Origin of the sequence: Ruegeria conchae, assembly GCF_000192475.1 — a bacterium.
GTDB lineage: Bacteria > Pseudomonadota > Alphaproteobacteria > Rhodobacterales > Rhodobacteraceae > Ruegeria > Ruegeria conchae.
In genome coordinates this window covers 1-57,671 of the sequence record NZ_AEYW01000012.1, presented here as the reverse complement: position 1 = coordinate 57,671, position 57,671 = coordinate 1, and the positions used below count along the sequence as shown (strand labels likewise).

52 protein-coding genes, 1 tRNA gene and 4 pseudogenes (1 of these 57 running past the window's edge) are annotated in these 57,671 nt (G+C 52.8%); 32 read left to right on the top strand and 25 right to left on the bottom strand.

The annotated features are described in order from the left end of the window. On the top strand, positions 1-1,085 hold the 3' portion of the coding sequence (locus tag G7G_RS0110755) for a THUMP domain-containing class I SAM-dependent RNA methyltransferase (RefSeq protein ID WP_010441331.1). Its footprint begins 31 nt before the window's first position; only the last 1,085 of its 1,116 coding nucleotides appear in the window; the start codon falls outside the window, past its left edge; its stop codon occupies positions 1,083-1,085. A gap of 127 nt (positions 1,086-1,212) precedes the next feature. After that, a tRNA-Pro gene (locus G7G_RS0110750) sits at positions 1,213-1,289 on the top strand. A gap of 534 nt (positions 1,290-1,823) precedes the next feature. On the opposite strand, the gene G7G_RS0110745 is transcribed toward G7G_RS0110750, so the two are convergent. The 7 genes from G7G_RS0110745 to G7G_RS0110715 form a co-directional block, all read right to left on the bottom strand. Further along, a complete protein-coding gene (locus tag G7G_RS0110745; RefSeq protein ID WP_010441329.1) occupies positions 1,824-2,051 on the bottom strand; it encodes a hypothetical protein in 228 nt (75 codons plus the stop codon). A gap of 10 nt (positions 2,052-2,061) precedes the next feature. Next, complete coding sequence (locus tag G7G_RS0110740; RefSeq protein WP_010441327.1) at positions 2,062-2,463, bottom strand: hypothetical protein; 402 nt, start codon at positions 2,461-2,463, stop codon at positions 2,062-2,064. A 44-nt stretch (positions 2,464-2,507) separates the two neighbouring features. After that, the gene (locus G7G_RS0110735; protein ID WP_010441326.1) at positions 2,508-2,906 is read right to left on the bottom strand and encodes a hypothetical protein; all 399 of its coding nucleotides are present in this window, start codon (positions 2,904-2,906) and stop codon (positions 2,508-2,510) included. 48 nt (positions 2,907-2,954) lie between these two features. After that, positions 2,955-3,368 (bottom strand): thermonuclease family protein, encoded by a 414-nt coding sequence (locus tag G7G_RS0110730; RefSeq protein WP_010441325.1) that lies wholly within the window; start codon positions 3,366-3,368, stop codon positions 2,955-2,957. After that, positions 3,365-3,508 (bottom strand): hypothetical protein, encoded by a 144-nt coding sequence (locus tag G7G_RS24675; RefSeq protein WP_010441324.1) that lies wholly within the window; start codon positions 3,506-3,508, stop codon positions 3,365-3,367. Before G7G_RS24675 ends, G7G_RS0110730 begins: the two co-directional genes overlap by 4 nt. 43 nt (positions 3,509-3,551) lie before the next feature. Then, positions 3,552-4,493, bottom strand: a complete 942-nt coding sequence (gene radC / locus G7G_RS0110720) for a RadC family protein (protein WP_010441323.1) — start codon at positions 4,491-4,493, stop codon at positions 3,552-3,554. Positions 4,494-4,615: 122 nt separating this feature from the next. Then, complete coding sequence (locus G7G_RS0110715) at positions 4,616-5,140, bottom strand: hypothetical protein (RefSeq protein ID WP_139056605.1); 525 nt, start codon at positions 5,138-5,140, stop codon at positions 4,616-4,618. Between the two features lie 248 nt (positions 5,141-5,388). Between G7G_RS0110715 and G7G_RS0110710 the strand changes: the two genes are divergently transcribed. After that, a complete protein-coding gene (locus G7G_RS0110710) occupies positions 5,389-6,816 on the top strand; it encodes an HD domain-containing protein (protein ID WP_010441320.1) in 1,428 nt (475 codons plus the stop codon). A gap of 151 nt (positions 6,817-6,967) precedes the next feature. Here G7G_RS0110710 and G7G_RS0110705 read toward each other — a convergent pair whose 3' ends face one another. Next, positions 6,968-7,180 (bottom strand): hypothetical protein, encoded by a 213-nt coding sequence (locus tag G7G_RS0110705; RefSeq protein ID WP_010441318.1) that lies wholly within the window; start codon positions 7,178-7,180, stop codon positions 6,968-6,970. Between G7G_RS0110705 and G7G_RS23950 the strand changes: the two genes are divergently transcribed. The 4 genes from G7G_RS23950 to G7G_RS0110690 all read left to right on the top strand — a co-directional run bounded on the left by G7G_RS23950 (position 7,179) and on the right by G7G_RS0110690 (position 9,828). Then, positions 7,179-7,253, top strand: coding sequence for a helix-turn-helix domain-containing protein (locus G7G_RS23950; RefSeq protein ID WP_083829006.1), 75 nt, complete (start codon positions 7,179-7,181; stop codon positions 7,251-7,253). The genes G7G_RS0110705 and G7G_RS23950 overlap by 2 nt on opposite strands. Positions 7,254-7,514: 261 nt before the next feature. Then, positions 7,515-8,207 (top strand): hypothetical protein, encoded by a 693-nt coding sequence (locus G7G_RS0110700; protein WP_010441316.1) that lies wholly within the window; start codon positions 7,515-7,517, stop codon positions 8,205-8,207. Continuing rightward, positions 8,194-8,724, top strand: a complete 531-nt coding sequence (locus G7G_RS0110695; RefSeq protein WP_139056604.1) for a hypothetical protein — start codon at positions 8,194-8,196, stop codon at positions 8,722-8,724. Before G7G_RS0110700 ends, G7G_RS0110695 begins: the two co-directional genes overlap by 14 nt. Positions 8,725-8,754: 30 nt before the next feature. Next, positions 8,755-9,828 (top strand): ComEC/Rec2 family competence protein, encoded by a 1,074-nt coding sequence (locus G7G_RS0110690; RefSeq protein ID WP_010441312.1) that lies wholly within the window; start codon positions 8,755-8,757, stop codon positions 9,826-9,828. Positions 9,829-10,460: 632 nt separating this feature from the next. Here G7G_RS0110690 and G7G_RS0110680 read toward each other — a convergent pair. The 7 genes from G7G_RS0110680 to G7G_RS0110650 all read right to left on the bottom strand — a co-directional run bounded on the left by G7G_RS0110680 (position 10,461) and on the right by G7G_RS0110650 (position 20,408). Beyond that, positions 10,461-13,115 (bottom strand): AAA family ATPase, encoded by a 2,655-nt coding sequence (locus G7G_RS0110680; protein WP_010441306.1) that lies wholly within the window; start codon positions 13,113-13,115, stop codon positions 10,461-10,463. A gap of 57 nt (positions 13,116-13,172) precedes the next feature. Next, positions 13,173-13,457: a hypothetical protein gene (locus tag G7G_RS0110675; protein WP_010441303.1), complete on the bottom strand. Its 285-nt coding sequence runs from the start codon at positions 13,455-13,457 to the stop codon at positions 13,173-13,175. Then, positions 13,445-14,056: a hypothetical protein gene (locus G7G_RS0110670; protein ID WP_010441301.1), complete on the bottom strand. Its 612-nt coding sequence runs from the start codon at positions 14,054-14,056 to the stop codon at positions 13,445-13,447. Before G7G_RS0110670 ends, G7G_RS0110675 begins: the two co-directional genes overlap by 13 nt. Positions 14,057-14,094: 38 nt before the next feature. Further along, on the bottom strand, positions 14,095-17,286 hold the full coding sequence (locus tag G7G_RS0110665; RefSeq protein ID WP_010441299.1) for a hypothetical protein: 3,192 nt from the start codon (positions 17,284-17,286) through the stop codon (positions 14,095-14,097). Positions 17,287-17,289: 3 nt separating this feature from the next. Beyond that, on the bottom strand, positions 17,290-18,687 hold the full coding sequence (locus tag G7G_RS0110660) for a hypothetical protein (RefSeq protein ID WP_010441297.1): 1,398 nt from the start codon (positions 18,685-18,687) through the stop codon (positions 17,290-17,292). After that, complete coding sequence (locus G7G_RS22935; protein WP_010441295.1) at positions 18,684-18,917, bottom strand: helix-turn-helix transcriptional regulator; 234 nt, start codon at positions 18,915-18,917, stop codon at positions 18,684-18,686. The genes G7G_RS0110660 and G7G_RS22935 overlap by 4 nt, the downstream gene beginning before the upstream one ends. A 237-nt stretch (positions 18,918-19,154) precedes the next feature. Then, on the bottom strand, positions 19,155-20,408 hold the full coding sequence (locus G7G_RS0110650) for a tyrosine-type recombinase/integrase (RefSeq protein ID WP_010441293.1): 1,254 nt from the start codon (positions 20,406-20,408) through the stop codon (positions 19,155-19,157). Positions 20,409-20,718: 310 nt separating this feature from the next. Here G7G_RS0110650 and G7G_RS24215 point away from each other — a divergent pair, with 310 nt between their 5' ends. Then, positions 20,719-21,000, top strand: a complete 282-nt coding sequence (locus G7G_RS24215) for a hypothetical protein (RefSeq protein WP_139056603.1) — start codon at positions 20,719-20,721, stop codon at positions 20,998-21,000. 93 nt (positions 21,001-21,093) lie between these two features. Continuing rightward, on the top strand, positions 21,094-22,218 hold the full coding sequence (locus tag G7G_RS0110640) for an amidohydrolase (RefSeq protein ID WP_238528785.1): 1,125 nt from the start codon (positions 21,094-21,096) through the stop codon (positions 22,216-22,218). Between the two features lie 134 nt (positions 22,219-22,352). On the opposite strand, the gene G7G_RS0110635 is transcribed toward G7G_RS0110640, so the two are convergent. Then, entirely contained in the window at positions 22,353-23,408 is a 1,056-nt protein-coding gene (locus G7G_RS0110635) for a zinc ABC transporter substrate-binding protein (RefSeq protein ID WP_010441284.1), read from the bottom strand. 56 nt (positions 23,409-23,464) lie between these two features. On the opposite strand from G7G_RS0110635, the gene G7G_RS0110630 reads away from it, so the two are divergent. The 7 genes from G7G_RS0110630 (at position 23,465) to G7G_RS0110600 (ending at position 30,778) form a co-directional block, all read left to right on the top strand. Next, positions 23,465-23,977: a Fur family transcriptional regulator gene (locus G7G_RS0110630; protein ID WP_029621918.1), complete on the top strand. Its 513-nt coding sequence runs from the start codon at positions 23,465-23,467 to the stop codon at positions 23,975-23,977. A gap of 2 nt (positions 23,978-23,979) precedes the next feature. After that, positions 23,980-24,720 (top strand): metal ABC transporter ATP-binding protein, encoded by a 741-nt coding sequence (locus G7G_RS0110625; RefSeq protein WP_010441281.1) that lies wholly within the window; start codon positions 23,980-23,982, stop codon positions 24,718-24,720. Further along, positions 24,720-25,526 carry an iron chelate uptake ABC transporter family permease subunit gene (locus tag G7G_RS0110620; RefSeq protein ID WP_010441279.1) on the top strand — a complete coding sequence of 269 codons (807 nt, stop codon included), beginning with the start codon at positions 24,720-24,722 and terminating at the stop codon, positions 25,524-25,526. The genes G7G_RS0110625 and G7G_RS0110620 overlap by 1 nt, the downstream gene beginning before the upstream one ends. A 207-nt stretch (positions 25,527-25,733) precedes the next feature. After that, positions 25,734-26,984: a sarcosine oxidase subunit beta family protein gene (locus G7G_RS0110615; protein WP_010441277.1), complete on the top strand. Its 1,251-nt coding sequence runs from the start codon at positions 25,734-25,736 to the stop codon at positions 26,982-26,984. A gap of 11 nt (positions 26,985-26,995) precedes the next feature. Then, entirely contained in the window at positions 26,996-27,283 is a 288-nt protein-coding gene (locus G7G_RS0110610) for a sarcosine oxidase subunit delta (RefSeq protein ID WP_010441276.1), read from the top strand. Beyond that, a complete protein-coding gene (locus G7G_RS0110605; protein ID WP_010441275.1) occupies positions 27,280-30,225 on the top strand; it encodes a sarcosine oxidase subunit alpha family protein in 2,946 nt (981 codons plus the stop codon). The genes G7G_RS0110610 and G7G_RS0110605 overlap by 4 nt, the downstream gene beginning before the upstream one ends. Next, positions 30,218-30,778, top strand: a complete 561-nt coding sequence (locus G7G_RS0110600; protein WP_010441274.1) for a sarcosine oxidase subunit gamma — start codon at positions 30,218-30,220, stop codon at positions 30,776-30,778. The genes G7G_RS0110605 and G7G_RS0110600 overlap by 8 nt, the downstream gene beginning before the upstream one ends. An 8-nt stretch (positions 30,779-30,786) precedes the next feature. Here G7G_RS0110600 and G7G_RS0110595 read toward each other — a convergent pair whose 3' ends face one another. Next, positions 30,787-31,791, bottom strand: a complete 1,005-nt coding sequence (locus G7G_RS0110595; protein WP_010441273.1) for a GlxA family transcriptional regulator — start codon at positions 31,789-31,791, stop codon at positions 30,787-30,789. 138 nt (positions 31,792-31,929) lie between these two features. Between G7G_RS0110595 and G7G_RS22930 the strand changes: the two are divergent. Continuing rightward, a pseudogene (locus G7G_RS22930) lies at positions 31,930-32,560 on the top strand (helix-turn-helix domain-containing protein). 170 nt (positions 32,561-32,730) lie between these two features. Here G7G_RS22930 and G7G_RS0110585 read toward each other — a convergent pair. The 3 genes from G7G_RS0110585 to G7G_RS0110575 are packed head-to-tail and all read right to left on the bottom strand — an operon-like array spanning position 32,731 to position 35,411. Next, positions 32,731-33,564, bottom strand: coding sequence for an amidohydrolase family protein (locus G7G_RS0110585; RefSeq protein WP_010441271.1), 834 nt, complete (start codon positions 33,562-33,564; stop codon positions 32,731-32,733). 3 nt (positions 33,565-33,567) lie between these two features. Then, positions 33,568-34,593, bottom strand: coding sequence for an aldo/keto reductase (locus tag G7G_RS0110580; protein WP_010441269.1), 1,026 nt, complete (start codon positions 34,591-34,593; stop codon positions 33,568-33,570). Beyond that, positions 34,590-35,411 (bottom strand): IclR family transcriptional regulator, encoded by an 822-nt coding sequence (locus G7G_RS0110575; RefSeq protein ID WP_010441267.1) that lies wholly within the window; start codon positions 35,409-35,411, stop codon positions 34,590-34,592. Before G7G_RS0110575 ends, G7G_RS0110580 begins: the two co-directional genes overlap by 4 nt. Before the next feature lie 128 nt (positions 35,412-35,539). Between G7G_RS0110575 and G7G_RS0110570 the strand changes: the two genes are divergently transcribed. From G7G_RS0110570 to G7G_RS0110525, 10 genes are all read left to right on the top strand, one after another. Next, a complete protein-coding gene (locus tag G7G_RS0110570) occupies positions 35,540-36,859 on the top strand; it encodes an extracellular solute-binding protein (protein WP_010441265.1) in 1,320 nt (439 codons plus the stop codon). A gap of 69 nt (positions 36,860-36,928) precedes the next feature. Then, positions 36,929-37,819 carry a carbohydrate ABC transporter permease gene (locus tag G7G_RS0110565; RefSeq protein WP_010441263.1) on the top strand — a complete coding sequence of 297 codons (891 nt, stop codon included), beginning with the start codon at positions 36,929-36,931 and terminating at the stop codon, positions 37,817-37,819. Positions 37,820-37,822: 3 nt separating this feature from the next. Beyond that, the gene (locus G7G_RS0110560; protein ID WP_010441261.1) at positions 37,823-38,686 is read left to right on the top strand and encodes a carbohydrate ABC transporter permease; all 864 of its coding nucleotides are present in this window, start codon (positions 37,823-37,825) and stop codon (positions 38,684-38,686) included. A 4-nt stretch (positions 38,687-38,690) separates the two neighbouring features. Continuing rightward, the gene (locus G7G_RS0110555; RefSeq protein WP_010441260.1) at positions 38,691-39,788 is read left to right on the top strand and encodes an ABC transporter ATP-binding protein; all 1,098 of its coding nucleotides are present in this window, start codon (positions 38,691-38,693) and stop codon (positions 39,786-39,788) included. A 1-nt stretch (position 39,789) separates the two neighbouring features. After that, a complete protein-coding gene (locus tag G7G_RS0110550) occupies positions 39,790-40,902 on the top strand; it encodes a mandelate racemase/muconate lactonizing enzyme family protein (protein WP_010441257.1) in 1,113 nt (370 codons plus the stop codon). 23 nt (positions 40,903-40,925) lie between these two features. Next, positions 40,926-41,246 (top strand): L-rhamnose mutarotase, encoded by a 321-nt coding sequence (locus G7G_RS0110545; protein ID WP_010441250.1) that lies wholly within the window; start codon positions 40,926-40,928, stop codon positions 41,244-41,246. Continuing rightward, positions 41,247-42,005: an SDR family oxidoreductase gene (locus G7G_RS0110540; protein WP_010441248.1), complete on the top strand. Its 759-nt coding sequence runs from the start codon at positions 41,247-41,249 to the stop codon at positions 42,003-42,005. Between the two features lie 17 nt (positions 42,006-42,022). Then, positions 42,023-42,865: a fumarylacetoacetate hydrolase family protein gene (locus G7G_RS0110535; protein ID WP_010441246.1), complete on the top strand. Its 843-nt coding sequence runs from the start codon at positions 42,023-42,025 to the stop codon at positions 42,863-42,865. A 17-nt stretch (positions 42,866-42,882) separates the two neighbouring features. Beyond that, positions 42,883-43,242: a hypothetical protein gene (locus G7G_RS0110530; protein ID WP_010441244.1), complete on the top strand. Its 360-nt coding sequence runs from the start codon at positions 42,883-42,885 to the stop codon at positions 43,240-43,242. Positions 43,243-43,248: 6 nt separating this feature from the next. Then, the gene (locus G7G_RS0110525; protein WP_010441242.1) at positions 43,249-44,802 is read left to right on the top strand and encodes a UxaA family hydrolase; all 1,554 of its coding nucleotides are present in this window, start codon (positions 43,249-43,251) and stop codon (positions 44,800-44,802) included. A 264-nt stretch (positions 44,803-45,066) separates the two neighbouring features. On the opposite strand, the pseudogene G7G_RS24210 reads toward G7G_RS0110525, so the two are convergent. Together G7G_RS24210 and G7G_RS0110520 are read right to left on the bottom strand one after the other, a co-directional pair. Beyond that, a pseudogene (locus G7G_RS24210) lies at positions 45,067-45,243 on the bottom strand (transposase); the annotation flags it as partial. 89 nt (positions 45,244-45,332) lie between these two features. After that, positions 45,333-46,370: a glycosyltransferase family 4 protein gene (locus G7G_RS0110520; RefSeq protein ID WP_010441240.1), complete on the bottom strand. Its 1,038-nt coding sequence runs from the start codon at positions 46,368-46,370 to the stop codon at positions 45,333-45,335. A gap of 254 nt (positions 46,371-46,624) precedes the next feature. Between G7G_RS0110520 and G7G_RS23940 the strand changes: the two are divergent. Further along, positions 46,625-47,085: pseudogene (locus G7G_RS23940) on the top strand (IS6 family transposase); the annotation flags it as partial. 152 nt (positions 47,086-47,237) lie between these two features. Here G7G_RS23940 and G7G_RS24840 read toward each other — a convergent pair. After that, the gene (locus G7G_RS24840; RefSeq protein ID WP_010441235.1) at positions 47,238-47,366 is read right to left on the bottom strand and encodes a hypothetical protein; all 129 of its coding nucleotides are present in this window, start codon (positions 47,364-47,366) and stop codon (positions 47,238-47,240) included. A 249-nt stretch (positions 47,367-47,615) separates the two neighbouring features. Here G7G_RS24840 and G7G_RS0110505 point away from each other — a divergent pair, with 249 nt between their 5' ends. From G7G_RS0110505 to G7G_RS0110490, 3 genes are all read left to right on the top strand, one after another. Then, positions 47,616-48,749 (top strand): hypothetical protein, encoded by a 1,134-nt coding sequence (locus G7G_RS0110505; RefSeq protein ID WP_139056602.1) that lies wholly within the window; start codon positions 47,616-47,618, stop codon positions 48,747-48,749. A gap of 168 nt (positions 48,750-48,917) precedes the next feature. Next, positions 48,918-49,991 carry a DegT/DnrJ/EryC1/StrS family aminotransferase gene (locus G7G_RS0110500; protein ID WP_010441231.1) on the top strand — a complete coding sequence of 358 codons (1,074 nt, stop codon included), beginning with the start codon at positions 48,918-48,920 and terminating at the stop codon, positions 49,989-49,991. A 582-nt stretch (positions 49,992-50,573) separates the two neighbouring features. After that, on the top strand, positions 50,574-51,788 hold the full coding sequence (locus tag G7G_RS0110490; RefSeq protein ID WP_010441229.1) for a glycosyltransferase: 1,215 nt from the start codon (positions 50,574-50,576) through the stop codon (positions 51,786-51,788). Between the two features lie 17 nt (positions 51,789-51,805). Here G7G_RS0110490 and G7G_RS23935 read toward each other — a convergent pair. Further along, a pseudogene (locus G7G_RS23935) lies at positions 51,806-52,563 on the bottom strand (IS5 family transposase). Positions 52,564-52,825: 262 nt separating this feature from the next. Here G7G_RS23935 and G7G_RS0110475 point away from each other — a divergent pair. Next, complete coding sequence (locus G7G_RS0110475) at positions 52,826-54,061, top strand: glycosyltransferase (RefSeq protein WP_010441225.1); 1,236 nt, start codon at positions 52,826-52,828, stop codon at positions 54,059-54,061. 134 nt (positions 54,062-54,195) lie between these two features. Here the strand turns inward: G7G_RS0110475 and G7G_RS22915 are convergent. Continuing rightward, positions 54,196-57,671 (bottom strand): Ig-like domain-containing protein (locus G7G_RS22915; RefSeq protein ID WP_010441223.1); only part of this gene is annotated, 3,476 nt, incomplete at its 5' end.

The following is a 57,671-nucleotide window of genomic DNA, read 5'->3' as shown; positions in this document are numbered from 1 at the left end:
TGGTCGCCACGCCCGGCCTCGAAGCGCCTCTGTATGCGGAAGCGATCGAGGGGGGATTTGGTAGTCCGCAAAAACTCGCGGGTGGTGTTGTTTGCCGTGGGGGCTGGCGTGAAGTCTGGCGTGCCAATCTTGAGCTAAGGGGTGCCAACAAAGTTCTGGTACGGCTGGGCAGTTTTCCCGCAGTCCATTTGGCGCAGTTGGACAAGCGGGCACGCAAGTTCCCTTGGGCCAAGTTCCTGAGACCCGATATTCCGGTAAGGGTCGAGGCAACCTGCCGTAAATCACGCATCTATCATGACAGGGCGGCCCGCCAACGTATTGAACGCGCCATTTCTGAGACACTTGGCGCGCCGGTCTCATCTGATGCCACTGTTCGTGTGCTCCTTCGGATCGAAAAAGATATTTGCACTCTGTCGCTGGACAGTTCCGGTGAGCCATTACACAAACGCGGCCACAAACCCGCCATTGCCAAGGCTCCGATGCGTGAGACCATGGCGGCCATGTTCCTGCGCGAATGTGGTTATGATGGATCTGAGCCGGTCTTGGACCCGATGTGCGGCTCGGGCACGTTTGTTATTGAGGCTGCTGAGATAGCGCTTGGTCTGATGCCGGGAAGATCACGTAAGTTCGCTTTCGAGAACTTTGCCAGCTTTGACCACGATGCTTGGCACGAGTTGCGCAAGCGGACTCAAACGCACGAAACCGAGTTGAAATTCTTTGGTTCCGATCGGAATGAGGGCGCAATTGAAGCGTCGCGTTCGAATGCAATGCAGGCCAATGTGGATCAGATAACCCAGTTTCAGCACCGTTCGGTCAGTGACATCAAACCTCCCACCGGGCCGACGGGGCTGATCATCGTGAACCCCCCTTACGGGGCCCGCATCGGTGACGAAAAGCGCTTGCGATCACTATATGGCAGCCTTGGCAAGGTACTCGCCAACCGTTTTCACGGCTGGCGTGTGGGCATCGTCACCACGACACCTGGACTTGCTCGCGCTACGCGCCTGCCTTTGCTCCCGCCCGGTCCGGTCGTCGATCATGGCGGAACCAAAATTCGGCTGTTTCGCACTGAGCCATTGAAGTGAGATGCGGTCCAATTCCCACTTGGACTTGTTGCGACGGTCGCCATTCTGCCCCCGTGGTTTACCCTATACCGATCTCAGAAATCCTCTTGCACATCCAAATCGCGAGGTATAGATCACCCGCCACGGTCGGAGTGTAGCTCAGCCTGGTAGAGCACTGTCTTCGGGAGGCAGGGGTCGGAGGTTCGAATCCTCTCACTCCGACCATATATTTCATAAATTACAATATCTTATAGCCAAGTCGATTGGTTTGCTGCGATGGCTACTGATGCGGGGCAGCACCGGGGCAGCACCAAAATAGGCCGTTTAAGTAGGAAAAAAGTCTTGCGATGCACCGACCCTCAACGTTGGCACTTCTGCAATTAGGGAAAGCAATGCCTCAGTGACGCTCCCTATTGCTGAGCTATGGAACTGCTTCACGGTCGCTCCGAATTATCGTCATCAAGTTTTTTGTAAGTCGCAATTTGGTTTAGAATTTCAACAAGATCTTCGGCCAGGCCTACCTCAGATGCTATGTCTTCAAGTACTGACCTATATTCAGCGATGACCTCTCGCGTAGATTCTCTCTGGCCGACATCAAACCAAGGATCCCCAGTTTTTTTATGTATCGCCTGATTGCAGCATCAACCAATGGATCACTTACCGTCGCCCCTCTGTTGCTAATTTTCTTTACACTTCTAACGGACAACAATTCATTACTCCTATTTGTCGACTACTAACTTCGGCTAACAGAAAACTGCCTCAACCATTAGAAATATCACCATCGAATGCAGTCTTTTCGTACTCGCAATGCGGTTCCGCATGCTTTTCAGCAACGAGTGTTGACGAACCGTCGGAATAGTATTTCTGACCCCAATATTGCATGCAGACATCGTATGGTGTGGCTGGTCGATCCTTCATGTACCAGAAGACCGCGACAGCACCCCAAAACAAACCAAATAGAAACGCTAATAATTCGTTCCTAGGCATCCCCGCCTCCTTATTGAGAAGCTGCTGTATGCCACTCCGCGATCGCGTCGTGCATCATCCAAGCCGACGGCGCCGTACACTTGGGCTCGGTTTCGCCATCTACGGTAAAATAGCACCACTCCTCATCGTCCATATACCATGTTCCAAGGGCTTCGCCGTCTACGAGGAGCACGTCGCCACGTAATTCGTCGTTGTGGTAGCCGCAAACTATGATGCCATGGCGGATTTGGGCCCCCTCATCGACCAAACTGGCTATCATCTGAAACTGCGCGCGCACGGCCGCCAAATCTGAGCCCGAAACTCGACCGACCTCAAATGAGTTGTATTTAAGCGTGCCTGTATATTGGTTTTCGACCTCGTCAGCTTCAACTTCGCAGGTCAAATTTCCGTGCGTTTCGGTTGCTATGCCCAATTTTAAACACTCCTGATTTCGAACGAATTCGGCTTACCTACTGTTCAATATGAATAACAATTCGTCGTTGACCCAACTGTGTTGCACCGAACCCGCGTGCTCTGCGGGATCAGCAAAGCCGGGTTCACAACATCCGGACCACGGAATGCAAATGTAGGCATTCGCCCGTCAGACTTCCCGCAAAGGAAAGTCAACTGATACCAGGTGACAGGGCCTGGCATGATATCGGCAAGCAATCCGCCGGCGTGGCTATCGCTGTCGATCACTTGGTAGCTGCCCTTGCAGTGCTGGCCTGCCTTCTTCATGCACTTAGCAGAGTTGGTCTTGCATTTTACCTGATTGAACGTCACGCCGCTTGGGCTGGAAATAGCCTTTACCTGTTGTGCGGCCGCGAATTGTGGAGCCGCAATCAGCACGGCGGCCAGAAATACCAAAACTCTCATGTTATCCTGCTTTCGAATGCGCAATAATTTTCTTCTCAAAGGTTCAACCTAGCCACAATACTTGGCCCGTCTGAGCCGTGATTTAGATGCGGGTGTCTCTAAATGCCTGTATCGGCCACCAGAGTACCGGGCGCAGTCTAAAGCGTGTCCTGCGGCGATAACGGCGGCACTAAGGTTCCCACCGTCGACATAGCAGGTGCCGATATGACGGTCTCCATTCATCTCGCCGGTCAGATCACATCGCACTGATTTGCCTTGCAGATAATCTATCATCCACTGCTTGCCTTCCCGCCCCTCTTGGGTTTCGAGCTCGGGTGCATCAACGCCTTCAAAGCGTACGGGCGTTCCTTTCCTCCCATTGAGAACAATCGTATCAGCGTCGCGAACATGGATATCGGAAGACACAATTCCGTCAGAACCGCAGGCGGTGAGCAAGGCAATCAGGCAGACACAACGTTTCAAGATGGTTTTCCTTGCTTGGTGGCCTCGGTCCGACGTTCTGCGCGCTGATCCAACTTCTTGTTCACCCACCAGGTAAGCACTTTACCAATTGAGATTCCGATGAACACACAAAGCACCAAAACTAGGATGAGTTCAATCACTGGCAAGTCTTTCAAAAGCAATTATCGATATACAGCTACGCCGCTACACCCGTAGGAGCAACCCATTAGCACTAAAGGAATATTCTTCCTTCTTCCCAATGATGACGTGGTCGTGAATGACAATGCCCATAGTATCGCAGGCGTCCTTTATACGTTCGGTCATGACAATATCGGAGTTACTTGGCGTTGGGTCGCCAGATGGGTGATTATGGACGAGGATGAGCGAACTAGCGTTCAGTTCCAGAGCTCGTTTCACGACTTCACGCGGGTATACCGGTACGTGGTCAACGGTGCCCCTAGCCTGTTCCTCATCAGCAATCAGAACATTCTTCCGATCCATGTAGAGAACCCGGAATTGCTCAACCTCGCGATGCGCCATTGCGGTTCGGCAGTAGGTCACCAAGTCTTCCCACGACGACACAACATCCCGCTTCATTATCTGTGCCTGCGCCATTCTGTGCCCGAAGGCTTCAACAACGCGCAGGTGATAGAAAACCCAGTCGTTTGCCCCATCCACCTTGAGAATGCGATGTTTTGATGCCGCGATAACACCGTTTAGGTCGCCAAACTCTGCAAGCAGGCGCTTCGCCAATGGCTTAACATCGATCCTCGGGATTGCGTTGAATAGCAACAATTCCAAAAGCTCATATTCTGGCATTGGATCGTGACCGCCTTTGAGAAAGCGTTGCCGCAGTCGCTCACGATGTCCCCAATAGTGAGGCCGGTTAGCCCCGTCGTCGTCTTTAATCAGGCCGCCACCAGCAGCATTCTTTCGTGAAAGTCGGTCTCGATAGACGTATGACGGCGGATGTGCAGGTTCGGTGACGGCGTCAGGTGGAGGAGAACGTGCGTACAGCTCCTCCAATCCCTTCAATTCTTCCTCAGAAAAGCCACCTTGCCCATCATGCTTAACTAGCTTGCCGAACCTCTTCTTATCGCGGCCTATGGCCTCTTTCAGGTTCTCCAATATCGCCGACTTTTTCACCGCTACCGCTCCATGCACCAATCCCTAGACCATGCCCAAAGGTTGGTTAATGAGTGGTAAAGGTGTCTGACCTTGCGGAAGATTACGGTAGGTTTCACCACACCTTTCTAGTTGGGCGGAACTTAGATCAAGAGCCTCTGATCAGGATCGTGTGTCGGAGAGATTTGTGCCGATGGTGGTTTTCCAAGTGCACGATCGAGGTCTAGAAGGCCGTACCGCGAACCAACGAAGATGTTGTGAAGGATGTTTTGAAAGAAGTGGGATACCGCCAGCGCCTTTGTCTTTGCCCCACTCTTTGCCTGGATCTCCACATTTCCAGCGTGCTCGAAAAGCTCTTCCAGCGCATTGAAGCCTTCGTTGACAATACGTTCGTTCAAGAGGCGCGGATATCGAGCCAAAACGTTTCTTCGAGCCCGCGCGATCTCCCGTCTCAGCAGCCAATCGTGCGGAACTGTGTCAGGACCTTTCGCCATCATCGTGCGAATTCTAAAGAACGCATTTCCTAGGTTGTAGAGATCGTAGATGAAGTCAGACGCCCTACAGCACTCATCAGACTCACTTCGATTGAAAGTCTCAAGAAGCATCAGAGCCGCGTCGGCATATTCTTCAGCCGATCGATTTAGGCACTTCTCTGTTGAAATATACATCTGCTCGCCCCTTTCGGCTGTTCGCTCTTGGCGAATCATTCGCAGATGAATTTTTGGAGAAAAATAGCGAAGTTGGGGGTAATTTCTCAAAACTGCGTCATGCTTAGGCGCGACAAAATAGCTGCACCAATGCCCCTAGCGCACAACACAAAAGCGTGGTCTGTCTCCCCATATGCAATTTGGGGTTGTTTCACTCCTTATGCAGCCTCAAAAGCTTGTCATTTTTAACCATACTAAGAACAAAGGGCATGAAAATCGTGTCGATAAAGATGATTAAGGACCCCATCCACGGGTTCGTCGAATTCGAAGGTGAGATCGAGCATCACCTTAAAGACCTACTCTCGGATCCTTTCTTTCAGAGACTACGCCGCGTTAAGCAGCTTGGCTTTTCAGACTATGTCTTTCCGTCGGCCGCGCATTCTCGCTTCTCACACTCTCTAGGTGTTTACGCTGTCGCTAAGCGCATGTTGCCAATCGTCGAAAGGGATGCCAGCAACGGCAAATGGTCTGAAAAAGGCAGGGATTGTTTAGCCGCCGCCTTGTTGCATGATGTTGGACACGGAATGTTCAGCCATGCCTTTGAGAAGGCAATGAAATTCTTTTTCGAGCGCAATCCCCATTTGGAGGAAGAGTGTCCAGCGCTAAGAGATGCTGTCGATCACGAAAAGGTAAGTCCAAAGATCATTGAGGACTCTTCGATTGGTGAACACCTAAATCGACTTGGAGGTGATAGTTGTGCAAGCTCGGTTGCCTCAATGATCCAAAAGTCTGACAAGGGCTGCATATACACATCGATCGTTTCGGGCCAATTGGACGCAGACCGGATAGATTATGCGAAGCGTGATCCCTATTTTGCCGGCGTGTCTTCCGGCAGTATCGATATCGACTGGCTAATTCGAAACCTGAGAGTAGGTAGCAACGGATCAGGTGAATTCCTGTACGTCAACAGCAAGGCATACATCTCACTTGAGCAATTCACAGTGACACTGTTCCAGCTCTACCCAACAATTTACCTGCATAAGCGAACCCGCGGCTTAGAATACATGTTTGCGCTACTGATTAGCCGCGTGTTCGAACTCATCGCCGACGGGAAGGAGTCTCAAGCAGGGCTTACTGCAGCGCACCCTTTCGTAAAGTTCATGAAAAACCCTAGCAGCCTGGAGAACATACTTCTCTTGGACGACACTGTTTTCTGGGGTTCGTTGAACCTGTTGCAAGATGCTCCCGATCAAACAGTTGCGGCGATGGCGAACCGGTTCGCTTCAAGAAAGATTCTGCCGATGCTGGACGTCTGGAAAATGGCAGACGAGGTAGTATCGTCGGGAGCGATTGCTTCTGCTCTTCCCGCGGCAACGAGGGTACAAACCCTCGACAGTGTTTGCGGTGAAGTTTGTCTGGAGTTGCAGAAAGACGAGGCCCTTTGGGGCTCGGACTGCTACTATGACACATACGGGCGGCCGATCTACAAACGGAAAGGCACTTTAGGAGGGGATCCTCAGCAAATAAACGTCGAAGTTGGGGGGCAAATTGTTGATATAGCCTCCATTTCGCCCCTCGTCGCCAGCGCTGCTTCCTTCAATATCCATCGAATTTACTACGACGATCAGAATGAAGACAAAGAAGCCCTTCTTAAATCAAGGATCAAAGATTTGCTGCAGACTAAGCTAAACGGTTGATAGGTCGTTTTATCTAAGATCGAAAGTTCCACGCCACCGCAAATTTCTTCGCGACCGGTGCGCGGGCCTTCGGCACAAATTCGATCTATACCCCAGGGGGCGGGGTCCGAGTATTCCGGGCCCCGCACTCTGTCGGAGAAGCCAAAGCCTCTCAGACTTTGGTTAACTCCAGCGCTAGTTCGAGCGCCTGTTTGGCCTTTGCGCTGATCTCTTCGTTCTCAGATTTTGCAAGTCTGTCCAACTCTCTGAGGGATTTGATCATGTACTCGTGGCTCCCGTTGATCGCAATGCCTTCCAGATCGTCGATCCAGTCCAGCGACGATGCAGTATCTTCCGTCTCCCTGTAACTGCACTCCGAAGGCATGGGCGCCACTGAGATTGCCAAGGCGCTAGGGATTGGGCGGGCGTCGGTTTACCGGATTTTGGCGAACAACTGAACCGAGCATGGTCTGAATACCGTCCAACTTAGCCAAGATAAGAGTACGTTAGCTGCGGGCTAGATTGATTGGCGATCAATCCTACAATTTGAGACTAAACAGCTATCCGGTCTGGCAGCATCAAATTTGATCGGAGTTAGTATCAGTAGAGAAACGAACAGGTTGCTGATCTGGTCGCGTTCTCGTAGAGCCTCGTTGTGCTACAAAATTGCCCGGTGACAAATCGAAAATACCGTGCGACAAGCTCCTAGGAGGGCAAAAATGGGTGTCATAGTCGAAAGCGATCGCGTGTCGGCCGTGTTGATCGGAGCGTTCAACCCGTCGATATTTCACCCCAGTTGGCTAGCATTGAATGACCTTATCTCGTCCGAGTCCTTGGATGCAGCTGAACTACAAGTTTCTCATCCAGACCTCTCGCGATTCGATGCCAACTTTATGTCATTTGAAGTTCAAAAGAGCAGGGTAATTATCGGATGCGAGGCGGACAAAGACGGCCTTGTTTTCGATATGGTAAGGTCGATTTTCGGAGAACTGTTAACACACAGTCCGGTGTGGCGCATTGGAATAAACAGATCATTTGAGATACTCTGCGGCACCGAAGAAAAGAGAAATGAATTGGGTAAGAGGATGGCTCCACAATCGGCATGGGGTAAATGGGGAGAGGAAATCGCGTCTGCGCAGGGCACGAAGCACGGCGGCATGCAACGACTCACAATGAGACAAATTCCCCGACATGATGGTCGAGAAGGCCACTTCCAAGCAGACTTGCGCCCAGGATCTTCCAGTCAGGACCTTATTCGGCTAGACTTTAATAGTGACCTTGTGGCTGGCAAAGAAGAGTCAGTTGAGGGGGCCTTAAAAGCTACAAATCTAATTGAAGAATGCTGGCAACTTGACTTAGCTAAAGCGAAAGAAGTTTCCAACGAGATTGTTGAAATAATTGAGGGTCTATAAAGTGGTCAGTTCAAGCGCTGCATTGCAAGACGAAGGCATCTATCTGGAGAATCCTTATCGCGCTTCCCCGATAACCGACACCGATACCGTTCCAAACGATGATATCCAACAAGGCAATCTTCCATTAAACTTTCTGATCGAGAAGCAGTTGCACTTTCCAGCAAGCTTCTTCGGAAAGGCAAACCCCTTCCATCCTCAGTCGAGTTGGGAAGGAATTGTCACTTCTGTCGAGAATGGCACAATCCGTGCAAGGTTGCACTCAAGAGATATCGCCAATGACGATCATATCGATGAGGTTGAAATAGATATCCATCAGGTTAACACCGGTGATCGGGATTTGGTGGTTGAAGGCGCGCTATTTTATTTAAGTACCGGGAAGATCAGCATCAAAGGTGGAATCCCTCAGCCCTCAGTAAGCATAGTCTTTCGAAGGCAGCCAAATTGGACAAAAAGAGATGTGGAGCGACGCGATTCCATTTCTGCGGAGCTACTTGAAATTCTACACGGTGTAGATTGATCGCAGCTACCAAAATTGCATGAAGCTAACATGCGTGACGCGCCCGCACCCGATGAGCTGGAAATTTCCCTGTTTGGTCCAGCATATGGCGAGGCCATTGCAGTCCACTATGGTGATGGTCAGTGGTTTTGTGTCGATAGTTGCCTCGAAGCCGATACTGGTAGACCCGCATCACTTTCTTATTTGCAAGGGATTGGGGTCGATCTATCCAGACAAGTTAGCCACGTCGCCCTGACGCATACTGATGGCGACCATGTCCGCGGGATATCTCGGCTATTTGAGGCTTGTAGTGACGCTCAACTAGTTGTCCCGTTTGCTCTCGATGACAGGCATGCGATTGCCTATCTAGCAAGCTATTGCGAGCCCATGAGCCCCAAGCTCTCTGTCGGAACCAAAGAAATTGTCCAGTTGCTGCGAACTCACGGCTCAAGAAAGGGTGGAAAGGCCATCCACTACGCCAGTCAAGATCGTCCTGTTTTTGCCACTGCAGCAAGTAGACTGACTGCCCTAGCACCGGATGATGTTTCCTTTCGAAAATTCATTGAATCTGTCGTACCGCATATTCCTGAAGCAGGTAGTGCAGGGCGTCAACCGCCGAAGCTCAAACCTAATCACTCTTCCGTTGTTTTCTTGCTCGAAACCCTCGGCGCATCTTTCCTCTTCGGCGCTGACCTTGAAGAAGAACCGGGTAAGGGCTGGACCAGGGTGGTTGAAAACTCTGTTCAGTTTCGGGCAGCGAACAACTTTCGAGTTTATAAAGTTGCGCACCACGGCTCCAGAGGTGCTCATTGTGAGGACTTGTGGAGAACATTGGATCAACCAATTTCTATCCTTGCCCCATTTGACTATGGGCGGCACAAAATCCCGGGCAAAGAAGAATCAAAACTCATCATAGATCGTTCAAGCCAGAGCTATTCCACTTCTTCGTTCAAGACGAAAACCGCAAAAAGAGCTTCCACGGTGGACCGTCAACTCCGCTTACATCGAATTAGGCGCAGTAGTGCTTTTCCGTCGAGTGGCCACATACGCTATCGAATGTCACCTGACGGAACTGAGAAGGTTGAACTTTTTGGAGGCGCAACAAAACTTGCGCAGGTCTCCTAGCTACGTCATTACCGGGATCCCGTGGCGAGGCGCATTGAATAGCGGCACCAGCTTCAAGAAAACACCCCATCTCCGTCCGCTCCCGACGCCGCAGTCCGCATTGACCGCTCCAGTTTGCGGATCTCCCGGCCAAGCTGCTCAGGCGTCATCTCGTGAGGCTCACCGTCCGAGCGTCGCTTTGCACCGCATTTTGGTCCGTTTGCTTGTTTCGCCCAAGCGTTTCTCAAACCCCGCATTCGGGCTTCTTTGAAGTACTCGCTGTTAATAAACGCCTGATGCTTCTTGCTGTGCCTCATTCTGCACACCCCCGCATGAAGTATTTTCCATACGGACAATGTGTCTTTTTGCTAACGAAACACCCGTGGTTGGGGCCGGGCAATTTACATGCCCGTTCCCCCCGTAGGGGGTAAATTGCGTCAATTGTGTAGTTGATTGTTTTTAAAGGAAAAAATGACGCCAATTTACAACTAACATCGCGAATCGATGTCAATTGGTATAGGTTTCTTGTCAACTCATTGAAATCAATAGAGAAAAGGAATTTACGTCTTGAACTACCATTGACGTAAATTGCTACAAACCAACCAACGCGCATCGGTACGAAATAGCGAATTCGCTTGGTCTCAAACCCTACATTAACCATGCGCGCCGCCCTTATCTTCGGACAGAACGTCCGGAGTCCAAGTTAAGCAGAGGGAGGGCTTTCCACCTCTTGGGGTCTTTTTCTCTTCAAGTTGTAACACGCCGTTCAGCCCATCGCGTACGGTTCGCACGCCACCTGCAATCGCTATCCTCAACTTCGGATCGACTGCGCGACGGCTCGCAGATTGTGTTATGCTATCCGACAGAAACCGCTCTCCTAGATATCCGGCGACCTGTGAAACCGCTACAACATCGCCGCCCTGTAGAGCCTCTAGCGCTATCTCGCGAATTCGTACTTGAGTTGCGTCCTCGTCATTGGCTCTCTTGATCGCCGCGGCGGCTTTCAGTTTGCGTAGATCAACAGCTTCAAGAACCGGAGCATAGTCGCCTTCAATGCGATGCCTCTCCTGGTGCGGCAGCTTCATAAACTCATCAATCGGCAGAGCATCGCCCTCCGAATAACCTTCACCGTTTCCAACTAATATTGATTCCCGTTTGAACACCTGCGGTTTTGTGGGCTTGCGCGAGTGAGACACCTTTGCGTAGTCGAGGCGAATTAGCTGGTCTTCTTCCGTCACACCCCAATCTTTTTCGTCGCCTGTGCCGGTGACATTGACCAGAGTAAAGGCGCTACGCACCTTCGCAACGGCCGCGAAAGAGCCGCGACCGGCGCCCATATCACCCTTCGCGTCGCGAGTGTGTTTGGCTGTATGGTGGATGACAACGATGGTGATCTTGCAGTCGGACGCGATCTCTGCGAGCGTCTGAAACACAGCATCCATGTCTTCGCTGTCATTTTCATGGGCCCCGGACGCCAAACCGACTTGGGGATCAAGGTAAACCAGCTTTACGTTGTGTTCTCGGATAATCTGCTTCAACTCGTCTACATCTGGTGAAGGCACAAGCGGCCCTCGATCTCTGGGCCGGTGTAGGAGCTTTAAGCTGCCATGATCCAACCCGGACCAAAGAAGAATATCATGTTGAGTTTTTTCGATTTTGTGGTGATGCATTATCGAGATTAGGCGTCGGTTCATCTCATCGTAGCTGTCCTCTGCGTTGTAGATCAGCACTGAACCCGTAATGTGTACCTCTTCCAAAGGGTCGATATTCAGTTTCTCTGGGCAGCCAGACGCAACTAAAAGAGCGTCACGCAATGCAAATGCCGATTTGGATACGCCGGGTTCACCAATACACTGCACAACGTCCGCCAACGGTAATCGGGGCTTGATTAGGTGCTGGCGTCTTGGGATCGGGCCGATATCATCAATCGACCGCACGCCCCTCAATTTAGAAAGCTTGGATCGTCGCTCGCATGAGCTTTCTGAGAACATATCCCGGATCGCCGCATCACCAGTCAGCTGTTCTATTGGAATCTGATCCGACTGATCGACAGGCGAAAAGTAATCGTGCTCTGTGCGGACCAGCCTATAGTTCACTCCGCCGTGTGCCTGACTCGAGATTTGGGCGGGATTATCAGTGTACACAATCGCAATGTTTGTTCCGCCGCCATAGTCTGGCTCCAGAGGATCGGCACATGTCCTTTTGTGGAACGCTTTTCTGTTCGCCAGTATCTCCGTCACGGTCGCACACGTGCCATCATCGAATTGGATCTCGAATTCACCGGACAGCTCTTCGCGCTCGACTGCGCGTTCCATCTCGCTCGCCGCTCTGACAGAATTCGAACGGTCTCTTGTTGATAGGCGGAGCCTCTCTTCTTTCCATTCCTGACGTACAGCAGCGGCCTCGGCCCTCTTGCCATCTTTGATCGCGGCTTCGGTTTCTTTGAGCGCTGCTGCCTCGGCGTCATTCAAACCGGGCAAAGCTGTTGTGTTTAACAAACCGCCTTCAGAAATAGCCGCGGTGCGTGGCTGCCTGTACTCAAGCATGTCGCGAAGAATGGCATCCGCTTCATACACAACCCGGAAAGGGGAAGTGGCTGATCGATCAATCAGCGTCCGCGTCATCACGCGTCCAGACTTCGAAACTTCACCCCAACCCCAACCGGACAGAACAAGTCGGTCATGCAGCCTTTGAGCAAAGTCGGTGACGTCAGAGCCATCCGCCGCGACAAAGTATAGGTGTTCGCCAGCGGATCCAGTTTCGTGCCCTGTGAGAGGGTTTTCGATGCCAGTTGAGGCGGAAGGTCGACTAAGGCAACCGGCTCCCTGAAAGCCGGAGAAGACGGATTGCAAAACCGCATCTACCCCACCCGCTTCCGTTAGACGCTGGCGAATAGCTTCCGGATAAGTCTTTGTGTCCAGATCCAGGCACATGAGCGAAGGAGCTGGTTTTGCGACAAAGCAGTCCGATGAACGGGAGACCTCGGCTTCGCCGTTCTCGACATCAGCTTTTGTACCCAAGCGCCACTCAAGCCCGTCAAGAACAGGCACGCCGGTGACGATCGCTTCACTTGTTTTGAGATCAATCAGGACGTTTCTAAACTGCTCAAGATGGTCTTTAACCGATCCCGAAGAACCCTCCAAACGAGCGATACCGCGCGATAGTGCGCCTCTGTGCGCCGCTCTAGGCGCACCAGTTTCATCAGCCTCGTAGGTCTTAGTTAGAGCCCCCTGAGCGTTCTCGACAATGGTATATGAAATCGGAAACACGCTTGCTTCGAAGGCATCAGTATTGTATTGTTCTTGCACGATTATCTCTTTCTGGCGTGCTTGCGGTAACGACGCGGCACGCCTTTTCTTTGTCCGCTAGTTGTTGTTGACGACAAGCCGGAAAGAGCGCGTCTTTCTTTGACGTTTTGCCTCTTTTCGGGCTGTCAGTTGGACCGCTTCGGACCGCTCTATTAGCCGGAGAACGCTTTCGACCGTGATGACCGCCTGACTTCCGCCTGGCACGGTCCTTACATCCAGTTCATCGTGAAAAATCCGGTCTTCCAGCGCGTCTGGATGCAGCCCGAGAATGCGGCCTGCATTCCGGACTGATACGAATTTGCATTCCTGCCAAGGCACAATCGCCCGTCTTACCTCGCCCATTCGATGCTCCTGTCAACTTCGTAGATCGACTTTCGGCCACGAAGTTTTTGACAAACAGAGCGATCTTTTGCGTACTTTTCTGACTTTTTGTGCTCTTCCCAAAACTTGTTGAATTCCTGCCAGAGCGTGACGAGGCTCTGGAAGCCGAGTTGGTCTTGTACCTGATTGCGATATGTGGCGACGCCTCTGTCGTAGGCGCTGCGAATAAAACTAAGATCGATATCAGGGCCGAGCAATCTGACAACGTGCTTTAACGCGCGAGTGTGTTTGATGGTCGGATCGAGCTTCTTTTCTTCGTTGACCAGAAATACAACGATCAAGCATAGCGCTCGATCAGTTCCTGGTCGCCCCAAACGTCTTGGAGGGAATTGCTTCTCGAAATCTGCGCGCAATGCCATCCCAGTGCACGAGACGAACATATCCATCATTACATTGTGCAACTGGCCAATATCGCTAGTGGATTCAACGCCCGAAGACTGGGCTTCACAATTCAGCGCTGCTTCGGAGATCAAATTCCACTGCCGTTCAGCGCGGGCGCCAATAGCGAACTTTTCAATCAACTCATCTAGAGTTGAGCCAATAAACGGAGGATGTGCCATAGGAGTCCTTTCCGATTGCCGGGCGATTGTGTTTCTGTTCAGTCAGCGAAGATGTGATCGAGCAGTTCGTCGTCTTCGGAGGCAGCGGGGTCTAGATGCGTCTCGTTGATCTGTCGGAGCACTTCGAGAACCTGAGACGCCCGCACACCGTACTTCTGTGTGATCAAGCGGCTTGAATGGACCATTTCTGCTGGATTGAATTCTTCCAGAATGTTGGCGAGCAGATCCGGATCGTTGGCAACTGATGCCGTGAGCTTTTCAAGCGCTATACGACGCGTTTTCACACTCAAGTTGCGCAAACCATCCGCAACCCAGCCAGTGAGAGCGACAGGCACCGCCATACGTCCCTGACCAACAGCCCGAATATCAGCAGACGCGCGTCTCGCTGTGGTCGCAGCGCCCCTCTGAGCCTCCAAGCGCGCCATTGACTGAGCAGTTCCCGATCGGCCGGCTGCTGTCGTGCGTCCCGGTGTTGCGGCCTCCAGTTGCCGGAAAATATCTTCAAGCACTTCGAAGGAGCGGAATTCCTCGCCAGGCCAAAGCTCTTTTGCGACTTCTCTGACCTTCGGGTCATTCAGATTGTTGACCATCGCCTTTGCGTTCCAGCGCGGTTCGCCTTCAAGCGTCGTTGAGAAGCGACCTTTGCTACTACCCGCGCCGCTGCTGTCGATCCACTGCCAGAAACCGGCTCTGAGGTCTTTTCGCGCAGACTCGGTGCCGCCAGCGCGCTTGATCAGCTGGTGCGTTCTATCGGCGATACTGCCGCTGTCAGAGCCACGAACAAGATTGTTGATACTGCCGACGACATCTTCCGATGCATACCGGGTGTACTGGCCTTCCGGAGCCTTGCCACCGGGGGTGATATCGCGCCGAAGCGTTTCGGCATTCTTTGTGGCCGTATCCAACATACTGCTCGATGCGCCAGCCTCTTCGAGCGCTCGGCGCGTTTCCGGGAATTGCTCAAGCTGTACATTGTAGTCGGCCAAGAACCGAGACAGAGCCTCTGGTGATTTGAACGCACCACGCCGCTGCGCGTCGGACACAAGCTGATCCTGGAGCGCACGACGGACTTCCGGCGCGTCACCGGCTTCTGCCATCAATCGCGAAAAATCCGTTTCGCCCGCATTGGGGCGCACAAACCGGCCGGGCACCGCTTCATCCGGAAGCTGGTAGCCCCGCAGATCCGTTGCGCTCGTACCGCGGCCTGTTTCCGCCAGTGTGCGACCGATTGCATCAGGCTCTTCAAAGCGGCGACCAGCTTCGGCACGCAGGCGCCGGGCTTCGTCGAGCGCCTCCATGCTCTCGCCGCTCAGCTCATCACGCAAGAAGTTCTCCGCCTCGCTCTCATACGCAGAGAGCATTCGCTTTTGCTGCGGGGTCGTAGAAGGGTTGCGCTTCGCTTCGGCCAATCCTGATCGGACGCTGCCAACCTGAGAGGCCGGGCCCATGACGGGAGAGCCGTTCGCATCGTCGGCCATAATCAAGGCGACCAACTCGTCGGTTTCATCGTCGACAGATGGCGCCAACTCCCGCACCGTTTGAGTTTCTTCCGGAAGGAAACGACGAACCGTGTTCAGTTCTTCGCTTTCAAGTCTTGCGGTCAGGTCATCAAACCGTTGTCGAAGCCTCGACAGGTCCACCAGTTCGCCGGAACTCTCAGCCCTTTGCATCAGATCAGAAACTTCCTGCAAAGCGGCGTCACGGGCGTTTTGAAGTTCAGCCCGGATAGCGGCGCCACGCCCCGCAGCGGTCATTTCTGGAGTGACGGCCTGCAAGGCTTCGTCGAAACGGCGCTGTGCATTTTCGGCGGCTTGCATGGAATCTGTTAGTGCCGCCTCGATGCCTTGATCCAAATTGGTTCGGAAGCGTGCGGGATCGCCGTTTGGTGCAAGTTCATTGACCCGAGCGTTCACCGCAGCGTTGTTGTCTCGTAGACGCCTGTTCTGAGCCCCGGCATAGTTCGCAGACGTATCCTCCGCGAAGGTCTGCAGACCGATATCTCCGGTCCGCTCTCCAATGCTTGCCTGGTAGCCCGGGACTGCCCTCTCCAAATTGGTCTTTGTTCGCAGCCTATCGGCCAGATCCGAAGTATCGACAGGTTGGCTGGCATGTTTGATGGATGTTGCAGCGTCGATCACGTCTTCGGCGATCATTTGGCGTGCTGCGTCGTCTGCAAGCCCCGGATTGGTAACGCTGCCGACAATTCTCCGAATTGGCTTGGTAAGCGCGTTTAGAGCGGATATGCCGGCCGAGCTCAAAAGCGAACCCAATAGGTCGGAAGCTGGTGTGCCTTTTCCATCCGGCGTTGCAATTTCATTTGCAGTTTGGGCACCAACACCAGCCGAAGTCGCCAGTGCGATCTCTTTGTTAGCCACCTTTGAAGCGGCACGGCTCATCGCCCCCGTTCCACGTTTCACGAGATGGGTTCCGAGTGCTAGCGGACCGGCGGAAGTGCCGATTTCCTCGAATACCCTTCGCGTATAGCGCTCCCCGCGCGTACGTGGTTCAAGGGGCCCATCGCGGTCGATCCCGAGCATTTCCACGAGCGCTGCGTCAGTGATCTCACCGGCGGTCTCGTTGATGTTCTGACCGCCACCACGGGGCGCGATTGTACCTTCGTCTGTCTCGACCGGATCGGTCAGATAATCGATCGCGTCCCCAACCCCTGGTAGAAAGGTGAGGCCGTGTACAAACCCCTTCTCGATATCTCTCGCGTGTGGGTCTTGTTTTATTTGAGAAATGGGCCGAAAGCCTTGTGTTCCCGGCGCGAGGTTAGGCACCATAGACGAGGCGTTCAGCGCATCCCCCAATACCCCGGCCAGATTGCCAGCACCTTCCGCCGCCCCTTCAATAGCTAGTGTCGGATAGCGCACAATTGGTTCGACATAATCGACCATGATCGCTTCGAGTGTGTCTCGGTCGATCCCGGCAGTTTGCCCATCGAGGATCTCGTCGACTTTCACCGGATCGATCGTCGAATAACCGGGCGATGTGTATCCACGGTTCCCGTTTGGCGTCTCGTAGACGACACCTCCCTTGTCATCTTCCATGAGGACATTGCTGCCCTGTGGAAGGCGTCGCTTTGGTGGTGCTGATTGCGGTACAATGGAAGTTGCGTCGTTTGATCCGTGCGTCGAACTGGCAATTTCAAGGAACCTTTTCGCTCCAGCACTGTCCCCGGCCGCATCTGCTTGACGGGCCGCTTGCATCAGCTGCTCATAGGTAGCCATATCTCACTCCAAGCCGTATTTTCGGAATAGTTCGGCGTCGCTCAAAGACTGAGGGGCACCCGCGTCGGCTGGTGCAGGTGACGTTTCACCGCGTAGCTGCGCGCCATATGCCATCCGGTCATGCAATTGCGGCTCCAGAGCATCCAGCACAGCGAGAACTTTTGAGTTGCCAGCGATGCCCCCATCATAGAGGCCAAGTAGCCGCTCCAATTCGCGGACGTTAACTTCGCCCTGCGGATCCTGTGCCTTCGCCTGCAGATATGCCATTTCAAGCGCGTAAGCTGCCGCTTGTGCGAAGGCCGGATCATAGTCCCCCGAAGCTCCAATACTAGCGGCTAGCGCTCGGGCCTCCTCGACGGAATCGATCGTTCCAAACGCGGCTCCGGCTTCGTCCGCCGCGGCGACCAAATCCTGTGCAAGACCACGGATCATGCCCGGGATTCCCATAATGCCGGGGTTCTGTTCCAAGAGTTCACGGAACTCGCTAACTCTTTCGAGCCCATATTGGGCCTCTGCAATGATCGCATTCCCTCGCGTGACGTTCGAGGTTGTCGCCCCGAAACCTTCCGACGTGTCGCTGATTTTGCCCGTAACGGTACCTTCTGGCAGAACTCTTCGAGTCTGCGTGTCGACCCAACGTCGTTGTTCAACATCAAACTCGGCTGTACCGGTTTGCCCGTCCGGAGTGCGATAGGTCTCCAGTTCCGGAGCGGCTTGGGCGCCTCGATTTATGTATGGCTCTTGGCCGATGGCATCTGCTCGGGTCGCGACGCGAGGTCCGTCTGGCGTCTCAATCGTTTCGACATTGACGTCGCTCCGGCGTTCTTCCAGCAAGTCTTCGGTGTCAAACAGCCCGTCGCGAATAGCTTCCAGCAGCAATTGCGCTTCGACTTCGTCTTCGGACAACGGTGGGGCGGGGGCCCCGAGGTCCGCACCAGATTGAGCAGGGAACGCGGGGATTCCAAGTTCCGCCGCGATCTCAGGAGATATTCCGGGCGTGACTTCGCCGTGCTCCAGAACGGTATCACCCATATCGAATATCGCGTCTAAAACTGCTTGGTCGTAGGCCGCAGCATTATCCGCTTCATTGTTGAGGCGAGACGTTTCTGCAACTAAATCCTGACCACGGCGAGCTGTGGCGTCGGCTGTATCTACGGCATAGTAGGATTGGTTCGGATTCCACTGCCCAACGGCCACGCCTTGTTTGTCGAAATCATCCCCCGCAGCGTCCCACAGCTGACTCAGACGCTGTCCTTCGGCGCGTTCGTTGTTGGCGCGTGCAAACGCGTATTGTTCGCTTGCGGAGGGGGGCGCAAACACTTCGGCAAGAGAAGATACCGAAGCCGCCAAGCTTGGATCGTTGAAATAGCGGCCGGCGAGCGGATTTAGGCGTGTATTCATTTCCGCCCCTCTTCGATCCAGTCCAAAACATCTGAGACTTGGTAGCGCGGACGATTTTCAAGATACGTAATCCTCGGCCCCTTTCCTTCGCCAGCCCAGCGTTTCAAAGTCTGCAACGAGAAACCGATTACTGGCGCAAGCTGAACCCGGGTCAGAAACGACGACGCGGATAGAGCGTTGAGATCAAGTGTTTCGGATTGATTATGGCTTTCGGCTGTAACATCGAGCATTCAGTCTATCCTCGTCGGTCGCACCAAGTGCGCTCGTTTCAGGTAAGACCTTGTTGCCGCATCCCATCCGATAAACCGTTTCGCCCGTTTCATTGCGGCGGGGCAAGGATATGTCAGTTAGAAGGGTACATTCGGTATCGGTTTGCGTCAAGCTGAAAGTTGATTTTTGTTATTATTATCAATGATTTATGTATGTCACATGTATGGCGCTTATAGCGGATAACTGACTGTATTCACTCAGTTCTCGTGGCACAAACTTGCAACGTGATTTCCCCAAATCTGAAACGCATTCCTCAATCCGGCTTCACAATCATCTCGATTGTATCGCGATTCCAAGTCTGAACGCGCGTGGCCCAATGCCAATTCAGCGATCTCGGTTTCAATTCTCAGCCGCGACAACCCGGTTCGAAACGTGCGACGCAAGTCGTGAAAGGTGAATTGAACACCACAGTTCTTCACAAATCCTGGGGTGCCTGGTTTCGCGCCGCCAGCGGTTCGCTTGTCGCTTGGATCCATTATCTTGCTCCAGCCGGACATCGGACCGCCGGTACGGACCGATGGAAAAACAAAATCTGACACAATTCTTTCTTCTTTCAAAGGCACAAGCATTTCGGCCAATTCATTAGAAGTGTAAACCGTGTGGCCTCTCGCCTGTTTTGTGAAAGTAGCAGGCAGTTCGATCTTGCCCGCGTCCAGGTCCACCATTGACCAGAGAAGCTTTGCGCCTTCATTTCGACGGCAACCTGTCAGTATCAGAAAACGAACCAGGCGCCCGAAAGAGGTTTTCGGATCTGCGGACAACCAAATCGCACGAAGCTCTTCATCACTAAGTGCTCGGCCCATCTCAGATTTCTTGACGCGTTCTGATCGAGTGTCGCGGCGGCGTCTATATCCGGCCAAGGGGTTCACTTCCAAAACCCGAGCATCGAATGTGCACCAGTTCAGGAACGTTGAGCAACGGGTGCGAAAAGTGCCACCGGCCGTGCCGCCGCTTTTCTTGTCGAGCCGCTCAATAATCTCCGCATATTCCCAGGCTTTGATCTCTGAAATTTCGCGACCGAACATAGGACGAAGGCGTCTTCGAAGCAGACTGATCACGTCAGTACGGGTCACATATTCGCGGCGTTCCAAATGTTGGTCATACCGATCTAACATTTCTTTCACAGTTGAACGCGCTCGTCGCTTCTCTTCTGCGCGCTCTGCGTTTGGATCTTCGCCTGATGCAACCTTGCCCAAAACTGCGAGTGCCATCCGCCGCGCGTCTTTGACATTGGCTATGGAACTAGGAGAGCCGATCTTGAACCGCTTTGCATTGGCCGCGCGCCCCTGCCCTACCGGACGATATAGGACAATGTACGACACGCTTTGACCTCTGACACGGAGTCCAAACCCCGTTACTTCGGTGTCCCAAATGACCATCTCAGATTGTGTATTTGCAGGCTCGATCGAGCGTACAAAAGCATCCGTGAGTTTTCGTTTTTCAGTTGTCATTGCATCACCTCGGGCAGCACTGGGGCAGCACCAATTGAAATACCCCTTGAAACCTCTTGAGACCCAATGAGTATGAATTTGTCAAGCAATACAAAATGTTATGATACTTCCCGATACCAAACGAAACCATCTGATACCTAAGAGCACTGTCTTCGGGAGGCAGGGGTCGGAGGTTCGAATCCTCTCACTCCGACCAATATATTAAGGGCATTCTGCCGTTTCAGCTTATGGTCAATTTGCTGGATTCTGTGAGCCCTCACACACTTTCAGCGATGAACTAGTATAAATCCACTGCCCTTTTGGTGATTGGATGTATCCCCGCCGCAAGATTCAAAACGGCAAATCGAAGTGTCAGAAACCCTCCAGACAACCACTGGTTTCTCCGGTTGGAATTTCCGAAATCACCGATTTATGGACGGGCTGTATATATGTCACCCGCGATGCAGTCGACGTATTCGGTTCAACGGACTTCGCATTCAAAAAATTTTGGAGTGCAAAAAGTGCTGCACCAGAGAACAGCCTGGGCGACTGGATTGCGATCAGCGATGCGCCGTCTACAGCGGAGGTTGTGTCGGTGCGATACATGGGATAAGCAATCCCGCCATCTGCAATTGCGGGACCTACAGCGTGATTGGCCAAAACAATGTTCAACCGCTGTGAAATCTATCCAAGAAAGGCCTTCATGATGCTTGACCTCACCCGCTTTCGTCGTGACTTGCACACGCACCCAGAGATCGGCTTTGACCTTGTCAGAACGCCCCGCCTGATAGGCGAGCAATTGGAACAAGCTGGCCTGGAGGTCACGCGTGGTATAGGTAAGTCCGGCCTTGTTGCAACGCTGCGCCGAGGCCCAGAGGGAACCGCGTTTGGATTTCGCGCCGACATGGACGCGCTGCCAATAGACGAGGCCAATACATTTGCCCATCGTTCAGACACCCCAGGCAAGTTCCATGGATGTGGTCATGATGGGCACAGCACAATGCTATTGGGTGCGGCCCTAAAGCTTGCGGATGACCCGACGCTAAAGCGAACCATACATTTCATATTCCAGCCCGACGAAGAGAACGGAAATGGAGCCGCCGCGATGATTGCGGATGGACTTTTCGACAGATTTCCCATGTCCGCGATTTTTGGACTGCATAATATGCCTGGTATGCCGCTTGGTCATTTTGCAACGCAGTCGGGAGCGTTTTGTGCGTTCGAGGACAATTTTGAGATTCAGATTGCTGGCCAAGGCGGTCATGCTTCGATGCCGGACAAAGGAATTGATCCTATCGTGACGGGCTCGGCGATTGTGCTGCAGCTACAATCGATCGTATCTCGGTCGTTACCGGCAAGCAAACATGCGGTCGTTTCTGTCACTGAATTCCTCACAGATGGAGCACGTAATATTCTGCCAAGCAACGTGGTGTTGCGGGGGGATTGCCGTGGCTTTTCCAGCGAGGTGTCTGCCACTATCGAGACCAGAATGCGTGCTATTGTGGAGGGCGTGTGTGCCGCGCAAGGTGCCGCGGCGACGCTAAAATACTCAACATCTTTCAGACCGCTCAAGAACAACCCTGAAGCCACTGCAACCATCGTCAGTGCTGCGCGCGAGGTAGGTTCGGTAGATGCGGAATTTGGTCAAGTAGGTTTCTCTGAAGATTTTGCCGAGTTTCTGACACACCGCCCCGGCGCGTTCATCCTGATGGGTAACGGACTAGACGGTCCGGCTGCGATGCCCCTGCACAACGCGTCTTATGACTTTAACGACGATGCACTGGATCACGGTGTCGCGTTCTGGGTCAATCTCGCCCATCAGAGCACCTAATTTGATGGCGTCTTTTTAACAAGCCGCCACCCTTGGCTTGTGCTGTTCGACATCCTGACAATTAACGTATTTGGTTACGCTTGCGGATGTTCAGCCCGACCGTCTATTGGTAACGGTTGGGCTGTTCAATTGGATCACAGGCATTCAGCCAGTGAGTTTGCCAAATTGCGAATGACTTGCGGATAAAGCTCAACCCCGGGATCAAGGTCAGAGCCCAGCGGGTCAATTACGGCAGTCTTTGCTTCTGTACCGTCTAAAACAGTTGCAACAATTCCTGGGTTGAATTGCGGCTCAGTCAAAACGCACTCAATACCTTCTTTCCGGATACGCCCCTGAATGTCCGAGATACGCGCCGGGCTGGGATCGGTTGCATCGCCAAGAGAAATTGCGCCAGAAGCACGGAAATTAAAAGCGTCCTCGAAATACTGATAGGCGTCATGGAATACGATAAAACGACCGCCTTGAACTGGCTTCAGTGTTTCAGCTACCTCATCTGACAATGCTGCCATTTCTTCGCGCGCTGCAGCCGCATTTGCAAAATATGCACCAGCGTTGTCAGGATCAGCGGCAGAAAGCTGGGCCGCAATGACATTCAGCCAGATTTCTGCATTCGCCGGTGAAAGCCAGGCATGAGGATCATGCTCGCCGTGCCCGTGATCGTCATGATCCGCATGATCATTGTGATCTTCGCTATCGTGATCATCGTGATCGTCGTGGCCATGATCATCATGTGCGTGCTCTTCTTCATGATCGTGCTCATCATGCTTTTCGTCTTCCGCATGATCATCATCATGACCATGGTCATCGTGATCCCCATGGTCATGTGCTTCGAAAAATGCGTTCTCACGGAAATCAAGCAGAACCGTTCCATCCGATTCCAGAAGCGTTGTGACCGTGGCACCGTCGCTGAGTGTCTCGACAGCACCTTCCAACCAGGGTGTCAGATCCTCGCCAATCCAGAACACCAGATCAGCCTCTTGCAGCGCAGAGGCTTCCGAGGGACGCAGGTTGTATTCGTGCGGCGATGCGCCCGCTGGGATGACCAGATCAGGTGTTCCAACACCTTCCATAACACTGGCTACCAACGAGTGGACGGGTGCAATGTCGACGGCCACCTTTGGGGCATCCGCCATGGCTGTTCCACCCATTAACGCAGCGGTGATCGATTGTAAGAGCAGCTTTCTGGACATCAGACCCTCAGTGTGATTGTATAACATTGCGAGCGACATACATGATATGGAATAACATGACAAGTGAAGCCACTCCCAATCCTGTTTGCGACGACGCACTTGTTGGGTTTCATAAACACGATCACAAAAATTGCGTTGAGACTGCGCTGACCACAGCTGAAGCTCGGTGCAAACAAGAAGGGTTACGGCTAACGCCTGTGCGGCGAAAAGTACTTGAAATGTTGCTCCAGGAGCATCGTGCCTTGGGGGCCTATGCTATTCTTGATGCGCTGCGCGAGGAAGGGTTTGGTTCGCAGCCACCAGTGGCTTACCGTGCGCTTGATTTTCTTGTCAAAAATGGATTTGTTCACAAGATCGAACGTTTGAACGCATTTGTCGCGTGTTCTCATCCCGGAGCAGACCATTCGCCGGCGTTCATGATCTGCCGAAAATGTGACGCTGTGGCCGAAGCGCAGTCTGCACCAGCCAAAGGGATACTTGGCGCAGCTGCACGTGCAACGGGTTTTGAAATAGAGCGAACGGTTGTAGAAGCCGAAGGGCTTTGCCCCAGCTGCACTGAAAAGGCGTAGAAATGACCTTGATCTCTGTTGAGAATCTCAGCGTGCGTTACGGCGCGAATACAGTTTTGCGACATGTAGATATGGTTGTAGAGGCCGGAGAGATAGTAACCATCGTCGGTCCCAACGGATCAGGCAAGACCAGCCTGTTGAGGGCCATCATTGGTGCAACAAAACCAGCCGTAGGACAGGTTTCATTGAAACCAGGATTGAAAATTGGATATGTGCCTCAAAAACTGCACATCGATCCGACACTGCCAATCTCGGTCGAGAGGTTCATGCGGCTGACCGATCGCGTTTCCAAAGTAAAATGCGAGAAAGCGCTCGAAACTGCCGGGGTGCCGGATCTGCTGAAACGACAGATGTCGCAATTGTCAGGTGGGCAATTTCAGCGCGTGCTGTTGGCTCGGGCCCTGATAAACCAACCAGATGTATTGCTATTGGACGAGGCAACGCAGGGACTCGACCAACCGGGATCGGCTGCGTTTTATCACCAGATCGAAGAAGTCAGGCGCGAAACGGGATGCGCCATTCTGATGATCAGCCACGAATTGCACGTGGTCATGAGCGCCTCAGATCGCGTGGTCTGCCTGAACGGGCACGTGTGTTGCGAAGGCTCCCCCGCTGTGGTGGCCTCGGCCCCGGAGTACCGCGCTCTGTTCGGGACAGGAACAGGCGGTGCGTTGGCCTTATATCGGCATGATCATGATCACGATCACGATCACTGTGAAACCTCTCAAGAAGCGGCAGAATAATGCTTGATGATTTTATGACACGCGCAACGCTGGCAGGCGTTGGCGTGGCTTTCGCCGCAGCCCCGCTGGGCTGCTTTGTCGTGTGGCGTCGGATGGCGTATTTCGGAGATGCCACAGCGCATGCCGCAATCTTGGGGATCGCGCTTTCCCTGACATTTCAGTTGTCAGTCTTTACCGGGGCGTTGGCCGTCGCGCTTGCGATGGCCCTTACCGTAACACTGTTGTCCGGGCGCGGGTATGCGATGGATACTCTGCTAGGTGTTATGGCGCATTCCGCCCTCGCATTTGGCCTCGTCGCCGTTTCCTTTCTGTCCGGCGTACGAATTGACCTTATGGCCTACCTCTTCGGCGATATCCTTGCCGTATCGCGTACTGATTTGCTTGTAATCTGGGGCGGCGCCGTCCTTGTCGTAGCGCTGATCGCGTGGCGCTGGTCTCACCTACTGACGGCCACGTTAAATGAAGAACTGGCATATGCCAGCGGCTTCAACCCCAGACGCGAGCAGTTAATCCTGACATTGGCGCTTGCCATAACAGTGGCAGTGGCAATCAAGGTGGTGGGTGTTCTTTTGATCGCAGCAATGCTGATCATACCTGCTGCAGCGTCTCGAAGTTTGGCGCGATCACCGGAATCGATGGCATTGATCGCCGCCGCTATCGGCGCATTCTCGGCGGTCACTGGTCTAAGGGCGGCCTATATGTTCGATACACCTGCCGGGCCGTCCATCGTCTGCGTGGCCGCAATTTTATTTGCCTGCCTCAGTGTCGTCGGATTGCAAACACGCGACCGATCCAAGCTCAATTAGGTTCGACGCAAAATCTGCGCAGGCGTTTCATTCCTTTAGTCATGATGGACATGATGTACCCGACACCCGCATTCGGTAGAATTGCCCTACGGTACTGAGAGCTTAGTCACAGCCCGCCATTCAGGTCTGATTCAGGGTTATAGATGTCGGATTTGAGAGTATCCAATTCACCAAAATAAAGCGATTCTTTGGAAAAAGGTCTGATTCATGCGATATTCCGGTTTCACCGTCATCAAAGAAGCGCTTCGCGGTCACAAAGGATGGAAACCGGCGTGGCGTGATCCCGAACCCAAACAGAAATATGACATTGTTATCATCGGCGGCGGCGGTCACGGTCTGGCGACGGCCCATTACCTTGCCAAAGTGTACGGCTTTCGCAATGTTGCTGTGATTGAGAAAGGCTGGATTGGCGGCGGCAATGTCGGGCGCAATACGACCATCATACGTTCAAATTATCTGCTGGATGGTAATGAACCTTTCTACGAATTCTCATTGAAACTGTGGGAAGGTCTTGAACAGGACCTGAATTACAATGCAATGGTCAGTCAGCGCGGGATTATCAACCTGATCCACTCGGACGCACAGCGCGACGCCTTCACGCGACGCGGCAATGCCATGATCCTAAACGGCGCGGATGCCGAACTGCTGGATGCCGAACAGGTACGCAAGGAGTATCCGTTCCTCAATTTTGACAACGCGCGTTTCCCGATCAAAGGCGGTCTGGCTCAGCGACGCGGCGGCACCGTTCGTCACGATGCCGTAGCATGGGGCTATGCGCGCTCGGCGGATAGCCACGGCGTCGATATCATTCAGAATTGCGAAGTCACCGGATTCCACATCGAAAACGGCAGATGCGTGGGCGTTGAAACTTCGAGAGGATTCATTGGGGCCGGTAAGGTTGGCTGTGCCGTTGCTGGGAATTCGGGGCGTCTGATGGGAATGGCGGGTATGCGACTGCCGATTGAAAGCCACGTGCTGCAAGCGTTTGTCTCCGAGGGTTTGAAGCCGCTTCTGCCGGGCGTCATCACTTTTGGTGCGGGACATTTCTATGTCAGCCAATCCGATAAAGGCGGCTTGGTATTTGGAGGCGATATCGACGGCTACAACTCCTACGCTCAGCGCGGAAACCTGCCAGTAGTTGAAGATGTCTGCGAAGGCGGCATGGCGCTGATGCCAATGATCGGCCGCGCGCGGCTGCTGCGCATGTGGGGCGGAATCATGGATATGTCCATGGACGGGTCACCCATTATCGACCGCACACATATCGACGGACTCTATTTCAATGGCGGCTGGTGCTATGGCGGCTTCAAGGCCACTCCTGCATCGGGCCATTGTTTCGCGCATCTGCTGGCAAAGGACGAGCCGCACCCAACCGCGACCGCCTATCGCTTTGACCGCTTTCGCACCGGTCGAATGATTGACGAAAAAGGTATGGGCAATCAGCCCAATCTGCACTGAGGAAGCCAAGAATGATCATCCAACATCCATTGCTGGGTCCCCGTGACAGTTCAGAGTTCGTGTATCTGGGTGACGCGTCCTTGATAGACCGTCCCGACTGGCAGGCCGAAAACGCAGCTGAAACATTCTATGACTACGCCTATCTGCGCGACAATCCAGCGGGCGAAAACCGTGAGCTGTGGTTTCACGAAGGGGGGGATCGATCCTGGCTCGTCGTGACACGCAATACGGTTACGCATGAGATTTCGAAAGTGGAGTTGGCGTGTGATGTAGCCCGGATGCGAGGACGTTCCAAATGACCCAAGTCAACCGGCTCAACGGCGGCCAAATCGACCGCACCAGTACTCTGAATTTCAAATTTGACAACCGCAACTTCACGGCGCATCCGGGAGACACTCTGGCATCCGCCCTTCTAGCCAACGGCGTGCGCCTGATTGGGCGATCATTCAAATACCACCGCCCCCGTGGTATTTTGAGCGCCGGGTCTGAAGAGCCCAACGCCTTGGTTGAACTGCGTACGGGCAATCGAAAAGAACCCAACACACGGGCCACGACGATCGAGATGTTTGACGGGCTCGAAGCGCATTCTCAGAACCGATGGCCAAGCCTCAGGTTTGACGCGATGGCGATCAATGATCGGTTTTCAAATTTTTTGACCGCAGGCTTCTACTACAAAACCTTCATGTGGCCCGCCGCATTCTGGGAGAAGCTCTATGAACCTGTTATCCGCCGGGCTGCAGGGCTGGGCACCATGTCGATGCAGGAAGACCCTGATGAATATGACAAGGGATTTAGGCACTGCGACCTTCTAATTATCGGCGCGGGTCCGGCAGGATTGATGGCAGCGCTGACCGCCGGTCGTGCGGGGTCCGACGTGATACTGGCGGATGAGGATTTTGTCCTCGGTGGTCGTTTGAATAGCGAAACTTACTCGCTGAACGACGACATCGCTGCAAACTGGATTACACAGACGGTGGCTGAGTTGTCCGCGATGCCGAATGTCCGCCTGATGCCGCGCACAACCGTTATCGGTGCTTTTGATCATGGAATTTACGGGGCAGTCGAACGGAAAGGAGATCATCTGTCCGCTCCATCCGAGGGCAAACCCCGTCAAATCCTATGGCGCATCTATTCTGGGCGCGCCCTCTTGTGCGCGGGCGCAACCGAGCGCCCGATTGCCTTTGAGAACAATGATCGGCCAGGCATCATGCTAGCCGGAGCGCTGCGCAGTTATGCTAACCGTTTCGCCGCCACCCCCGCGCAACGCGTGGCTATTTTCACCAACAATGACGATGGCCACCGCACCGCAGCCGATCTGCACGCCAAAGGGGTGAAAATCGCGGCCGTTGTTGACATTCGGCCCGAGGCCCCACTGAACGGTGACTATGAGGTGCTGCGCGGCGCTGAGGTGATCGATACCAAAGGGCGTCTTGGCTTAACTTTCGCCGAGGTCAAATTGGCCGACGGCTCAAACCGCACATTGGATGTTGGTGCGCTTGGTATCTCAGGCGGTTGGAACCCGAATGTGCACCTGACCTGCCACCAACGCGGTCGCCCGGTCTGGAATGAGACCCTGTCTGCCTTTGTCCCCGGCGATACGTTGCCTCCGGGCCTGACAGTCGCCGGAGCCGCAAATGGCATCATGTCCACCCATGGTGCCTTGAAATCCGGTGCCGAAGCCGCCACCCACGCACTTGACTTGAAAAGCGATGCCATCGCGATACCAACGGCCGAAGATGCTCCGGTCACTCAGACGCCATTCTGGTATGTCCAAGGCTGCTCGCGGGCATGGCTGGATCAACAGAACGACGTAACTGTCAAAGACGTAAAGCTCAGCCATCAGGAAGGCTTCCAGTCGGTCGAGCATCTCAAACGTTACACCACGCTGGGCATGGCAACCGATCAGGGTAAGACTTCGAACATGGGCGGCTTGGCAATTATGGCCGAAATCGCCGGGAAATCCATTCCGCAAGTCGGCACCACTATCTACCGCCCACCCTATACGCCAGTGCCAATAGCAACCTTTGCGGGCCGTATGAGGGGGAAGGAATTTCACCCCACCCGTCTGACACCATCACACCACTGGGCCAAAGAGCGCGGTGCAGTGTTTGTTGAAGTCGGCAACTGGTTGCGCGCTCAATGGTTCCCGTTACCGGGAGAAACGCATTGGCGGCAATCCGTTGACCGCGAAGTGCGCCAGACTCGTGCCTCGGTCGGGGTGTGCGATTGCACCACGCTGGGCAAGATTGATGTACAGGGCACCGATGCAGCGGATTTCCTGAACCGTATCTATTGCAACGGTTTTGCCAAGCTAGCCGTCGGCAAAACCCGCTATGGGCTTATGCTGCGTGAAGATGGCATTGCAATGGATGATGGCACCGCAGGACGGCTGGCCGAAGATCATTTTGTGGTTACAACAACGACGGCCAATGCGGTAAAAGTTTACCAGCACATGGAGTTTGTCCGGCAATGCCTATTCCCGGACATGGACGTGCAATTGATCTCGACCACCGAAGCCTGGGCACAATACGCTGTTGCTGGCCCGAATTCACGTAAGTTGCTGCAGAAAATAGTGGATCCGGAATTCGATATCTCGAATGACGGTTTCCCCTTTATGGCCTGCGGCAACATTACCGTTTGCGGTGGATTACGTGCTCGTCTGTTCCGGATATCATTCTCGGGTGAATTGGCATTCGAGATCGCGGTCCCATCCCGCTATGGCGATGCCCTCATGCGACGATTGATGGTCGAAGGCGAAGAATTCAACGTGGTGCCCTATGGTACGGAAGCATTGGGCGTTATGCGGATCGAAAAAGGTCATGCGGCGGGCAACGAACTAAACGGGACCACCACCGCACTGAACCTTGGCATGGGTCGGATGGTATCAAAGAAGAAAGATAGCATTGGCTCAGTTCTGTCAGAGCGTGAAGGGCTGAACGAGGCTGATGCGTTGAACATGGTCGGCGTCAAACCCGTGAACAGCGCGGATAAGATCACCGCTGGCGCGCATCTCATGGATGCATCCGGTCCGGTCGATGCAGCGAATGATCAGGGCTATGTCACCTCAGCCGCCTTCTCGCCTTCTCTGAACTGTTATATCGGTCTGGGCTTTCTGAAGAACGGAAGTGACCGTCATCGCGAGAAGATGCGCCTTGTGTCGCCGCTAACCGATCTGACCGTCGAGGTCGAGATTGTTTCGTCCCATTTTGTCGACCCTGAGGGAGAACGGCTCCGTGCATGATCTTATCGCGTTAACCGCACTTGGTGGAGCGGACCCGGAAACCTGCACTATTGGCAGCGTAACCTGCAGTGAAGTCCCCGATGTTGCGCTGGCTTCGGTCGCGGCGCGCCTGGGGCGTGAAGGCGAAACTCATTCGGCGTTGGCCGCTTTGATCGGGCAGAAGGCACCTGGTATCGGTCAGTTTTCAGGACAAACCCTCATAGCCTTTTGGGCTGGACCCGAACAATGGATTGTCGAGGCTCCCTTTGAAAGTCATGAGGGTCTTGCGGAATTGGTGAAAGATGGCACCAAAGATGCTGCTTCGGTGTCCGAACAGACGGATGCCTGGGCCCGGTTTGATCTAGAAGGTCCCGATGTTCAGTCGGTGCTGGAACTATTGTGCAATCTGGACTGCAGAAATTTGGCGACAGGTGGCGCAGCACGAACCTCAATTCATCACCTCGTATGCTTCCTCCTGCGCCGGTCAACCGATTTTTTCAGTATATACGCTCCGCGATCTTCAGCCCAATCTCTGCAACATGCGATTGTCACCGCAATGAAATCCGCATTGTGACACGCAGTTCAGCTTGAGGGCAGCGGAGCATTATCCTCAACTCGAAAGCGGTTGATCCGACGGCGGTCCTCGCTTGGGCTCAAGCCGAAGGCTGCGCGATAATGTGTCACCAACGGTGCGACAGAACTATATCCGACTGCTGCCGCAATCTCAGAGATCGGGTCTTTTGTATAAACCACCATCTGCCGCGCCGCCTTCATACGCATCGCGCGAAAATAATGGCTGGGGCTTTGTCCGGTGGCCTGCTTGAATGCGCGTTCGATCTGACGCGGAGTGACACCCGTCTGACGCGCGACCTCGGTGATCGAAATCGGCTGACCGACGCTGCCCGCGAACAACTCGATCGATTTGGTAACAAGCGGCGGCAATCTGTCACCGGAATCCGATTGACGGACATTCGGAACCTGTTGTTTTACACTCGTTCCACGCATCATCGGGTGCTGGAACCAGCAAGCCACTTCATGCGCGACCTCACTACCCAATCGATCTTGGATCAGATGCAGGGCCAGATCAAAGGCTGCGGCTGCCCCTGCCGCGGTATAACGATTGGCACCAGATACAATCACCTCGCGACGAGCCTCGATATCTGGAAACTCGGCCTCAAAAGCAGCCTCATAGCACCAATGTACGGAAACCGGAAACCCAGTCATTACCCCTGAGCGGACCAAAGGGAAAACGCCACCACTGATACCCCCAATAACGGTTCCATGTCGCGCGAGCGCGCGCAATGCACCATTGCCCTGCTTTGGGTCCCGGAACCCGGCGACGGGACTGCTGAGCATGAAGAGGATATCGATGGATTGACAATCAGATAGAGGCCTGTCGGCCTCGAACCCAACATTGGCGCTGGACCTGACTTTCTGCCCTGCCTCAGAAACCAGATGCCAGCAAAAAGCCTCCTGTCCCACTATCTCATTTGCTGCCCGCAAGGGTTCAATCACCGAGGTCAAACACGCCATCGGAAACCCATCAAACAGCAAAATGCCCAACTCGATTGTTTTTTCAGCCAGCATGATACTTTCACTATCAGGAAATATTGTTGATGTGTTAGCCCGTATGGAGGTTGCGATGCACGGTACATGTTTGCAGAAACAGGCAGTTCAAGTATAGCAATACGCTGAATGTCCAGAACAGAAAATCGCGACACCGAAATGCCTACCAATCTGACGCAAAATCCGCATTCCTTTCGGGCAGGCGAACGAGAGAAGGTGTTAGAAGTTGCGATCGGGCGCGAAGTTCGGGCGTTTCGCAAACAGCAAAACATCACTGTTGCCGACTTGGCCCAATTAACCGGTTTGTCGATCGGCATGTTGTCGAAAATCGAAAACGGCAACACCTCTCCTTCATTGACGACCCTGCAATTGCTGGCAAATGCGTTGTCAGTGCCGCTGACAAGTTTTTTCCGACAGTTCGAAGAACGCCGAGAAGCCGTCCACACAAAAGCCGGTGAAGGGGTGGAGCTTGAACGCGAAGGGACACGCGCCAATCACCAATGTAACTTACTGGGACACTTGGGTGCGAACGGATCGGGCGTAATCGCGGAGCCGTATTTGATCACGCTCACTGCCAAATCCGACATTTTTCCGACATTTCAACACGGCGGGATCGAAACAATTTACATGCTTGAGGGCGAAGTAGATTATCGCCATGGGGATCAGATCTATCCGCTAAAAGCTGGCGACACTCTGTTTTTTCGACGCCGACGATCCACACGGACCAGAAAGATTGGTGAATCTGCCAGCACGTTATATTTCGATCATCAGTTACCCTCAAACAAACTGAACAATGGCATTTTCTAAAAATATCGATGCGTCCTGAGGGCATTTTCGCTATGCCGCAAGAATTGGATCTCCAATCCGACAAGCAAAAGTGTTGGTCCGGTTACAACAGCTACGCTGCCTCTGATGATGAAAGAAACTTCGTTATGAACCCGTCAAATTTCAGACGACCTATCAAGTGTCCATCAACCGATATGCCTCCTTGGCATTTCCGCCCATGATCGCGCTTTTTTCCTCGGTATTAAGCTCTGATAGCAAAGCATCTGTTGCCTCGAGCCAACGCGCGTAGGTGCTGGCCAAAGTACAAACTGGCCAATCGCTACCCCATATCAATCGACTTGGGCCAAATGTGTCCAACAAATGAGAAACATAAGGGCGTAAATCATCCACGGACCAATCAGGTTTTGCTTCGGTCACAAGGCCTGACAGCTTGCAATAGGCATCCGTGTCCACAGCCAACGCTGCCATGTCTTCCGCCCAGCCTGATACTATACCATCCCGTATGAAAGGCTTTGAGCAGTGATCAATAACCACCCGCATCTTTGGGTGGCGTGACAGAAGTTCTCGCAAAGGCTTCAGCTGACTAGGTAGTGTCAATGCGTCAAATGTAAGGTCATCCGCTGTTATTGCCTCATAAGCGGGTGTCAGCGCTTCACCAAGCATCCATTCGGGGTCTGGAATATCCTGAATCATTGGTCGGACGCCTACAAATTTCGGGCTCTGCGCCAGATGCCCCAAAGTCGCCGCCATTTCCGAGCCTTCGAAATCGACCCAACCGACGACTCCTTTGATAAAGTCTACCTGCTCTGCAAGACCCAACAGGAACTCTGTTTCGGCGACTGTGGGAGCTGCTTGCACCAAAATCGTGCCCCCGATTTCCGCAGACTCCAACAAGGGTTCCAGATCTGGTGGAAGAAAGTCACGATAAATGTCACCTAGATCAGGTGTAAGCCATCCGTAATCTGTGCGCTGTGTCGTCCAGAAATGTTGATGGGCGTCAATTCGCATGAATTATTGACCCCTATATGGATTTGTTTCAGGGATTGGTGCCGCTTCGTGCAATAGACCTCTGGCACGCAAGTCATGCCAAAACGCACTCGGAATGTCTTCGTCGGCCCAACTCATGGTGTCCTCCAGTTCACTCGTGTCTCGCAGACCTGGGATGACAGAAACGACCGCTGGATGGGCCAAGGGAAACTGTAATGCCGCAGCAGAAAGCGAGACATTATGGTCCCGTGCGCTATCGTGCAATCGCGCGATCTTTGAGGCGACATCCACCGGAATTGCTTCATAATTCCATGTATCGCCACCCACGAGAGCGCCGGAATTGTAAGGCCCACCTACAATGATCGACGTTTCGGCGGCCATACACTCGGGCAGAAGTTTATCCAGTGCCATTTGCTCCAAAAGCGTATAGCGGCCCGCAAGGAGGAACATATCCCAATCTCCGACCGCAAAGGCCTCGCGGCATATCGCGATTTCGTTGACCCCAAGTCCAATGGCTTTGATTGCTCCACTGCTGCGAAGTTCGTCCAGTGCACGATAGCCTCCATCACATAAATCTTTGAAGTGCTTATTATTTTCTTCGGCCCCATGCGTGAATTCGCCGATATCATGCACAAATAGAATATCAATCCGATCCAGCCCCAACCTTTGCAAACTGTCTTCAAATGATCGCATGATCGCGTCATAGCCATAGTCAAACCTTGGAGTGAACGGCAGCGGGTCTGGCCAACCCAGCCCGGCAGGGTCGTCATGCATCCCGAATTCAAGAAGACGCCCCACCTTCGTTGACAGGATATAATCCCGCCCACGCAACGCATCCCCTATCGCGCGCTCAGACCGACCAAAACCGTAGAATGGAGCGGTATCATAGTACCGATATCCACGTCCCCAGGTATTGGCCAGCATATCTATTGCGGCGTTGTTGTCATTTGGACGCAACAACCCGCCAAGTGGCGCGCCGCCAAATCCTAGCACAGGCAGATTCAAGCGCCCATTCAACAAACTGCGTGTCGGAAACCGCGAATTGCTCATAAACCGTGATCATCCTGTATCGCATTGCCGAGGAAGTAATTTGTCAGTTGTTCTGCTATTTCGGCAAAAACCTTTTCGGTTTCATCTATCGTCGCCGTTCTCAGATTGTCGACACGCTCGAGGTAAGGACAGCTCAACGCCGCTACGATTTCACCTGAAGGGTTAAAAATCGGAAAACTCAGGTTCGTTACTCCGATCGTAGTATCTGACACACCCCGATAGAATCCCGATTGCCGAATTACTCTCAATTCTTCAAAAAACTTTTCTCTGTCCAATGGCGGCTCACCCAATGCGAGCCGATGCTGTTCCAATAATTCTTCAATCTCATCCTCCGGTCGAAACGCTGCCAGAACCCTGCCCGTGCCAGTGTTCCACAACCCAATAACCGAACCGGTTCGAATGGCCAGTCCCCAGTGCCCCGGCGCTTCGACCGACGAAACGATGACAATATTGCCTCCACTTTCCATGCCAATCTGGCAGGATTGCCAGACCCGCTTAGTAACGCGCCGCAGCAGGGGTGTCGCAACCTCTAACAAGCGAGCAATCGGGGAATATCGTTGGGCCGTAGCAAATAGTTTCAGGCTAAGGCTGTATCCATCACCGGATTGAGTCTTTGACACATACCCATGCTGCACAAGTGTGGCGAGCATTCGAAAGATTTCATTCTTTGAACGCCCTAAGGCGCGCGCGATTTCCGTCTGGGTCAAAGGTTCCTGGCTGGTCGAAAGAAGCTCCAAAATCTCCAGACCCTTTTCCAGGGCAGGCGCACGATATTTGGCTTCGGCCTGGGCAGGCGCGGAATTCGATTGTTCTTTCATGCATTCAGTCTTTGCTGATCACTCTCCAAAAAACAAGTGTTGATTTTTATTTGAAACCAAGTTTTATATTTAAGCGCAATTGGAGTTTCTATCGGAGCTCTGGTGTTGCAAAAATGGGAGGAGAAACAGTGAAGTCCGTACTTTTCAACAGCTTGGTTGCCTGTACCGCGCTCGTCGCCGTGTCAGAATCAGCTGCGGCACAAGATTATGGAAGCTTTCCAGGCGTAACGATCGACGCCAAACTCATCGGCGGCCAACAGTACGAGGCGCTATATGGGCGCATCGCGGACTGGGAGGCATTGACCGGAGCGAAGGTCAATATCCTTTCAAAAAAGAGCCACTTTGAAATCGACCGCGAAATCAAATCTGACATGGCGGCCGGCACGACCGATTGGTGCGTCGGCTCAAACCACAGCTCATTTGCCCCGCAATATGAGGGGCTCTATACCGATTTGAATGCCTTGGTTTCACCGGATATTGTAGCCGAGTTCGTTCCCGGAAACATCGGTGCCGCAACAGTTGGCGGTGAGTTGCTGATGCTGCCACGCGCCCAGTTCGACGTGTCGGTGCTCTATTATCTCAAATCGAACTACACCGATCCGGAAAAGGCGGCTGAATTCAAAGCTGAATACGGTTATGACTTGGCGGTGCCGGAAACATGGGAGCAGGTCAAAGATCAGGCGATCTTCTTTGCTGACCCACCTAACTTCTACGGCACCCAGTACGCTGGCAAGGATGAAGGCGTCGTCGGACGTTTCTATGAAATGCTGATTGCCGAGGGCGGTCAATACTTGAACGATGACTATTCACCTGCGTTCAACTCCGAGGAAGGCGTTCGCGCGTTGCAATGGTTTGTTGATCTGTATCAGGCCAATGCCGTACCAGCGGGCACCACATCCTATGTCTGGGACGATCTCGGGCAGGGATTTGCTTCCGGCACGATCGCTCTAAATCTGGATTGGCCAGGCTGGGCAGGATTCTTCAATGACCCTGAATCATCGAAAGCTGCGGGCAATGTAGGCGTTGCGGTGCAACCCATGGGTTCTGCAAAACGCACGGGCTGGGCGGGCCTGCACGGTTTCTCGGTAACGAACGACTGCGCGAACAAGGAGGCAGCGGCTTCATTTGTGATGTATCTTACAAGTGAAGAAAGCCAACTGGCCGAGTCCTCAGGTGGCTCACTTCCAACGCGCACGGCAGTCTGGAATGCAAATCTGGAAACAGCAGCCAACGGTGACGATGCCTTCCGCGCCGAAGCACTTGCGGCCTTTGCTGAAGGGGCCAAGCATTCATTCGCCGTTCCCCCGATCCCGGAATGGGGGGAAACGACGAATATCGTGTTCCCTGAACTGCAAGCAGCTATTGTAGGTGACAAAACTGCTCAGCAAGCGTTGGATGACGCAGCTGCAGAGGTTGACGAACTGATGCAGGATGCGGGCTACTACTGAGCCTCCCAGTAACAATCAGGCGGGGTGTAATCCCCGCCTGACCTGAATTCCGACAGATTGAGGGTCGAAATGCGCCGCCGCATTCCCGAGTGGTTTGTTCTGCTAATGCCTGCGTTCATTGTTATCGCGGCAGTTGTGCTCATCCCACTTATCTTTTCGCTATACTCCAGCTTCACGCCCTACAAATTGACACGGCCATCAACGCTTTGGACGTGGATCGGCGAAAGAAATTATGAACGTATCCTAACAGATTGGAAATTCTGGGCCGCCTTCGGGCGTACAATCCTTTTTCTGACCATTGCATTGAACCTCGAGCTCATCTTCGGCTTGGGCATTGCGCTGATGGTTAACAAGGTAACCTGGGGTCAGAGAACGCTGAGAACGGTTCTGATGTTCCCGATGATGTTCTCGCCCATTCTTGTGGGCTTTCAGTTCAAGTTCATCTTCAACGACAATGTCGGCCTGGTTAACAATGTCCTGCAGTCCCTTGGATCCGACGCTGCATTGCCGTGGCTGGTTGACGGAAAACTGGCAATGTTCTCGATCCTTTTTGCCGAGATCTGGATGAGCACATCCGTCTTTGCAATACTCATCCTCGCTGGGTTGTTCGCAATGCCGCGAGATCCGCTGGAAGCGGCTAAGGTTGACGGTTGTACGCCATGGCAGAGCTTCCGACACATTACCCTGCCGTTCCTGATGCCATTTATCTATATCGCGATGACAATCCGATCTTTGGATGTGGCGCGGGCCTATGACATCGTGCAGATCATGACCGGAGGTGGCCCCGCGCGCCGGACTGAGCTTCTTTGGACATTAATGAGCCGCACGGGCTATGTGGATGCGAAGATGGGTCTGGCCAATGCTATGGGCTATGTCTCGATCCTGCTTTCGATCGCCTTCACGATCTATTTCTTCCGCAAACTCAGCGCGGCGCGTGCTGAACTGGGAATGGGGGCGTAATCGATGGATCGCAACCAAGCTCATCGAAACCGCCGCCGCATGCTAAAGGGCCTGCATTTCGTCGGCCTCTTTCTCGTGATGTCCATAATCTGCATTCCCGGGCTCTGGATCATCCTGAATAGCTTCCGGCCGACGGTAGAAATCATGGCGAAACCACCGGTGTGGAACCCGAGCTTCACGCTTGACCACTATCGCGCAATGTTCGGAGGTGCAGGTCAGGGCGGGGTCCCTGTCTTCTCGTATCTTTGGAACTCGATCGTGATCTCGGTGACTTCGACGGGAATTGCAGTTCTTATAGGAATGTCTGGCGGTTATGCATTTGCGCGTTACAAATTCTCCGGAAAGTCAGGTTATTTCGTTGGCCTCATGCTGTTTCGAGCAGTTCCCGGAGTGGCCCTTTCCCTGCCCTTGTTCATCGTATTTGCCAAGGTTGGAATCATCGACACCCATTTCGGGCTGATCCTCGTATATGTCGCAATGAACGTGCCTTTTACCATTTGGTTGACCGATGGGTTCTTCCGGCAAATCCCCAAAGAGCTGCACGAGGCGGCCGAGATCGATGGGTGCACCCGTTGGCAGGCCTTCTGGAAAGTCGAGTTTCCGGTGGCCCGCTCGGGTGTTGCATCGGCGGCGATCTTTGCCTTCCTGACCTCGTGGAACGAGTTTGCGCTAGCGTCGCAACTGACTCGGTCAGTGGGCTCAAAGACCATGCCGGTCGGCTTGCTGGATTTCACTGCCGAATTCACCATCAACTGGGGCGGCATGTGTGCTTTGGCGGTTCTTATGATCCTACCCGCGCTGATCCTCACCTTTATCGTCCAGAAACACCTGATAGCCGGCCTGACCTTCGGCGGCGTCAAAGGATAATAGAATGACAGAAGTTACCCTTTCCAATGTGATCAAACGCTATGGGGAACATCAGGCGGTTCACGGCATTGATCTTGAAATTCGTGACGGTGAATTTGTGGTGTTGGTTGGGCCGTCGGGTTGTGGCAAATCCACGACGCTGCGGATGATCGCCGGGCTTGAAGACATTTCAGGTGGCGAGGTCTCGATCGGTGGGCGGGTTGTGAACGATCTGCCCCCACGCGAGCGTAACATCTCGATGGTGTTTCAGAATTATGCCCTTTACCCACATATGTGCGTGCGCGAGAATCTGGGTTTTTCGCTGCACATCGCAAAACGCCCCGAAAGCGAGATTACATCAGCGGTTAACGAAGCGGCTGCAATTCTTGGCCTAGAAGAGTTGATGGACCGCAAACCAGCCGCTCTGTCCGGTGGTCAACGCCAGCGTGTCGCCATGGGTCGTGCCATCGTTCGGCATCCGGACGTATTTTTGTTCGACGAGCCTCTCTCCAACCTCGATGCAAAGCTGCGCACGCAAATGCGCGTGGAAATCAAAAAACTGCATCAGAAAGTCGGGAATACGATCATCTACGTGACCCATGATCAGGTCGAAGCCATGACGCTTGCTGATCGGATCGTTCTGATGCGTGATGGCCATATCGTACAGGTTGGCACGCCGTTAGAGTTGTTTAACGCGCCCGTGAACACCTTTGTTGCGACATTCATCGGGTCACCACCGATGAATTTGCTGGATGGGGTGGTAACAGAAAACAGAACTGTTCGGCTTATCGATGGTCAGGAACTCCCGATACCTTCGTCGCCGCGGGAAAGTGTGCAGCCGGGCCAGAAGGTCAAATATGGTTTCAGGGCAGATAATCTGAGCCCTGTGGGTCACGGCGTATCTGACGAGGGCGAGACTGCGGACATCGCCCTCAGGATCGATCTTTCAGAACCGCTTGGAACGGAGACTTTGTTATTTGCGACGCTCGCGAGCACTGAAATCCAATGTAAGATGCTGAACCCGCGCCCCGTTACGTCAGGCGAAACAATGACCTGCCGATTGGCGCTTGAAAAAGCACACATCTTCGACGCTCAAACCACCCAAGTGATCCGGAGCAACTGAAATGGCGAAAATCACCCATGTAGAGATCAAGATGATCGATCTGGTGCCAAAGGTTAAACGGGTCGATGCGATCCAGTCCTTTGTAAGTCAGGAAACCCCGATTGTCATTGTGCATGACAGCGACGGCGCGAAAGGGGTCGGTTACACCTACACGATCGGCACCGGTGGACCCTCGGTCGTTGCCCTGCTGGAAAAAACGCTTGCGCCCGCCTTGATAGGAAAAGATTCCGAGCGTTTTGAACAGATCTGGCGTGAGCTTCTATACCTCACTCATGCAACGGCAGTCGGCGCAATTACATCGCTAGCACTGGCTGCGATCGATACGGCACTTTGGGACTTGAACTGCTGCAAGAAGGGCCTGCCCTTGTGGAAGGCTGCCGGTGGGGCGAAAGACAAAATGCGCCTCTACACGACAGAAGGTGGTTGGCTACATTATTCAACATCAGAACTTGTTGAAAACACGCTCGCGGCAAAGGAGGAAGGTTTCAAAGGTTCCAAAATCAAAGTCGGCTCGGAACTAATTGCGCAGGATCGAGCCAGATTGGGGGCTGTGCGTGAGGCCGTGGGCAATAACTTCGAAATTATGACCGACGGGAACCAGAGCTTTAGCCTGTCGGAATCAATCCGCTGTGCACGCATGCTGGAAGAACTGAACATTGCGTGGTTTGAAGAACCCATCAAAGCAGATGATGTCTCGGCGCATGTTGAACTTGCCCGACATACCAGCGTTCCTGTTGCCGTTGGTGAAAGCATGTACTCGATCAGCCAATTCAAGGACTACATGCAAACGGGTGCAGCTTCGATCATTCAGGTGGATGTCGCCCGGATCGGGGGCATCACCCCGTGGCTGAAAACAGCACACATGGCCGAAGCTTTCAACATCGCCGTTTGCCCCCATTTTCTGATGGAACTTCATCTTCCTTTGGTATGTGCTGTGTCAAATGCCACCTGGCTTGAGCATATCCCCCAATTGGACAGTGTGACCAAATCTGGCATGCAAATGATAGACGGGCACGGCATTCCATCCGAGGCTCCCGGGTTGGGAATCGATTGGGATTGGGATGCCATCAAGGCCATGGAACTGGTCTCGCACAACGTCAAAGATGCAGCGTGAGAGGAGTTCGACACGTGCACCGGATGGGAATGATGATCGGGATCAAACCCGAGATGATAGATGAGTACAAACGCCTACACGCCAACGCTTGGCCTGAGGTTCTGAAGCAGATCCAGCACAGCAATATCCGCAATTACACCATATTCCTGCGAGAACCGGAAAATGTTCTTTTTGGATACTGGGAGTATCACGGTACGGACTTTGCTGCAGATATGGCCGAGATGGCCAAGGACCCCAAAACTCAGGAATGGTGGACCCAAACCGATCCCTGTCAGTCACCGCTTACCTCGCGAAAAGAAGGTGAGCAATGGGCAATGATGGAAGAAGTATTTCATACGGATTGAATGATGAAAAATTACAGACCAACGAACCGTTTGGAAGGAAAGCGCATCCTGATCACCGCGGCCGGCCAGGGTATCGGCCGCGCATCAGCCGAGCTGTTTGCCTCCGAAGGCGCAAACGTTATCGCGAGTGACATCAATGACGCGACGCTGGCCGAATTGAATGGAATAAAAGGAATTGTTCCACTCAAACTTGATGTCACCGATGGCGCGGTAGTTACGGCTGCTGTAGCTGATATGCCCGCTCTTGACGTTCTGTTTAACTGCGCCGGTTACGTTGCAAGCGGTTCCGTTCTTGACTGTACCGAAGAGGATTGGGACTTCAGCTTCGACCTGAATGTCAAAGCCATGTACAGTTTGATCCGGCTGGTGCTGCCCGGCATGATTGAAAATGGTGGCGGGTCGATAATCAATATGTCTTCGGTTGCATCTTCGTTGAAAGGCGTACCGAACCGCTTTGCCTATTGTGCATCGAAAGCTGCCGTGATCGGCATCACTAAATCAGTCGCTGCCGATTTTGTTACAAAAGGGATCCGCTGTAACGCCATTTGCCCTGGCACGGTTGACAGCCCCAGCCTGCACGATCGGTTGCGAGCGACTGGGGACTACGAACAAGCAATGACAGATTTCATAGCACGACAACCGATGGGCCGGATCGGATCCGCCGGCGAGATAGCCGAGCTCGCACTGTATCTTGCTAGCGACGCCAGCAAATACACATCCGGTCAGCCATTTGCCATAGATGGCGGCTGGACCATCTGATCGAAGAGGATAGCGATATGAGACTATTACGTTTTGGCCCCGCCGGTGCCGAAAAACCTGGCTTGCTAGACGACAACGGTGCCATTCGTGACCTGTCCCATTGGATCAGCGATATTTCTGGCGATGCGTTAAATGATGAAGGCTTGAACAAAATTCGCGCCCTTGACCATGAGACACTTCCGCTGGTGGACGGTGATCCAAGACTGGGCCCTTGCGTTGGAAATGTCGGGAAATTCATCTGCATTGGCCTGAACTACGCAGATCACGCCGCCGAAAGCGGCATGTCTTTGCCCGACGAACCCGTCGTGTTCTTCAAAGCGACCTCGGCTATTGTCGGACCCGATGACAATATCGAAATCCCGCGCAGTTCGATCAAAACCGATTGGGAGGTCGAATTGGGCGTCGTTATCGGGAAACAAGCCAAATATGTTTCTGAAGAAGAAGCACTGGAATACGTAGCAGGATACTGCGTCGTGAATGACCTGTCGGAACGCGACTTTCAGTTGCATCGGTCAGGTCAATGGGTCAAAGGCAAATCGGCAGATACTTTTGGCCCGATCGGTCCTTGGCTGGTAACCAAAGACGAAATCGCCAACCCGCAAGATTTGCCGATGTATCTCGAAGTCAACGGCCATCGTTTTCAAGACGGCTCCACTAATACAATGCATTTTGGGGTTGCGACCATTGTTTCGCATCTTTCGCAGTTCATGTCGTTGCAACCCGGTGATGTGATTTCAACCGGTACACCTCCGGGTGTGGGCATGGGGCAAAAACCCGAAACGTATCTCAAGCCGGGTGACAGTATTGAACTGGGAATTCAGGGCCTTGGTGTCCAGCGGCAACAGGTCATTTCTGGGTAGCCGTTAGGCGAAACAACATGGCACAAACTGACTTGTATACAGCCCGAGGTGATTTAGTAGGCCGCTTGTCGGCTCCTGAGATTGGACCACAAATTGTTGTTCTGAGGGACGGCGAGGATTACGATATCACGTCCCGCGACATTTCAACGATACAGTGTCTGTTCGAACTACCAGTTCCCGCTGTGTACGTCGCCACGATCTCGGGTAATGCGAGTGCAAACCTTGCCAATCTTGGGGCTGTGGGTCTGTCTGCCAACAGTCGCCTAACCAAAAGTCATTTTCCTGCCCTCATTGATCTGCATTCGATCAAAGCCGCAGCCGATACTTTTGCCAGATCCAAGCCGGGATGCAATTTTCCTAAGGACGTAATTGAGTGAACTGCAATGCAGAATAACGAACCTGACGCAGCTGGCCATAGGCCGCACCGAAACGTTTTGCGCTTGAATGAGCGGGACAATGTGGTCATTGCCCTGCGCGACATTGCTGCTGGTGAAGCCGTACCGGAAATCTCTGAACCGCTGCCAAGCGCTGTTCCCAAAGGTCACAAGATCGCCACCCGATCAATCGCAGTTGGCGAATACGTCTATCGCTATGGTCAAATCATTGGTCAGGCGACAAAGGACATCGCGATTGGGGAACATGTTCATGTGCAGAACCTTGGAATGGGCGCACATAAACAAGACCATGCGTTTGCGTCAGAAACCAAGCCGCTGCCCGCCTTAGCCGATGCACGACAATTTATGGGGTATCACCGGTCTGACGGAACGGTTGGCACGCGCAATTATGTAGGCTTGATTACAACGGTCAATTGCTCGGGATCAGTCGCGAGATTCATCGCAGAGGCCGCCGAAAGAAACGGGATGCTGGACGCCTACCCAAACGTCGATGGGGTCGTGCCCATCGTGCATGGCACCGGATGTGGGATGTCTGCAACCAATGAGGGCTATCAAGCACTGTTTCGAACATTGTCCGGCTATGCTCAACATCCGAACTTTGCCGGTATCCTGCTGATCGGGCTTGGCTGCGAAGTCATGCAGCTTTCGGAACTGGTTGGGGGAAAATCGATCCGCGCTGATGGAGCTTTGCGCTACATGACTATCCAGAACGAGGGTGGCACGCGCAAAACTATGAGGCGCGGATTGAAAGAACTGCAGGGAATATTGGAACTCGCCAATTGTGTGACACGTGCGCCCGCCCCGGTGTCACATATCACGGTCGGGCTTCAATGTGGCGGGTCAGATGGGTATTCTGGGATTACGGCAAATCCAGCCCTGGGACATGCGTCGGACCTGCTGGTTCAACACGGCGGCACAACGATTCTATCCGAAACATCCGAAATATACGGGGCTGAGCATTTGCTGACGCGTCGCGCCGAAACGGTTGAAATCGGAGAAAAACTGATCAAGCGGATCAAATGGTGGGAGGACTACACGGCGCGGAATGGCGGCGAGATGGACAACAATCCCAGTCCCGGCAATAAACGGGGTGGTCTGACAACCATACTGGAGAAATCTTTGGGCGCAACGGCCAAGAGCGGCACCGCTCCGTTGCGCGACGTCTATGAATTTGGCCAGAAAATCGACAAAAAAGGATTTGTATTCATGGACAGCCCAGGTTTCGATCCTTGCTCGGTCACCGGGCAAGTGGCTTCGGGAGCGAACATAGTTGTATTCACGACCGGCCGGGGATCTGTTTCGGGTTACAAACCAACCCCTTGCATCAAACTTGCGACAAACTCGGAAATGTTCGCCCGTATGTCAGAGGATATGGACCTTAACTGCGGCGACATTGTCAGCCATGATGTCTCAATCACCCAGAAAGGCGAAGAGATACTCGATATGATTATCCGCGTCGCGAGCGGGGAAAAAACCAAAAGCGAAGAACTGGGTTTTGGTGGAGCAGAGTTTGTACCATGGCAGATCGGTGCAGTGATGTAATCAGAGCAACCAGAGCTGTATACCAAATGAATGAGAGCCAAGGGCGTTGGCTCACGTTCAACGGCCCAATTCTACACGGTGATCATGCATCAAATTCCACCCGGTCAAGACGGTGTAGATCAAAGGCTTTGTTTAATTAGTTAGACGTACAGGCGTCTGTGGCGGGCTTCTGGACAATTCTATTTTGCATGGAATGCGGGCAAGTTCCGCGCCGTTGCCTGCCTGCACCTGACGGAAAAGGATGCCTGATCCGAATGAATCCTGCGTTTTGTGCGGACCGTAGGCTTCGGGCGCATCTCGCCACTTTAATCCATTGCGGTTGATGAAGATAATCCCGCCTAGTATCCTTCTATCATCGCCCCATGGTCTGCCGTGCGACTTCGGGTAAAATGCGGAAAACTTGGCCATCTGCTCATCGGTCAGTTGGAAAAGGTCGCTTATATCACCACTCCATTTTCGAGTCGTGAATCATGCAGCGCGTTGAAAATCAATGCATCCTGACCCTAATAGCTTCGGCAAAATTCAGGTGGTCAGGAAACTTTTAGTAGTGAGCGATACACTTGAACTATAGCCTTCGCCTCGCTCTCAATTCTAAAATTCTGTTGGACATGGCATCTGGCAGCACGGCCTTTGACCGTTAGTTTGTCGCGGTCTGAAAGCATTTCTCTAAGCGCGTCAGCCAAAGCCTCGGCATTGGCCTTCTCCACCAGCCGTCCTGTCTCGCCATCTTCAATTTGGGCATTAAAGGCGCCTACCCCATCGCAAGCAATGACGGGAACACCTGAAGCCATTGCTTCCAAAGGAGTCAGTCCAAATCCTTCGTGCCGAGCAGGCGCAACAAACAAGTCCAGTGCACGGTATAATTCGACAAGTTCGCTCCATGGGCGTTCACCTAAGAAGTGCACACGCTCCGCCAAGCCGCCTGATTGCAATTTTGTCTCTTGCTGTTGTTTAAACTCGATAAACTCTTTTGTTGTACGACCTGTGAATACAATTTCGACATTTGGAAACGCAGGCAGCACTTCAATGGCTGCGTCCACCAATAGGTCGACACCTTTTTGGGGGCGAATACGGCCGAAGCAACCAACCAATGTACAGTGAGGAAGTCCAAGTTTGTTTCTTAGAGCTCTTTTATCATCCTCAGGATGGAACAAGTTGGTGTTCACACCATGCATAATGACTGTTGCGGGATGATCTAGGAACGATGCAGCCTGAGGAGTTGTTGCGATCAGTGCATCCATTTTTGATATCAACCATTTGGTGTAAGCAGAATGATTGCGTTGGGCTGCTGACGTAAAGAGTAGTTTGAAGTTTCGCCGGAAGATTGTTGTCAACACCAAGCCCATCAGCATTTCAGCATTTCGACGCGCGTGCCAGACCCGCTTAACATCGCGAGGCAAAAACAATGTTCTCCAGAGCCTTATATGTGGGATGTCCTTCGGAAGACCCGGTCCAGTCGCACGAATGCCGATCATCTCTTTTTGAATTGGCAGTAAGCGGACAATGGTTGTTGTCACCCCCGAAAGACTTCGCTTCAGATTGGGCGCAATGACCTCAAGATTATGCACTCTACGCTCCTGCCTGAATCTGCTTCAGAGATGGTTGCTATATTTTGGGCAATAAAGCGATTCATTAGGTCGATGACAAGAGCGAGCGAGCGGCGCCCCGTATCTATTTGACACAGCCGTAAAAAGCCCCACAGGACGAGATATTTTTTATTGTCAGCTATCGTCAGTTTTTTGGGTTCTGTCGCAAAATTCGCCCCTACCTGTCAGATCGAACACAGTTCTGGTTACGCATGCTGACATGACAGGAGCAGACCGTGACTATCTTTTTTTTAAACGCGCATTTTCCGAAAGACGTGATCCTGCACGCGGTTTTCTTCTACCTGCGCTACGGTGTTTCATACTGGGATCTAGAAGAAATCATGGCGGAACGCGGCGTCGACCATGATACACAACGCTAAACCGCTGTGTCGGTCGGTATGCAGGCCTCATTGCTGAAACAGCGCGGTATGAAAAGCGTCCCGCAGACCGTTCGTGGCGCATGGATGTAACATTTTTAAAAGTGAGGGGCGGGCGGGTTTATCTTTACCGAGCAATCGAAAAACACGGTAAGATTCTGGATTTCATATTGTCCGAGCGCCGGAACAACGCCGCGGCGACGAAGTTTTTCGCCCGCACGCTCGCGGTGAACAGGTTACCACGCAAGATCGCCATCGACAAAAGTGGTGCCAACACAACTGGCATCAAGGCGATCAACAAGATGCTCAAGAGCTTTGGTTGGGGTTTGCTCCGGCTGGGGACAGACCCCCACTTGCGAAGGATCGGTGCCAGGACCTTCACCGAAGTGTTCAACGCAATTGGGGAAATTTGCGAATTGTGCGATCCGACTGAGTGCTGGAACTACTTCAAGGCTTCCGGATATACCTCAGGTTAATCCCGAAACGCTTTAATACCGACAGCGCGGCACGCTGACTGCACGTCGCTGCCATCCGCAAGCTTCAACTCAATCGCACGCAGCAGCTTCAAGATGTCTTCGTATGAGTGTCGCTTTCTCGCCATCTCAACTCCTCCATTCTCAGCAACATTAATGGCCCAGGTTTAGGGGCTAGGATAAACTGCATCGTTGCAATTTTGACCGCGGGGCAGCTGGTCATTCGTTTACTTATCCAATCAGTGTCATTTGGAAAGTGCCAGCAACACATTGCGAGCTACGCCCAGCTTGAGAACACCTCAGGTGTCTTAATGTCAAAGAAGTGTTAAACACTAGCTGAAGTATTGTGATTATTAATGTTGAAAGATGAACGTCTGATGCTGACGGAAATTAAGCGCTGGAACGCATTGCTGGTTGCCTTTTTATTTCTTGTATCGACACTGCTCTTGTTACGCCGTCTTGTTTACTTGTCCCAAGCTGGCGGTGGTGAATTTCAGCATGCTGACTGGTTGGTGAACTACTCCAGCGGAATAGTTCGTAGGGGCATATCGGGCGAACTCTTCCTGTTTATTTCCGAACTGTCACATGTAAATCCACTGATTCTGGTCAGCACAGTTCAGGCTGTTTTGACGGTGTTGATAATTGCGGTCCTTTTTGCAAAAGGTCTGTCACTGAGAATGCCCGATGTGGTCGTAATCTTGTTGGTTAGCCCGGCACTTGTGCTGTTCTGGGTCAACGATTCCACCGCAGCTTACCGAAAAGAACTATTGGGGTTGGCTGCGTTCCTGCCTTTGCTGTTTCCCCGAAGCAGCGGTTCGGTGGGTGTGGCGACTGTCGTGACCCTCTATGGCCTGTCGGTTTTCTTTCACGAAGCCAATTTGTTTTTAGTTCCAGGGCTAAGCGCGGCGCTTTATTTCCGTCTTGGAAAACAAAAGTCGATAGGGCCGATTGCGATCTTGTGGCTGATCTCGCTGGCGGCAGCTGTTTTTTCGGTGATCTACGTCAGTGTCCCGGATACCGATGCCATGTGCACGCGCTTGTTGAGCGCTGGATTGATTGATCGATTGTGTGGTGGAATATTTCCATGGCTGGTAGACGGATTTGGCGGCACGACTTCAGCGGTGAAGGTTATCGTTCTGGTTCGTGTGAACCTTGCAGTCGTAGCGCTGATGATCGCGCTGCTGCTGTTGTCCTGTCTGTGGATCGCGACCCGAGTTCTGAATGGGTGGTTCGAATGGGCGTTGTTTCTAGTCAGCGCCGGAACCCCTTTCATGCTGTATCCGATCGCTACTGACTGGAGCCGTTGGTTGTCGATGCAGGTATTCGTTATGACATTTCTGTTGTTGGTTTTGGCGGAAACACGCAAAGCCATAAACTTGCCAGTGCACAGGGCAACGTATGTTGTGGTTTTGAGTTTCAGTCTACTTGTAGGAATTAGTCATATAGCGCCAGAGCCAATCGAAGGTTTCGTTTTCCAATTCGTACATGCTGTAGGAGTCGTCTTAGGATGAGCCCGCCTTCACCTGAGTATCAACTGTTTTTGTATTGCGGACATTAGGCGCAGGTTCGATTGATTGTAGCAGCGCGAAGGGTTTCAGTAGACGGCCATAAGTATTTTTTTATGCATTTGTTGGCGGCTAGGGTAGAATCGGCAAGCATTTCTATTGTGGGATGACTCGATGCCTGGTCGCAAAGTACTGTTTGTTGAAGAAAAACAGCCAAATATGGCCCGTGTATCCGAGCTGCTGCAAGCCTGCGCCAACCAAAGCCAATGGGCGAACCGGGGACCTCTATATCACGAGCTGCGTGCGCTTTGTATTGATCATGTTGGGTTACCCGAAACCTGGGATGTCGTTCCATTGGCCAATGGTGGTATGGCTTTAGAGGCGCTGGCAGCCCTGCAATCGTACCGCGCAGGCCGCCGCATGAAATGGGTTGCTTCGGCATATACATTCCAAAACCTTGGACGGGGACGTTTCGATGATGTCCTGTTTCTCGACTGTGATGACAGAGGCCTGTTGGATCTGCACGCGCTCGAGGCGTTAGATCCGGTCACTTACGATGGTATCATCGTGACCAACCCTCTTGGTCTATACCAGGACTTTTCGGATTATTCAGCGCTAGCGCGTCGCCTGTGCAAACGGCTGCTGCTGGATAACGCGTCGGGGTTTCACACAAAACTTCCGAATGTGCCATGGCAGGCGATCAGCCTTCATCACACAAAACCCTATGGTTTGGGCGAGGGCGGTTTGGCGATCCTCCCAAAAGATCAGGCGGCCCATCTGGTCGAATTGACCAGCTATGGCTTCGATTTGGCCGACAGTGCCTTTTGGGTGGGCAATTGTAAGATATCAGACGTCGCCTGCGCCTTTTTGATCGACCGTATCGAAAGCGCTGGAACCTGGGGACCACCTTCGATTGAACAACGTGATCGGGTGATTTCGATCGCGACAGGTCTGGGTTTGAAGCCGCTGCATACGCCGGTTGCGAATATTCCAATGACCAGCATTCCCTTTCTGGCATCCGATCATGTACTTTATGAGCAGATGGCGTTTACCCGCCATCTGACTTTCCAGAAATACTATGTACCGGCAGCCCCCCGACCCAATGCTGTTGATATCTTCAACCGCGTCGTGAATATCCCTTGCCATAAGGATGTGGCCAAAGTGAACGACGACGAGATACGTGACGATATCCAGAGAGTCTTGGCTCAATCTCGTCCAACGGAAAGTTGTCTAGGTATTGTCAGATGAACTTGACTTGGGATGTTTCGATAGCTCGGGTAACCTCTGGTGTTAGCTGATCGCAATTTGGGCGACCACTTTCGAAAAAGATATGGACAAGGATATCCATACCTGCGGCCACCAAGACTTCTTTCCCATCTAACATTTCGTTTTGTCGGCGAAATCCCGTTTAAAATTGTTCCGCAATGTCGTGCACCTGCGGGTGCGAGAAATCAGCAAACAAGCGTGCCAAGACAAAGGTATCGACATCTTGAGCGCATCCCCAGTGAGCTATTGTGTTTTGCTCATCGTGTCTGATTAAGCACGACGAGAGCTTCAAAATGCAAGTGCGAGGTAGCAAGAGGTGCAATTAAACTGCGAACTGGTACACGATTACGAAGCTAGTAGTTGAAGGATGGTGTAGTGGACACACAAGCGTTCTGTTCCGCCTCTAGACTGGCAAGTGAAATATGGATGGCTGTTCCACCACCCCCCTTGCAATGAGTTCAGAGACCGATAAGCTATTCTATTTGTATTCCTAGTGGGCCATCTCGTTGATGAGGGATTAGCAGTTGGTCACTATAGTTTCGACAAAATACCGGACATGATTTCTTGATTTACCCTAGCAAGCCAAATGAACTCATCCTGTTGCCGGTGTTGAAGGCCCACCGCGGTCCTGGCGGAGGGCTAGTTCTAACACAAAAATACCTCGATGGGGCAGCCGAATATGCAAAGCACTGGGACGGTGAAGTAACAACTCTTGCTGAAGTTTCTCCGACCGCCTCTTCCGACATGGATCATGTCGAAGTTCACCTTGACCAAAACCTGCGTACTCGGGTTGAAGAACGACCCAAAGCATTGGCTGATTTGGTTCAGCGTATAACTGGAGCGGGGGCCGTCGTTGGTTTTCTTGACCCGAGTCAAGCAGAACTGACGCGCCAGTGTTTTTCTCGTGGGATACCCGTGATTCACGTGTGTGAGTATACGTTAAAAACCGAATTTCAGATTATTGACGCTACGCGGGCAAACTTTTTAAGAAAACTGCGTCGAAAAATATGGATCTGGAATGCAGAGCGTACCCGAAGGGAACTGCTCGGTTTCGTGGCCGGACTGCAATGCAACGGTGTGCCAATACATGATGCGTACAGACCCAACCGGCCTGATGCGTTTGTGTTTTTTGACAATCGGGTCCGCAGATCAGACGTTGCAAGTGACGACGACCTTGCAAGGAAGGCGGAAGTATTGCGCTCCGCAAAACCACTTCGCCTGATCTTTGGCGGGCGCTTTGTTCCGATGAAAGGGGTACTGCATCTACCGCGCGTAGCGCGCGGACTTGTCGACCGTGGTATCAACTTCCAGTTTCGCATCTATGGATCAGGGCCGGAGGAAGCCCGTCTTGTCGACGCGATAAGGCGAAATGGCGTCGAAGACTGGGTCACAATCCACCAACCTATGGATTTTCTATCTGGTTGGGTTCCATTGCTCAAACGCGAGGCAGATTTGTTCGTCAGTTGTCACCCACAAGGTGACCCCTCAAGCACGTATTCAGAGGTAATGTCCTGCGGCGTGCCTATCGTCGGATTTGCAAACGAAGCTTTCATGGGCATAGCATCACATGCTTGCAGTGGGTTTGTCAGACCTTTAGGTGATACCGAAAGTATGGCGGAGCAGATAGCAGTACTTGATCGCAATCGCGAAATGCTGATTGAATCCGCATATCGTGGCCGAAACTTTGCTCGCGAACATTGCTTCGAGAAGACTTTCAAGCGTCGCGCGCACCACTTCGCCGAGGCAGCAAAATCGTGGCGACGTAGCAGAACTCGCTAGGCTCCAGACTCATTGATTTACAGCCAGAATAGGACTGTAGCAGCGAGAGCGATGGCCGAGAGGAATACCTTTGGGCATCGGTCATAGCGCGTAGCAACCCGGCGCCAGTCTTTCAAACGTCCAAACGTAATCTCGATCCAGTTGCGGCGTTTGTAGCGACGCTTGTCGTACCGTACAGGTTTATTGCGTGATTTGCGGCTCGGGATACAAGGTCTTATTCCCCTGTCATTAAGGGCTTCGCGGAACCAGTCGGCGTCATAGCCTCGATCTCCCAGCAGCCAGTCAGCCGATGGCAGACTGTTCGCCAGAGCCCTGACGCCCGTGTAATCGCTCACCTGCCCAACGGATATGAAGAAGCGGATGGGGCGTCCCAGACTGTCAGTAACAGCGTGCAGTTTCGTATTCATACCACCCTTGGTGCGTCCTATCAGCCTGCCACACCCCTCTTTTTCAACCGCGGGCTGGAAGCCGTGCGGAGCGCATTGAGGTATGTTGCGTCAATCATGATGGTTTTATGATCTGTTCCCTGCGCAGCCAGCCCGTTCATGATCCGAGCGAACACACCCATATCGCTCCATCGTTTCCAGCGATTGTACAGTGTCTTTGGCGGCCCACATTCGCGCGGCGCATCGGACTAACGTAACCCATTGCGATTGATGAAGATAATTCCACTCAGAACGCGTCGATCATTAACCCTCGGCTTACCATGGCTCTTTGGAAAGTAAGACTGAAGCCGCGCCATCTGCTCGTCAGTCAACCAGAATAGATCGCTCATGTTATGCCCCTGAAACTCACGGATATGAATCACGCAGGCCGGATCACGGCAACCAAATTATTAGGTTCAGAACCTAACAATCAACTTTGACCAGTCAGATGAGGCTGCTCACATCCAGTTAATGCCCTTCGGGGCTCCTTTCAACGAACTAGGAACAAATCGTTGACAAATTACTGATGTATGAAAAATCTTGTAGTCCAAATATGATGATGAGCTAGGATCATTTTTCAGTCTGATAGTGTCAGTAAGATATAGGTTAAAGATGGAAACAGAGAAACATGGCACATTGCTTTTGTACGCCCCTGCCCCCCTTTATTCCCAAAATGACACTCTGTTTGCAGAGGATCAGGCTTTGAATGGTCTGAGACTTTGGGCGAAATCTTTTGAGCGCGTCATGGTGATGATGCCGCTTATGAAAGGGACCCCACCTCAAGGTTGGAGTTCGATAGAAATCAGCAAGCATTTGCTTGATCGGGTTGAGATTATCCCAATGCCGGAGGCCTTTCGTCCGGATCAGTTTTATAGACAATTACGCGCAACCAGACGCCGAATAGCAGGGTATATCGCTCAAGCCGACTATCTCTCTTTCGCTATTGGCGGTCTGTTCGGTGATTGGGGATTAGTATCTTGCAGCGTTGCGGTTCAAATGAACAGACCGCATGCTGTTTGGACAGATAGTGTACACTCGCAAGTAGTGTGGAGGACACGAAACGAAGGAAACTGGCGTAGGCGCCTAATGGCACGTGTGACTTACCTTCCGATGGTGGTGTACGAGAGGAAAGCAATACGCCAAGCGAACCTCGGCCTTTTCCACGGGCGTGACACGTTCGAAACCTACAAACAATATTCGATCAACCCGCAGATTGTGCACGATATTCATTATAGCGCTGAAGACCATATCACAGAGACAGCATTAAACCGTAAGATTGAGGGCGCCCAAAGTGGTCCGATTAAAATAGTCTATACGGGCCGAGCTGAAGAGTTAAAAGGGCCTCTGGACTGGATAGAAGTTCTGGAAAATCTCGCCTCGGATGGGATAGATTTTCAGGCTACGTGGCTGGGCGGCGGATCGCAGATGTCGCGGATGAAAGAGCGTATTGCCCGGAGCGGGCTGTCGGACAGGGTTCGAACGCCTGGGTTTGTCTCAGATAGAGAAGAGGTCTTAAAGGCAATTCAAGAGGCACATATTTTCCTATTTTGCCACAAAACACCCGAGTCCCCCCGTTGCCTGATCGAAGCTCTTATTTCAGGCACGCCATTGATTGGGTATGATAGCGTATACGCTCGAGATCTCGTGGATGTCCATCAGGGTGGAAAATTCGCTAAAATCGGAGAAATTGATAAGCTATCAAGTCTTATCGAAGAACTCGAAATAGATCGTACCTTCCTCGCGGACCTCATCACCAAAGCAAAACTGGATGGCGAGCCATTCGACGATGAAGCGGTTTTTATCCATCGCAGCGATTTGATCAAAAAGCACCTACCCGTTAATCCATGAAGCGTCTTCACGATTGGGATTTGGATCACTTTCTCCTTTCTATACAATTCTGAAAAAGCCCACCATTTTTTCCAATGATGGGCCTTCATAATCACAAAAGCAGAGAAATTGTATCTGCGTTTAGCTCGCAGAGATCAGATATCGAAGACCTCAATGGTGACGGTTGCTTCGGTCAACTGCCCGGAGGAATCCGCAACCCAGTAATCGAAGCTATCCGTTCCCTCATAGCCGAGATCTGGCTGATACAGCAAACTGCCATCTTCCTGCACGTATACGTCACCATGCTCAGGGTCAGTGAAACCGCTGACATTCAGCACCGCATCTTCTGCATCAGAGTCATTGGCCAGCACGTCAACCAGGATTCCCTGACTCATGTTGGTGGAAAAATTGTCATCCCGTGCATCCGGAGCTGATCCACCCAGATTGATCACACCATTATATCTGGCACCGTTTGCGGCATTGTTGATCATCCAGTTGTTGGCCAGCTCTTCATGGGTCATTTCCAGCGTCACAACGTGAGTGATCCGGGTCAATTCACCAGTGGCGCGGTCAGCGAGGAAATCGTCGATCAGAATGACGTTTCGGCCATCTGGCGTGGAATAATACCCCTCTTCCGAGATGATGTGGATGATATGATTATAGAAATCGAGCTCCAGTGGATCCTGAGACAACACACGATCGCGGGTTCCGATCGAGTCCGTCTTGATCCCGTCGAAACTGAAGCTCTCACCCACTGCAAGGCTGGTGTCGCCATTGTGGATAAACTCCATCCGACCAGGTGTGAGATCATCTGATGTCAGCAATTGATGCTGGTTCGGATTGAAACCATAAAGATCAGTTCGGTTGTTGATGCCTTCATAATCAATAATGATGTGGGCGATGTCTTCATCCGGAACGGTCCAGTGCGGATCCCATTCCATGTCAACACCTCTGTCAAAGCCTTCGACACGCAGACCATTGAACACCATATCGGTCGTGTTGCTGCCTAGAAGCACCCCATAATGCGTGACATCGCCAAACCGCTCGGTCGTGTTGATCAGATCAAAGTCTATCAGCGTGTAATGCGATGTATAGCTCAGATTTACCCCGTTCGCGGTCTCCCAGTTCAGGAACCCGTCAAACACAGATCGGATTTCATGCGTCTCCTGCCAAGGCATGTCTTTGAGAACGATAATGCCTGTGTTTGTTCCAAAGGCTTCATTGTCACGGAAACCCTGAATCGGAGCATAGTTGTTCAGAATCTCATCTTGACCATACGCGATCTCGGGGTGATCCAGGTTTGCAGAGTCAGGATTCTCTTTGCTGTTGCGATGCATCCAGACGAAGCCGTTATTGGTGTTCGCCGCGACGTTTTCAGCCGCTTCCACCAGACGTCCGGCGAAAAAGAAACCGTCTCCAGTGTGGCCGGTGTCCTGCGCGGCGACGCGCGTTGCGTCTTTGACGTTCCAGTCACCCCAGTTAGTACCTTCGACGTTGATCGCCATATTTCTGAGCCAAATACCGGTTTCATCCCCGGCTTCTGCCGCGAAGGCTGCACCAAAAATGTCGAAGGCGACGTTATCGGTGAAATTCGCATTACTGGAGTGGTGCACAAAACCCCAACCCGGAGAGCCATCAACAACGTTCCCGACAGCCATTGCCGGATCATCTGGGTCCGACGTACCGGTTCTGTGGAAATGAAGCGAATAGCGTCCCTGAATATTGCTGTCTGGCTCTACAACCGCCAGATCCGCTGTGCTCTGAACGGCGAGGAAAGATTTATCGGTACGACCAAGATCCTCGAACGCTGCGTAACGCACATCGACATCATCGTTATGCATAAACATCACGTGCCCGCGATGATGAGTTTCGGTGGCGTCACCATCCTCGCTCGAGATCGTGATGTTGCGTGACATGTTCGAGACGTAAGCGAACAGATCTTCGCGCGGAGTATCATGATCATACTCCAAAGGAGGTTCAAAGATAATCTGGTTGCCGTTGATCGCCGTGATCGTCAGTTCTTCATCCTGAGGCTCGACATAACCCTCTATGGTACTGGAATGGCCCCTCTGGTGCGTGCCAGTAAGTACAATTTTGTCGCCCACTTGCCAGCCATCGGGCACCTCAGACAGAGACAAACTAGTATCTCCAGTCATCGGTGCTTCAGAGACATTCAAAAACGCGTCTTTCTCAGCGCCATAAATCTCAACCTGGCCGTGCGAAATCACCCCGCGCGACAGCAAGGATGGATCCCAGTTGACGTCGATATCACCATTGTTGGCAATGACAATGTCGACATTCACATTCGCCGCAATCGGATTCTCGGCGGTGCCAATTTCAAGCCGGCCCGATGTATCAACCACCAATGTGTCGACAACCATGCGACTATCAATATCGGTTGCGAATGAAAGCTCACCATCGACACGAACCGTGAACAACGAAGCATCACTTTCGCCATTATAACGGACCGCAATGTTTTTCGGGATCAGAACATTGGCCCCTGCATCCGGTATTCTACCTTCGTGCCATGTATTGGGATCGAACCAGTCACCATCAGACACCGCCACATGCGTTGCCTCTGAGCGCGGAACCAGGTCCAGCAATTGGCCGTGTTCCACCATCCTGCTCGTGTCATCGCCATGCGCATGCGCATTCGGTTCGGCCATCACCGCTTCAACGAAAGCATCATACTCTTCCGGGCTGGTCGGTTCCGGGATCGTGCCCGGAATGTTGGCACCGCCGTGGTCCACTTCGTCGTCGCTACCATGACCGCCATGGTCACTGTGGTCGGTTCCGTCGGTGGTATCGTCGGTGGTATCAGTGCCATCCGTGGTGTCGGTACCGTCGTGACCGCTATGATCCGTACCATCGGTGGTATCGGTCCCGTCTGTCGTGTCAGTACCGTCATCACCGCCCTGGTCCGTTCCGTCTGTGGTATCGGTGCCATCTGAGGTGTCAGTACCATCGTGACCGCCGTGGTCCGTACCGTCCGTGGTATCGGTGCCATCTGTGGCATCGGTACCGTCGTGACCGCCATGATCCGTACCATCCGTGGTATCAGAGCCGTCCGTGGTGTCGGTACCATCTGTCGTATCGGTACCGTCGTGCCCGGAATGATCCGTATCATCTGCACCGTTTGCCGGTTGCGTCAGGCTGTCGCCCGAGATAACTTCGGTCGCCCCGTTTGTATCGGGACCGCTCCATTCCAATCTGAGGACCTGTTCGCCCCAAATCTCGAAATACCGGATTTCGATGTCGTGTTCGCCCGCTTCCAGATCAAGTGTGACCGGGACGGTTACGCCAGCATGGGCGCCGTCATTGTTGATCACCTGCTCACCATTCAGATAAAGCGCAGAGCCATCATCAGACGTTAGATAAATCGTGTAAGTTCCGGCCGCTGCCACATTCAGTGTGCCAAAATAACGCGCCGCGAACTCATCATGCACACCGCTCTCCCAGAAAGGGTCATTTGAGCTTTGGAAGTTCAGTTCAGAAACGGAACCAGTGGCATCAGGCGTCGCATCGAAATCGATATCCGCAAGGCTCCAAGCCGCTGTTGGCAATACGAAATACTGAGCGGCAAGACCTCGATTTTGCGTCGCCTGATCGTCCGTGGTGTCGGTACCATCAT

Coding starts and splice junctions, on each gene's coding strand:
- G7G_RS0110690 (WP_010441312.1), top strand. CDS start 8,755: ATGCGTGACGCGCCCGCACCCGATGAGCTGGAAATTTCCCTGTTTGGT.
- G7G_RS0110525 (WP_010441242.1), top strand. CDS start 43,249: ATGCAGAATAACGAACCTGACGCAGCTGGCCATAGGCCGCACCGAAAC.
- G7G_RS0110710 (WP_010441320.1), top strand. CDS start 5,389: ATGAAAATCGTGTCGATAAAGATGATTAAGGACCCCATCCACGGGTTC.
- G7G_RS0110595 (WP_010441273.1), bottom strand. CDS start 31,791: ATGCTGGCTGAAAAAACAATCGAGTTGGGCATTTTGCTGTTTGATGGG.
- G7G_RS0110640 (WP_238528785.1), top strand. CDS start 21,094: ATGCTTGACCTCACCCGCTTTCGTCGTGACTTGCACACGCACCCAGAG.
- G7G_RS0110630 (WP_029621918.1), top strand. CDS start 23,465: ATGACAAGTGAAGCCACTCCCAATCCTGTTTGCGACGACGCACTTGTT.
- G7G_RS0110660 (WP_010441297.1), bottom strand. CDS start 18,687: ATGAATACACGCCTAAATCCGCTCGCCGGCCGCTATTTCAACGATCCA.
- G7G_RS0110575 (WP_010441267.1), bottom strand. CDS start 35,411: ATGAAAGAACAATCGAATTCCGCGCCTGCCCAGGCCGAAGCCAAATAT.
- G7G_RS0110555 (WP_010441260.1), top strand. CDS start 38,691: ATGACAGAAGTTACCCTTTCCAATGTGATCAAACGCTATGGGGAACAT.
- G7G_RS0110560 (WP_010441261.1), top strand. CDS start 37,823: ATGGATCGCAACCAAGCTCATCGAAACCGCCGCCGCATGCTAAAGGGC.
- G7G_RS0110550 (WP_010441257.1), top strand. CDS start 39,790: ATGGCGAAAATCACCCATGTAGAGATCAAGATGATCGATCTGGTGCCA.
- G7G_RS0110620 (WP_010441279.1), top strand. CDS start 24,720: ATGCTTGATGATTTTATGACACGCGCAACGCTGGCAGGCGTTGGCGTG.
- G7G_RS0110500 (WP_010441231.1), top strand. CDS start 48,918: ATGCCTGGTCGCAAAGTACTGTTTGTTGAAGAAAAACAGCCAAATATG.
- G7G_RS0110605 (WP_010441275.1), top strand. CDS start 27,280: ATGACCCAAGTCAACCGGCTCAACGGCGGCCAAATCGACCGCACCAGT.
- G7G_RS24215 (WP_139056603.1), top strand. CDS start 20,719: ATGTATCCCCGCCGCAAGATTCAAAACGGCAAATCGAAGTGTCAGAAA.
- G7G_RS0110715 (WP_139056605.1), bottom strand. CDS start 5,140: ATGTATATTTCAACAGAGAAGTGCCTAAATCGATCGGCTGAAGAATAT.
- G7G_RS0110675 (WP_010441303.1), bottom strand. CDS start 13,457: ATGGGCGAGGTAAGACGGGCGATTGTGCCTTGGCAGGAATGCAAATTC.
- G7G_RS0110585 (WP_010441271.1), bottom strand. CDS start 33,564: ATGCGAATTGACGCCCATCAACATTTCTGGACGACACAGCGCACAGAT.
- G7G_RS24840 (WP_010441235.1), bottom strand. CDS start 47,366: ATGGCGAGAAAGCGACACTCATACGAAGACATCTTGAAGCTGCTGCGT.
- G7G_RS22935 (WP_010441295.1), bottom strand. CDS start 18,917: ATGCTCGATGTTACAGCCGAAAGCCATAATCAATCCGAAACACTTGAT.
- G7G_RS0110700 (WP_010441316.1), top strand. CDS start 7,515: ATGGGTGTCATAGTCGAAAGCGATCGCGTGTCGGCCGTGTTGATCGGA.
- G7G_RS0110615 (WP_010441277.1), top strand. CDS start 25,734: ATGCGATATTCCGGTTTCACCGTCATCAAAGAAGCGCTTCGCGGTCAC.
- G7G_RS0110610 (WP_010441276.1), top strand. CDS start 26,996: ATGATCATCCAACATCCATTGCTGGGTCCCCGTGACAGTTCAGAGTTC.
- G7G_RS0110625 (WP_010441281.1), top strand. CDS start 23,980: ATGACCTTGATCTCTGTTGAGAATCTCAGCGTGCGTTACGGCGCGAAT.
- G7G_RS0110535 (WP_010441246.1), top strand. CDS start 42,023: ATGAGACTATTACGTTTTGGCCCCGCCGGTGCCGAAAAACCTGGCTTG.
- G7G_RS0110475 (WP_010441225.1), top strand. CDS start 52,826: ATGGAAACAGAGAAACATGGCACATTGCTTTTGTACGCCCCTGCCCCC.
- G7G_RS0110745 (WP_010441329.1), bottom strand. CDS start 2,051: ATGCCTAGGAACGAATTATTAGCGTTTCTATTTGGTTTGTTTTGGGGT.
- G7G_RS0110670 (WP_010441301.1), bottom strand. CDS start 14,056: ATGGCACATCCTCCGTTTATTGGCTCAACTCTAGATGAGTTGATTGAA.
- G7G_RS0110545 (WP_010441250.1), top strand. CDS start 40,926: ATGGGAATGATGATCGGGATCAAACCCGAGATGATAGATGAGTACAAA.
- G7G_RS0110530 (WP_010441244.1), top strand. CDS start 42,883: ATGGCACAAACTGACTTGTATACAGCCCGAGGTGATTTAGTAGGCCGC.
- G7G_RS0110565 (WP_010441263.1), top strand. CDS start 36,929: ATGCGCCGCCGCATTCCCGAGTGGTTTGTTCTGCTAATGCCTGCGTTC.
- G7G_RS0110665 (WP_010441299.1), bottom strand. CDS start 17,286: ATGGCTACCTATGAGCAGCTGATGCAAGCGGCCCGTCAAGCAGATGCG.
- G7G_RS0110635 (WP_010441284.1), bottom strand. CDS start 23,408: ATGTCCAGAAAGCTGCTCTTACAATCGATCACCGCTGCGTTAATGGGT.
- G7G_RS0110540 (WP_010441248.1), top strand. CDS start 41,247: ATGATGAAAAATTACAGACCAACGAACCGTTTGGAAGGAAAGCGCATC.
- G7G_RS0110735 (WP_010441326.1), bottom strand. CDS start 2,906: ATGAGAGTTTTGGTATTTCTGGCCGCCGTGCTGATTGCGGCTCCACAA.
- G7G_RS0110650 (WP_010441293.1), bottom strand. CDS start 20,408: ATGACAACTGAAAAACGAAAACTCACGGATGCTTTTGTACGCTCGATC.
- G7G_RS0110505 (WP_139056602.1), top strand. CDS start 47,616: ATGCTGACGGAAATTAAGCGCTGGAACGCATTGCTGGTTGCCTTTTTA.
- G7G_RS0110705 (WP_010441318.1), bottom strand. CDS start 7,180: ATGCCTTCGGAGTGCAGTTACAGGGAGACGGAAGATACTGCATCGTCG.
- G7G_RS0110580 (WP_010441269.1), bottom strand. CDS start 34,593: ATGAGCAATTCGCGGTTTCCGACACGCAGTTTGTTGAATGGGCGCTTG.